The following is a 55,641-nucleotide window of genomic DNA, read 5'->3' on the forward strand; positions in this document are numbered from 1 at the left end:
AACCGGCAAACCAAAACCGGGCTACCCTGCACGCTCTGAACCCACTCTCACCCAAGGAAGGACCACCCATGACCCGTGCCATTACCCTCATCAGCGAAAACTTCGCCGACTGGGAAACCGCCCTGATCAACGCCACCGGTCGTAGTTTTTACGGCTTCGATTGCCGTTACGCCGCCCCCCAAGGCGCCCCCGTCACCTCCATGGGCGGCCTGCGGGTCACCCCGGACCTGGGCCTGGAAAACCTCGACCTCGATGACGTCGATCTGTTGATGGTCTGTGGCGGCACGATCTGGCAGAGCCGCCAGGCGCCCGATATCAGCGATCTGCTGCAAGCGGCCCGGGAAAGAAACATCGTCCTCGCCGGCATCTGCGACGGCACCCGGGTGCTAGCCCAAGCCGGGGTGTTGGACCATGTGCGGCATACCTCCAACTCGGCGCAAAACCTGCTGGCGGTGAATTACCGCGGCGCCGCTCACTATCAGGATGTGCCTTATGCCGTGGCCAACCAGCGGGTGATCACCGCCCCCGGCAGCGCACCGGTCAGTTTTATGGCGGAGATTTTGCGCACCCTGGGCATCTGCGATGAAAACCTCACCGCCTATATCGGAATGCATGCGGCTGAGCACAGCAAGGCTGTGTGAACTGAGGGGCAACGAGGGGTCGGTCACCGGCCATCACGGGCGAGCGTCGACCGGCCACTCCTACAAGTCAGCGGTACAAGCCATCGCCCGACCCCATCAATCAGATCGCGGATTCAGGTCTGACGGGCGCAAGCGCCCGATCGCAGCCTGCGGCAGCGACTACAGGATTCGCGGTGTTACCTATGTGCTTGAACGAATCTGTTACCCCTGTGGGTGAACTCGGTAGGGTTTAGGGACTGGCATCAACGCTATCGCGAACAAAGCCCGCACCTGTCAGTGACAACCAATAAACAGTGCCAGCCCCTCTATCGCAGGCTCCCCCAACAAACGAGCAATAAGCCTTGCCTGGTTTGGCGTCAGCTCCGACTCACCCACCAGGCCCTCAAGAGAGGACCACCCCATGATCTCAAGCACGGAGGGCTCCAACTCTTTCTGGACCACTTTTTTATATTGCAACAAATCATCTTCGTTCGGTTCTGGGAAAAAGCCCGTAATTCGCAGGTACATGATGCTGGTGTCTCTCCCATTACTTGATCGTCTTTTTTCCTTGATTTGCTGGCTTGGCTTTTGGCTCATCGGGTACGTAGCCGCTCATCCATGCATGTCCTTTTCCGGGCTGATTCTGACCAGACAGCACGCTACTGAAAGCTGACGCTCCAGGCTTTAAGGCCATCGCCCTTCCCCACGCATTATTGCAATCCCCGCAACAGCTCATTTCAAATGATAGCTAGCTAACTATCTTCGCTTCTGATTACCCTTCTGACCTCCAGCCAAAAACTGTCCGAAGGCCCTAGGCCAGCCATTACGAGCCAACGGACAGCCCCCGACTCCCCCGATGAGGTCACCCATGGAACCAGGCAGTTATCAATTGAGCATGAGCGTGCTCATGACGCCCGACAAAGCCAATTTCTCCGGCAACGTGCACGGCGGCGCCCTGCTCAAGCTGCTCGACGAGGTGGCCTTCGCCTGTGCCAAGCGCTATGCCGGTCGCTATGTGGTCACGCTGTCGGTGGATCAGGTGATCTTCAAGGAGCCGATCCATGTCGGCGAATTGGTGACCTTCCTCGCCTCGGTCAATTACACCGGGCGTACCTCGATGGAGGTCGGGGTCAAGGTGATGACCGAGAACATTTACGAACGCACGGTGCGCCACACCAACAGCTGCTACTTCACCATGGTCGCCGTCGACCCCGACGGGCGTCCGCATCCGGTGCGCGCCTTCGTGCCGGAAACCGCCATCGAACAACGCCGCTACGCCCAGGGTTTGCTGCGCAAACAGCAGCGCCAGGAGCTGCAGGAGCGCTATCGGCAGATCCGCAACGCGGATTGAGCCCACCCTACCCGCCTGAACCCATGCCTCGCGATTTGCCCAAGGAACGACCATGAAGATATCGCTGCTCAGTCGCTACGCGACCCTGACCCTCTGCCTTGCCCTTACCTTGTTCGGCCTGCTGTTCTGGCCCGCCAGCCTCTGGGGCCAGGGGGTGATTATCCTGGCCGGGGTGCTCAGCCTGGTCGGCCTCAACGACCTGCTGCAAAGCCACCATGCGGTGCGCCGCAACTACCCGATCATCGGCAATATTCGCTACCTGATCGAGTCGATTCGCCCGGAGATCCGCCAGTACCTGCTGGAAGGCGACGACGAGAAGCTGCCCTTCTCTCGCTCGCAGCGTTCGATGGTCTACGCCCGCGCCAAGAACCAGCCCGCGGAAAAGGCCTTTGGCACCCTGGCCGACGTCTATCAGCCCGGCTTCGAGTTCATCAGCCACTCCATGGTCCCGGCCGATGCCTGCGACCCCAGCCAGTTCCGCGTGGTGGTCGGCGGGCCGGATTGCCTGCAGCCTTACAGCGCCTCGGTGTTCAACATTTCGGCCATGAGCTTCGGCGCACTGAGCGCCAACGCCATCCGCGCCCTGAACAAAGGCGCCCGGCTCGGCGGCTTCGCCCACGACACCGGGGAAGGCAGCATCAGCCCCTATCACCAGGAATTCGCCGGCGACTTGATCTGGGAAATCGGCAGCGGCTATTTCGGTTGCCGGACCCTGGACGGCCGTTTCGATGCCCAGCGCTTCTCCGAGCAGGCCAGCCATCCGCAAGTGAAGATGATCGAAATCAAGCTCAGCCAGGGCGCCAAGCCCGGCCATGGCGGCATCCTGCCCAAGCACAAGGTCACCGCCGAAATCGCCAAGACCCGTGGCGTGCAGATGGGCCATGACTGCGTGTCGCCGGCGCGGCACTCGGAGTTCAGCACGCCCATGCAACTGCTGGAGTTCATCGTCAAGCTGCGCAACCTGTCCGGCGGCAAGCCGGTGGGCTTCAAGTTCTGCGTGGGTCATCCCTGGGAGTTCATGGCCATCGTCAAGGCCATGCTCGAGACCGGCATCCAGCCAGACTTTATCGTGGTTGACGGCAAGGAAGGCGGCACCGGCGCCGCGCCTCGCGAGTTCACCGACAACATCGGCATGCCCATGCGCGAGGGCCTGCTGTTCGTGCATAACACCCTGGTCGGCGCCGGCCTGCGTTCGCAGATCAAGCTGGGCGCCAGCGGCAAAGTGGTCAGCGCGTTCGACATCGCCAGCGTGCTGACCATCGGCGCCGATTGGGTCAACGCCGCGCGCGGCTTCATGTTCGCCATCGGCTGCATCCAGTCGCAAAGCTGCCACACCAACAAATGTCCCACCGGCGTCGCCACCCAGGACCCGCTGCGCCAGAAAGCGTTGCAGGTCACGGACAAGGCCGAGCGGGTACACAACTTCCATCGCAACACCCTGGTCGCCCTCGGCGAGATGCTCAGCGCCGCCGGCCTCGACCACCCCGCGCAGCTGCAAGCCAAGCACCTGGTACGGCGCATGACCACCACCGAGGTCCGGTTGTTCTCGCAGATCCATGTGTTCCTCGAACCCGGCGAGCTGTTGCAACGCCCCATCAGTTCGGAGTTCTACGCACGCATGTGGAACATGGCCCAACCCCACAGCTTCGCGCCACTGGTTGTGGCTACGCCCGCCAGGATTGAGCGGCTGACGCCGGCTTAGTTTTTGAAGGACGCGGTGGCCGCTCGCGCTGGATGATGGGTATCAGGTCCAGGGTTGAAGGGTGGCGGCTGCCGGCGTCAGCGCATTCCAGAAGTCAGATCGTGACGGGCGCAAGCGCCCGATCGCAGCCTGCGGCAGCGGCTACAGGGGCCACAGACCATTGCGCGGATAGTTTGAGCTTCTCCTGGCTGACTAACGCTTCCTAGCTTGCTGATAGACACTCCCCCGCTCCCGCTTGCCCACGGCAATGACCGTCACCACCAACACCTCATCCACCACCCGATACACCAGGCGGTAGCCCGCCGTACGCAATTTGATTTTGTAGGCATTGCCCAAACCGCTCAGGCGATCAGCCGGAACATGGGGGTTGACGAGTCGTTCCTGCAGCTTCTTCTTGAATTGCTCTTTCAGCGTGGGGCCCAGCTTTTGCCATTCCTTCCAGGCTTTCTCGGAGAACTCCAGCTCATAAGTCATCGAGCGAAACCTTGATGGTCGGATCATTCTCTCGCTCACGGCACAAGGCGAGCAGCTCCATATCCTCCAGACGCTCCATCATCGCTTCATATTCCTTGGCCGGAACGCAATAAAACGCCGGTTCATTGCGATTGAGAATGGCCACGGAGGAACCACCACCGGCCGCAACGGTGCCCATGGGGTTTTTCTTGAGCTCGGAAATGCTCGCGACGACATTGGACAGAAGAACATGGGTCATGGAGTGCTCTCACGAGTGCTGTTAAGAGCACTCAAAATAGCACTTTTTCGTAGGCAAGTACCTTGAGAGCAGACGAGAAGTGTCAGGGAACGAGCGCTAGCGGAAGAATTCTCCAGGCGTGGCATCGAACTGCTGGCGGAACGCCGCGATAAAGGCCGAGGTCGAGTCGTAGCCGCAGGCCAGCGCCACGTCCGTCACCCGTTCGCCTTTCTCCAGCGGCGTCAGTGCGCCCAGCAGCCGCAGGCGCTGGCGCCAGGCGCGGAAGGTCAGGCCGGTGTCCTGCAGGAACAGGCGGCTCAGGGTTTTCTCCGCCACGCCCAGCTTCTCGCTCCACTGCCCCAGGGTGGTCGGCTGGTCCGGGTGCGCTTGCAGGCTGCGGTAGATCTGCCGCAGGCGCGGGTCCTGGGGCAGCGGCAGCATCAGGTCCAGCTGCGGAGCGGCGGCCAGCTGGTCCAGCAGGACCTGGGCCAGGCGCCCGTCGGCGCCGTCTTCGGCGTATTCCACCGGCAGCTCGCTGAAAGTGCGGATCAACTCGCGCAGCAGGTTACTCACCGCCAGCACCTGGCAGCTTTCGCCGGCCCAGGCGGTGACGCGGCAATCCAGGTACAGGCTGCGCATTTCGGTACGCGGCGAGCTGAACACCTTGTGCGGCATGCCGGCGGGAATCCACACCGCACGTTGTGGCGGGGCAATGAAACGCCCGGCGCTGGTCTGCACTTCCAGCACGCCCTGGATGGCGTAGGACAATTGCACCCAGGGGTGGCTGTGGCGCCGGGTCAGCGCCCGATTAGGCAGCGATTCGGTGCGGCCGTACACCGGTCGAGGCAGGCTCGGTAGACCGGGAATACTGCGTTGGACGATCTTTTCATGTCCTTTAGGCGGCATTTACTGGCTCATTGGCGTTAGTCGGCAGTCGATCATCACGTTAGAGTCGGCCAACCGCTCTGGCAACCCTTGGATGGTCCCATTATGAGTCGCTCACGTCTTTTGCCCGACAATTTCACCCTGACCCTGATTGGCGTAGTGGTGCTGGCCAGCTTTCTGCCCGTCAACGGCCAGGCGGCGCAGGGTTTTGGCTGGCTGACCAACGCCGCCATCGCCCTGCTGTTTTTCCTCCACGGCGCCAAGCTGTCGCGCGAGGCGATCATTGCCGGGGCCGGCCATTGGCGCCTGCACCTGCTGATCTTCAGCCTGACCTTCGTGCTGTTCCCGCTGCTGGGCCTGGCGCTCAAGCCGCTGCTGTCGCCGCTGATCGGTAACGATCTGTACCTGGGCATGCTCTACCTCTGCGCCTTACCCGCCACCGTACAGTCGGCGATTGCCTTCACCTCGCTGGCGCGGGGCAACGTGCCGGCGGCGATCTGTAGCGCCGCGGCGTCCAGCCTGTTCGGGATCTTCCTCACGCCGTTGCTGGTGACCCTGTTGCTGAATGTGCACGGCGACTCCGGCTCGACCATGGATGCCATCATCAAGATCAGCCTGCAATTGCTGTTGCCCTTCATTGTCGGGCAGATCGCCCGCCGCTGGATCGGCGCCTGGGTGGGCCGCAACAAGAACTGGCTGAAATTCGTCGACCAGGGCTCGATCCTGCTGGTGGTCTACGGCGCCTTCAGCAAGGCGGTGAACGAAGGCATCTGGCAACAGATTCCGTTGTGGAACCTGGGCGGGCTGGTGCTGGCCTGCGGCGTGCTGCTGGCGCTGGCACTGCTGACCTCCAGCCTGCTGAGCAAGCTCTTGGGCTTCAACCAGGAAGACCGCATCACCATCCTGTTCTGCGGCTCGAAGAAAAGCCTGGCCACCGGCGTGCCCATGGCCCAGGTGCTGTTCGCCGGCAGCACCATCGGCGTGCTGATCCTGCCACTGATGCTGTTCCACCAGATCCAGCTGATGGTCTGCGCCATGCTGGCCCAGCGTTACGCCAGACGCCCCGAGTCGGTGCCGGAGCTGATGGCGCAGGTCGATCCCTGAAGCACTGGAACACTTTCTGTAGAAGCGAGCCTGCTCGCGATCAGACAACCAGCCAGGCCCGGATGAAACATGACATCCGGGCTTTTGTTGGGGGCGGCAAATCGATAGCATAACGCCATCTTTTGCGTCGCCCGACGATCCTACATGGAAGTTTTTATGCGTTTTCTGCTCGAGCTTAGCTCTGCGCTTCTTTCTGCTGATTGCCACATCAAACAGCAACTTCCTACTGCGTTTTCCCTGCCATTAAAAATGGTCACCGCTGTCCTTGAGCCTGTTCAGGTGCGGACGCCATGACGATTACTGCAGACAGGAAACTTCAACACTACCTGCCATTAAGCTCCGTCGAGCAAAAACTGCTGGCCTACGGCACAACAGGAGCACGGTTCAGCATTGCTACCGAAAGGCCTGTAGCGGGCACGATTGAAAATACTATTCGTGCCCGTTTCCTGCGGTTCCTGATCCTTGGTGGCGACGATAAAAACCCGATCAATCTAAATGGCTTGCATGTCGAAGGCGCGTTTATTCAAGGCTCTTTGAACCTCAATTCAGCCGTGATCGCCACTAATGTCAGCTTGACCCACTGTTTATGCAACGAAGAGATACGCCTCGAAAATACGGTGATCGATGGCTGGCTTGATTTAAGCAGCAGCCAGTTTTCCGGTGTCGAGGCTCAATCTCTCTGCGTACATTCGTCGCTTCATATGAAAGCATTTCACTCCAAAGGCACCGTTTGCCTGATGGGGGCGAAAGTCGCGGGATCACTGGTATTCAGTGGGGCGCTGCTCGACGGCCAGGGAAAGAACGCGCTGGAGGCTGACCGTTGTGTGATTGACGCCAACATTGTCTTTGACAAGGACTTCAAGTCTTTGGGCGAAGTGCGATTAAACAGCGCGACGATGAAAGGCTTGAAGTGCTCTGATTGCACCTTTACCGCCACCACCGGCATTGCCTTGAACGCAGACAAAGCTCGTGTAAGAGGCAGTGTATTTTTTTCCAGTGGCTTCCACTCCATAGGCACGGTACGCCTCACAGCTGCCCGGATCGACGGGCAATTGAGCTTGAAAGGTTCGCATCATCTGGATGGCAACGGCGGCTTTTCCTTGCTCGCGCAAAACATGGTCGTCGGTAGAACCCTGATGCTCACAAATCTGCAAAATCCTTTGCAGAACGCCGCTTTCAGCGGCTCTCACGTCCGAACCTTGAGCGACGACTCAAAGACCTGGGGCAAGGAGCTGGGCCTTAACGGTTTTACCTATGATTTCTTGACCACCGACTCTCCCTTGAGGGCCAAGGAGCGTATCGCCTGGCTCGACTCACAGCTGCCAGCCAGTACCGGCGACGACGGCCTTAAAGGCTCCGAAAGTGGGTTCCTGCCGCAGCCCTGGCTCCAGCTCAAACACGTCTTTGAAAAGATGGGCCACTTCGAGGAGGCTCGGGAAGTAGGCATCGCTTTCGAGAAACGCCTACGCAAGGTCGGCATGGTTGGCCACCGCACGGCCAACTGGATATGGGGCACCCGCTGGCTCGGCAAAGTCCCCCACGTTCTCTACGGCGCCCTCACCGGCTACGGCTACCGCCCCATGCGCCTGCTGGCCTGGATCCTCGGCATCTGGTTGCTGTTCACCAGCGTCTACTGGTACGCCGCCGTCAATCACAAGGTTTTCGCCCCCAGCAACCCGCTGGTGTTCCAGAACGAGGCCTACGCCAGTTGTACCCCGGAGCATGGCGAGGCCTGGAAGGCGCAGCACCCTAAACAGGACCTGCCTTCCGATATTGGCAACTGGTACACCTGCAAGGCCCTGCGCGGCGAATACACCGGCTTCAGCCCCGGCGCCTACTCACTGGACATCCTGCTATCACTGGTCGACCTGCAGCAGGAGAAGGACTGGGGGCCGATCACACCCACGCCCTTCCCCGGCTATTGGGATGAACTGAAGAACCTTGAATGGGGCCACGGCATCCGTCTGCTGATCTGGCTGGAAACCCTCATCGGCTGGGGCATCAGCCTGTTGCTGGTGGCGATCGTCTCCGGCCTGACTCGGCGCAAGGAATAAGCGTCTATACCCGCACGGGCCTCGAACGGGGCCCCGTCCGACACCCTTCACCGTACAAACAAGGAAGCTTCACATGAGCGCCATCGGCAATTTTCTCTGGTTTATCCTCGGCGGTATTTTCATGGGCCTGTGCTGGTGGCTGTGGGGGCTGCTGGCCTTTATCAGCATCGTCGGCATTCCCTGGGGCCGGGCCTGTTTCGTCATCGGCAGCTTCTCGTTCTTTCCGTTCGGCAAGGAAGCGATCAGCCGTCGCGAGCTGAACAACAAGGACGATATCGGCACCAGCGGCCTGGGAGTGATCGGCAACGTGCTGTGGTTCGTATTCGGCGGGATCTGGCTGGCGCTGGGGCATGTGATGTCGGCGCTGCTGTGCTTTATCACCATTATCGGCATTCCCTTCGGCATCCAGCACCTGAAGCTGGCGGGCATCGCCCTGGCCCCGATCGGCAAGACCATCGTGCGCAAGGAAGTCGCCGCCGCGGCGCGCACCTTCAACGCCCAGGACGCGGCGCTGAAACAGCGTCAGCCTGGCTGAGCCAAGGCTGACAGGCCGCTGTAACAGGCACCCCCATACGGGTCAGGGTTCTGTACCGTTCCCCGTAACCCCGCCGTTCGACGATGCAGGCACTCAGGGTGCCAGCGCCTTGATCGGCGGGTCCTGGTAGCTCTCATCGATCTCGATTCCGGCGGCACGCAGCTGCTCTTCCACCCCTCGCCGTGTCTCCCGGTCCCTGGCCAGCTTGGCGGGCATTAGCTCCTTCCAGCGCGGTCGCTCGTTCTCCTCGAAACTGGACAACCAGAAATCGTATTCGCTCTGGAACTGCAGGGTGGTCAGGCAGGTGGCTCGCTCCATGGGCGCCTGCTGGTCATCCCAACACCAGGACCAGACATGCAGGTAGGCGTCGTCCCGATGGAAGTACCAACTGTAGAAAGACTTGTCGTGCAGCCAGCGCTCGAGCGGTATCGGGTAGTCCGGGTCGAGCCAGGGATGGTTGAGCATGGAGTGGCCCAGCACATTGTCGCCAGAAGGAATCTTGTCGGCCTGGGAGCCGGAAACCCGCGGGTTCGAAGGTAGGTAGTAACGCTTCCAGCCGGCGCTCTTGAGCTCGGCGATACGCTGGAGGATGAAGGCTTGTTGCTCGGCGTAGGAGCTTTTGTCCGGCAGGCCTCGCAGCTTGATGTCGATATTGCCGACCCTGTCTCCCAGGTCCTCGTCGATCACCGTACTGATGTCCGAGACCTGTTCGATCCTGAGCCCATGCTCGCCACCGCCGATCAGGACGACCGGCAGGTTCTTGTCGTTGCTGGAGCGCTCGATTTCGTACCAGCACATCCTCACGGGTTTCAGGCAGTCTTTGGAAAACGGCAGCGGGCTGCGGGCGAGCACCTGGGCGATGGGTTCATACAGGGCTATTTCCACCACCGGGTGCGCCACTGCGGGTGCCGCATCCTGGCCATCACAACCACCGAGCAACGCCAGGGTGAGCAGGCAGAAGCCACCCATGACAGCCCTGCCGCGTACAGCCCCCGTGCGAACCTTGCGCATACTTCTCTTCCATCCATTGAACAAGCGGGCGGCGATGGTGCAGGAATAGACGCAAGGCTTCAACAGCGGCGACCGCCCCCCAGGCAACTGGCCAACCTCGGCTATTCGCCCTCGGGCCTGAGCAACACCCGCGTCACCCGCCGCTCTTCCACCGCCACCACTTGCAGCGTCCAGCCCTGCCATTGCAGCTGGTCGCCAATGATCGGCAAGCGGTCCAGCAGGCTCATCACCAGCCCCGCCAGGGTTTGGTAATCGGCGGTGGGTTCGGCGTGAAAACCCATGCGCTGGCGAATCTGCGTCAGGTTCAAGGCTCCGCTGACCATGAAGCCGCCCTGCTCTTCGACAATGTCCGGGCCTTCGATTTCGCTGGCGTCGGGCAGCTCGCCAGCGATGGATTCGAGGATGTCGGTCATGCTCAGCACGCCGACGAAGTCGCCGAATTCGTTGATCACAAAGGCGATGTGGGTCGAAGCCTTGCGCATCTGTTCCAGGGCGTTGAGGATCGAGAAGCTGTCCAGCAGGTTGATCGCCGTGCGCGCCAGGTGCTCCAGGTTCGGCTCGTTGCCGGCCAGGTATTCCTTGAGCAGTTCCTTCTTGTGTACGAAGCCCAGCGGCTCCTCCACCGCGCCGTCGCGAATCAGCGGCAGGCGCGAGTAGGACGAATGCATCAGCTTGTTGCGGATGGCCTCGGCATCGGCGGCCAGGTCGATGTAGTCGACGTCGGCACGCACCGTCATCAGGCTGCGGATCGGTCGCTCGGCCAGTTGCAGCACGCCGCTGATCATCACCCGCTCACGGCGGTCGAACAGCTCGGTGCTTGGCGCCTCGCCATTGTCCAGCAGGTCGACGATCTCTTCGCCCACCTCCTCCACCGCCAGCTGGCGACCGCCCAGCAGGCGCATCACCGCGTGGGCCGTGCGTTCGCGTATCGGTCGCAGGCTCTGCACAGACTTTTTGCGCCGGGCCCGGGCGATCTGGTTGAACAGCTCGATCAGGATCGAGAAGCCAATGGCCGCGTACAGGTAGCCTTTCGGGATATGGAAGCCCAGGCCTTCGGCGGTCAGGGCAAAACCGATCATCATCAAGAAGCCCAGGCACAGCATGATGACCGTCGGGTGGGCGTTGACGAAGCGGGTCAGTGGCTTGCTGGCGACGATCATCAGGCCGATGGAAATGATCACCGCAATCATCATCACCGCCAGCTCGTCGACCATGCCCACGGCGGTGATCACCGCGTCCAGGGAGAACACCGCGTCGAGCACCACGATCTGCGCCACGATCGGCCAGAACAGCGCGTAAGCGGCATTGCCGGTGCGCTGGCTGACATGGCCCTCCAGGCGTTCATGCAACTCCATGGTGGCCTTGAACAACAGGAACACACCGCCAAACAGCATGATCAGGTCACGGCCGGAGAAGCTCTTGCCGAACACCTCGAACAGCGGCGCGGTCAGGGTCACCAACCAGGAAATGCTCGCCAGCAGGCCCAGGCGCATGATCAGCGCCAGGGACAGGCCGATGATCCGCGCGCGGTCGCGCTGGTGCGGCGGCAGCTTGTCCGCGAGGATCGCGATAAACACCAGGTTGTCGATCCCCAGCACCAGCTCCAGCACAATCAGGGTCAACAGGCCAAGCCAGGCCGTGGGGTCCATTATCCATTCCATAAAAACGACTCTATCTCTCCAGTGAATTCAGGCAGCCGGGCGCGGCAAGGCAAGGGCAACAGGCCGTTGAACGGCGAACACGGGCCAGCGCCCAACGGTCGTGAAGACCGGCGGCGAGCGGCGAAAAACAGCAAGTTCGGGGTAACGGCCGCGCCTTATGACTGATAGAAGGCGCCGCGAAGCGGATCGAGCGGGGAAAGGTCGAGACGTCCAGGAATAAGGACGACTGGGAGGCTCCGAGAGGGTGTTCATGCAAATCCTGTGAAGAAAAACGGACTTGAATCCTACAACCTCAACGGGAGTTTCCCATGGGGAAATCATTTCAAGATCTTATCGGGGTGCCTGGCCACCGCTATCGCAGACAAGCTCGCCCCAGCAAAAGCGAGCCTGCCCGTGCGACTCAATAACGCCCGGGCAAAAACCCGAGTTCCACCAGTTTGATATCGGTGTCACCCACCACCTGCACATGCTGGACGTTCTTCTCGTCCATGATGCCGGGGCAGGTAACGACGATGGTGCCCTTCGATTGAGTTGGACGCAGTTCGGCGACCTCCGGAAAATCGGCCGCCGACAGAGGGTGCGGGCAATAACCGATCCAGCCGATGGTCTGCCGGTCCTGGAACACCCGCTGCTTGCGAAAGTACTCGTTGGGAGCGGCCACGCCCCAATAGATCTCCGGCCAGAGATCGACCGCTGCGTTCATCAACTCGACAATGCCCTGTCGAGGGTCCGGCAGGCAACGGACCAGTGTCCCGGCTTCGGAAAACTCAATGCCCGCGGGCAGCGAACCGCCGCTTCGGGCGTGATAGGTGATCGAAAGCCCGCCCTTGAGCGGGTCGGATATCCCGTTCCACAACACAAAACTCATGTCGTTGACGTCGAAGTCCGAGTCTTTCCAGGAGGCTATTTCCCGCCGCAAGCTGCTCGGGTCGAGGAGCACATTGTGCGTCAGGCCATCATCCTTGCCTTCGGCGCACAAGAACCAGTTCTTGAGAATGGGGTCGATCTCGCCTATCGCCTTGAGAAAGGCCAGGCTCCTGTCGATTTGTTCCTGCTCGGTAACCTGGGCAATCTTCTGCTTATCAAAGCTCAGCTTGAAATTGAAACGCTTGAATGTGTCCATGAGTACTCCATACGGTCTCAGGCGATTAAGTCTGGGTTCTGCTTGTAGTACTCGTCCAGCGCCTTTTTTTCCTCGCGACGCATTTCCTGGTACTCCTCATCATCCTTGGTGCCAGGCATCGGGTTCCAGTAAGCCGTCAGGTTGGTGAGCCCACCTTCCTCGTACTTCTCGGAACAATACTCGTAGACCTCGCGCTGAAGAAAATGCCACTCGAGCCTCACCGGCGGGCTGGGTTTGGCCTTGTCTGCCTGCTTGAACGCCTTCACGATCAGGTCCTTCTCAAGGTTCTTGGCAAACTTAGGGTGCTTGAAACCGAGTATGAGCATGAATTTGTAGTTGGCCTTGGCCTCTTGCAAGGTACAGCGGTTTTTCACAAAACCGTCCCAATCCGTAGCACTCCACAGCCACTCCCAGGGAAACGGAAAGTTGGTCACCCAGTGTTGGTACCTGCTCGACAGGTCACTCATGCTGTGCCCTTTCCCGTTGACGGGAATATACATTTGCCCGTCTTCGGGAGGGCATTTCACACAGTCCTTCTTCTGGGTCTTGCAGTCTTTCTCGGCCTCCTTGGTCCGGTCCCGGGTGCTTGCGGGTGCATCCGTCTTGGGCAGTGCCTCAGGCTTGGTCCCGGGCAGCGGCAAAGGTTGCGGCACCGGCCTTGGGTTCGGTAGCGGCAATGGCCGGGGCACGACTTCCGGGGGCGGGATCGGCGATGGTCGGGGCGGCGGCATCGGCAATCGAGGCGGCGCGGGCATGGGCACCTCGAAGGGCAGCTTCGGCCCGCCGCGAGGTAATGGCATACGCAACGCGCCGGTCATGGGAGGCGCAAGTTGCGCGACGGCTCCGGAAATAAAACTGGTCATTCAGGCATCCCTGTCTTGAGTGCGGCCCGCCAGGCGCGTTGCCCCTGGACGAAATCCATGACGCTTTCGTAATCGCGAAAACGCTGCTCCGGGGCGTCGTTTACCGGCCTTTTCATCCATCGGACAAACCCGGGTGTTTCTTCGAAATCAGGAAATTGCAGGCCAAAGCGCATGAAGCTTTCAACCGTATCAGGCTCTTCGATTTGCAGCGCCCAGGCTTTTTCCCGGTAGTCCTTGAGGTACTGGATCGTCTGCCACTGGCCCTTCTGCTCAAGCCATTGAGGATTGTGCTGACGTATCTCGAGCATGATCTTCTCGATCACCTCATTTTGCCGAACCTGCTCCAGCGCTTTCAGCTGGTCTGCCGTCAACTCAAGCATGGCGAGCCTCCTGCCCGACCCGGTAATACGTCTGGTACGCCAGGACCAATGGCTGCCAGATCTGCCAGCGATCGAGCGGCAACATCAGGGCCATTCGCTGTTCGCTGTCCAGGACAGCCTCCAGGCTGCGGCGGACGATCGGGTTGTAATAACGAAACAACGCCATCCGGCCGTCCGGCAGACGGCTGAACAAATGGGATTTGAGATGGTTGCTCAGCGCCTCAAAGGAGCGCTCGCTCCACAGCCATGAAACCAGCGGCGACTTCTGGTCGCGCTCGATCAGCCAGTCGAGCAGTTGCGAGGCCTCATCGCTATCTGTCATGAACTCCACCAGCGCCGGCCCGCCACGGCTGATTTCGTCCAGCTCGGTAGCGGCCAGCAACCACTCGACGCGGATCGCCGCCCCGGCCGCGTCCAGGCGGTTCTCCAGGGTCATGTACCGGGCGCCATCCACCAGCACATAGAGCCGGGTTTCAGGGTGCTGCTCCAGACAGTGGCGGATATGGGTACGAAATTGCAGAAAATTCGGATCAGGCCGGCGTCCATTGCCAGGAACACTCATGATCAGTTCCCCAGGCTTTGCAGCGGGACAAAGGCTTCATTGCGCTGCGCCGCCGCCAACAGGCACGGCAGGCAAAGCCCGGGAATCTTGATCACGGGAGCGACAGCCGCGGCACTGACCTGCTGCCCGATGATCACGCTTCCCGACCCGCTCACCACCACATTCCCGTGATTGCCGGTTGTGCCCAGGGTCGCGACCGGCAAGCCATTGATCAGCACATTGGCAACCACCCCACTGACCAAGGCACTGCCGCAGGCCGTGGTGTCGGTCATCCGCGCCGCGCTGAGCCCATCGAACAATACGTCGGGCGATCCCGAGACAATCGGGTTACTGGCGTGCCCGGGCAACGGGCAAGCGGTCATATCAGTGACACGTGCCGCAGGTTTTCCACTCATGGCAATCTCCTTTATCCGTTAGGTATTGCGTGTTGTCCCTAGGCCATCGATCTGGAAGAGACCAAAGCGCCAACAGGCATCCTCCACATCGAATAATGCGAGCTGGCTGGCCGTCGAGCCGGGGGCCTTGAACGGGGGCGACATCTGCAGTGCTTCGGCAACCGTCCGCTCCATGGCCGCTGGCGCCCAATCGTCCAGTTCGTTGAGCTGCCGGTTGTAGTCCGGTGCGCCAACACTTTTATAGACACTTAGCAGGTACTCGGGTAATTCCGTGTCCGACCATTGCAGGTAATAACCCTGATCATCCAGGACCGGCCGGGTCCAGGCCGTCAGCCCGACCGGAATCACTTCCTGTCGATCGATACTGAGGAGGCAGTCGTCCTGGGCGGCGAAACCCAGGCAGATATTGAGTTTCAACCAGCCATTAGCCTGATTGAGAAGCTGGGAAGGATCGAACGATCGAAGTGGCACCACACGATAGTTGCGCAGATGGGAAGCGCGCAGGTAGATCTCCGCATCCAGCCGGGAAATGAACACCCGGACGGTGGGTGCATCAAGGTCGCCGACGCAGCTTATCTGCACCGGATCCAGGGCAGGCTGATCGTGAATACCGGTGACCGTGACCAAGCCATAAAGACGAATTGAGGATCTCAGTCCTTGAAATCGAACCATCCCACTCCCTCCGAGCAGCGCGATCTGTCAGGCGCTTGTCAGTCGTTCCATTGAGCCCGCCACTCTAGCAACCATGTACTGCGCAAGAAGTTGCGCAGTTGCGCTCGAAGCCTTGTGTCTACAGGCCCCGAAGAATTTTTTACAAAATATTTCAGGCGCTGCTGACCGGCTTAGAGCAGAACTACCTCAGCGGCCGCATCGCCCCTACCCCCGCAATGGGCTTCTGACCTGCTCGATATAACGCGCCACCGCCGGCGCCTTCTCGAAGCGGCGGTGGATCAGCGACAGCCAGGAAGAAGCCGTGCTGCCCTGGATCGGCCGGTACAACACATTGGGCAGCCCCACGTGTCCGACCACCGATTCCGGAACCACCGCCACGCCCTGCCCCAGGGACACCAGGGCCAGCACCGCCACCAGGCCGCCGGGCTGCGGTCCGAGTGTCGGCGCATAGCCGCCCTCGGCGGCCACTTGCAGGGTGCCGCTGATCTGTTCCGGAAGGATGAAGGTCTCGTGTTGCAGATGCGCCGGGGCGATTTCCGCCAGGCGCCCCAGCCAGGACTCGGCGGGCAGCGCCAGGACAAAGCCTTCGGCATCCAGGCGGACCGCCTCGACCCCGTCCGGCAGGGGCATGGGCGAGCGAATGTAGCCGATGTCGAACCGTCCCTCGGCCACCAGGCCGGGCAGCGCCGCCATCGGGCTTTCGCGCACGCTGAGACTGACGTCCGGGCAATCCTGGCTGAAGCGCTGCACCTGCTTTTGCAACAGCCCCGAATACACCGCCGAGGCCACGTAGCCCAATTCGATATGGCCGATTTCGCCGCGCCCGGCCCGCTGGGCATTACGTTGCGCGAACTCGAACTGGCGCACCGTGGCCTCGGCCTCGCGCACCAGGGCCGCGCCGGCCTCGGTCAGGCTGACCTCGCGCTGCTGGCGCAAAAACAAGCGGGTGCCCAGCGCCTGCTCCATGTCCTGGATCTGCCGGCTCAAAGTCGGTGGCGCGATGCCCAGATGCTCGGCGGCGCGAGTGAAACTGCGTTGCCGCGCCACCGCCAGGAAATAACGGAAATGACGGATTTCCATAAGTGCGTTAGCTCAAAGGTAATGAAGTGCTTCAACTCGCCTAACAAAGCCCGCAGGGGCCCGGGCTAAGCTGGCCGGACCTTCACAGTAGAGAGCCCACGCCATGCACGTCAAACCTCTGTTTCTGGCGCTGATCACTTGCTGCAGCGTGTCCACGAGTTTCGCCGCCGACAAAAATGCTCACATTGCCCAGAAAGCAATCCTGAATTTCGCCACCGCCCAGCAACTGCTCAATGCCGCCCAGGCAACCGCCAGCGCCAAGGGCTGGCCCTGCGCCGTGGCGATCGTCGACGACGGCGGTTGGCCGATCCTCAGCGCGCGCATGGACGGTGCGCCGGTGGTGGCCGGCATCGAGCTGGCCCAGGGCAAGGCGCGGACCTCGGCGTTGTTCAAACGTCCTTCGGGCGATCTGGAAAACGCCATCAACGGCGGGCGCCAGGCGGCCATCACCTCGGGCTTGCTGATGATGAAAGGCGCGCAGCCAATCCGCGTCGACGGCCAGGTGATCGGCGCCATCGGCATCAGCGCCGACACCCCGGCCCACGACGATGAAATCGCCCAGGCCGCCCTCGCCGCGCTGGACCAGCGGGTGCGGCCATGAAGCCGGCCAGCCCGCGCCTGACCTTGCTCACCGCCTCCGGGGTCTGCTCGCTGATTGTGCTCGACACCAATATAGTCGCGGTGACCCTGCCGAGCATCGCCCGCGACCTGGGGGCCAACTTCGCCGATATCGAATGGGTAGTCAGCGCCTACATGCTGGCCTTCGCCGCCCTGCTGCTGCCAGCCGGCAGCCTGGCCGACCGCTTCGGCCGCAAGCGCACCCTGCTCTGCGGCCTTGGGCTGTTCATCCTCGCCTCGCTCGGCTGCGGCGCGGCGCCCAACGTGCTGCTGCTCGACATCGCCCGGGCGATCAAGGGTGTCGGCGCGGCGTTGCTGCTGACCTCGGCCCTGGCCACCATCGGCCATACCTTCCATGACGAGGCCGAACGGGCCAGGGCCTGGGCGTTCTGGGGAGCCTGCATGGGCGTGGCGATGACCGCCGCGCCAACCATCGGCGGCTTGATCACCGAATTCATTGGCTGGCGCTGGATTTTCTACCTCAACCTGCCGGTGGGCGGGTTGCTGGTGCTGATGGTGCTGCGCGCGATACCGGAGTCGCGCGACACCCAGGCCGCGCGCCTCGACCCTTGGGGCAGCCTGGCGTTCAGCGCCAGCCTGCTGTGCCTGATCTGGGGCCTGATCGAGGCCAATCGCATCGGCTGGAGCCACCCGCTGACCTACACCCGGCTGCTGGGCGGCGCGGCATTGCTCGGGCTGTTCTTGCTGATCGAAGGGGTGCAGCGCCGGCCCATGGTCGATTTGCAACTGTTCCGCCATCCGCGCTTCATCGGCGCCCTGCTGGGGATGTTCGCCTACGCCGGCTGTGCCCAGGTGATGATGACCCTGCTGCCGTTCTACCTGCAGAACGGCCTGGGCTTCTCGGCCATCGCTTCGGGGCTGGGCATGCTGCCGTTCGCCCTGACGATGTTGATCTGCCCACGCATCGGCGTGCGCCTGGCGACGCGCTATGCGCCGGCGACCTTGATGGCCGCCGGCCTGACCCTGGTCGGCTGCGGCAACCTGCTGAGCGCCTGGGCCCTGCACGGCGGCGGTTACCTGAATTTCGCCCTGGCAATCGCGGTGACGGGCGCCGGCGCCGGCCTGCTCAACGGCGACACGCAGAAAAACATCATGGCCTGCGTGCCCCGCGACCGCGCCGGCATGGCCTCGGGGCTGAGCACCACCATGCGCTTCAGCGCCATCATGCTGGCCATCGGCGTGTTCGGCGCCCTGCTCGGCAGCCATACCCAGCAACGGCTGCAAGCCAGCCTGGGTGAAAACGCCGCGCATTGGCTCGACCAGGCCCAGGCCATCGCCTCGCGGGTAGTGGCCGGCGACATGCCCGCCGCCCTGGCGTTGCTGCCCGACTCGGCGAAAACAATCGTCGAACCGCTGGCGCGCCAGGCCTTTGTCGACGGCTTCGGCATGGTGCTCTGGGTGGCCGGCCTCCTGGCGCTGCTGGCGGCGCTGACGGTCGGCACGCTGATGCGCAACCCCATCCCGCAGCCGCAACCTTTGACGCTGAGCGTGGATTAAAAGGAAGTTAGCCGTCCTTTCTTAAAGATGCGGCAGCCCTGTATTGGGTCGGTCGTGATCTTCACCTCTCAAAAATCTCGGAGTGCTCTACACATGGACACTCCATTTTTTGATGGCTACTGCAGGCTATTAAACACTCTGCTGTTTTGTGACCACGATGAACTTTCATATGGGAAATACGCCGTCTTGCTCTCGGAACAGCATGGACAATGGCGAATTATGAACGTACGGCTAAATTCATATATTTATCCTCCCGAGCATTCCTGTAATATTCGCTCACCTAACGTACTCATCATCTTCAATGGCAAAGGACCTACAAGAGTTAAGGATTACGTTAAATTGGCGCTCGGTATCAAAACAGCCATTTTTAGGCTTGCCTCGAAAATCGACCTGCCAAATACCTCCCACAAGAAAACAGCCCCCGTCGCATATTTTTTGGAAAAGAGAGTGCCCATCGGCATGGAGCCCCATCACGGAGGCGGCCCGGCACACATACACCATCAGGGTAGGGACGACGGGGTTAGGATTACATGAATTAGAGGGTGTGCTGATTTTGAATATTGTTCCCCGGCCTCAAATGAATGCTCATGCGGATGAAATTGACCTGTTTGCATTGTTCCAATCCGTTTGGCAGCAAAAGAAGCTAATAATTGGCTGTACCGTAGCCGTGACCCTGGGAGGGCTGGCTTATGCGTTATTGGCTCCGCGTATATATGAGGTCAGCAGCGTGTTACGCCCTGCTGCACTGAATGAACTCGACGCACTCAACCGTTCGGAAGTCTATAAGCTACCGCCTGCAGATGCCCTGTCCAAGGTTGGCGCCGCTCTTGAATCCTATGAAACACGGCTTGAGTTCTTCCGCTCACATCAAGATCTATTTCAGGCTTTTAAGCGCCCGGGACAAACCCTTGAACAGAGTTTCGAGGATTTCAACCGCAACTCGATCAATTTGATCCTTCCGGATCCCAAAGCCAGCAACACCCTGAGTAGTTACATCAAGTTGGAAATGCAGTACCCCAAGAATGTCGACGGAGTAGCGATCCTCAATGGTTTTGTCGAATACGCCATTGATGCCGAACGCGAGCGCATCGGCGCCGACCTCAAGGTCATCGTCAACAACCGGCTTAATGAACTCAAGGGCAAGATCGCCGCAGCGCGCTCCAACTATAAAACCGACAAGGAATCGAAAATCGCATCCTTGCTCGAAAGCGATAACATTCGCCGCGCCCAACTCGAAGACGAACTCAAAGCATTACGCCTGCAGTTAAAGGAACAACGCAAGGACCGCATGGCCGAGTTGACCGAGGCGATTTCCATTGCCAAGTCGATGGGCATTCGCACTCCAACCACCCCATCCTCGATGTCTGATGCCTCGCATGGCAGTTCGACCCAAGTCATACGCACTGAAGTCAATACGCAAGATATCCCGCTGTACTTCATGGGTTACGAAACCCTTGAGGCTGAGCGCACAGCCTTGCAGAAACGCACCACTGACGATTTCACCGAGAAACGCATCGCTGAAATTGGCAAGGAACTGCAGATGCTGCGGATCAATCGCCAGGTGCAGGAACTGAACAAGCGTTCCAACGAAGACATTTTCTTGAAGGATGTCTTCCCGCTCAGGGCTGAAGTTGCCCGACTGCGCAACCTGAACATCGATATGGACCGACTGAAACTGGTCACCATCGATCGCAAGGCGTTGCAGCCGGTGACCCCGATCAAGCCGAAGCCCGTATTGGTCGTCGTCCTGTCGTTGATGTTGGGCTTAACACTCGGTATGGCGGTCGCCTTGCTTCGTCATTTCATCCACTCGTATCGAGCATCACACGCCAAGGCTTTACTCGCGACTCCAGTATTGCTGGACCAGTCAGGCAAGGTTCGAGGCAAAGACGATGATACGACGCAGTAAGCCACCACTCGACTTACCAACCTGAACTCCTTTCTTTTGGGCGACCGCACGGTCGCCCAAGTTGTTTTCATAGCCTGTAAATCAGGGCACCCATATGTTGATCGCAACTTCGGCCAGGGCAGGAGCTGCTGGAGTTCGTCCAGGCTGAACCCAGCCTAACTGGGCACACGGTTTGCCCTTGCGCTCTTCCAGGCAAAGAACGGAACCCCGGCCCCGGCGCATCCGTCCGTCGGCTGGGGGGCTCAATTCGCGCGACGGGTCGCAAAAAAACACCTGCACGCCCGGCAAAAAAATGCGCCGCTGCTAGGATTTTTGGCGGACCTCACCCTAATAAAAGGAGTAACACATGAGAGTCGCCCACCTTACCCTGGCTTGCGCCCTCACCCTCGGACTGGCCGGTTGCAATTCCATCGCCGGCAAGACCAATACCCTGAGCGATGAACAGATCAAATCCCAGACCAGCGGCGCCCTGGGTTATGCGCCCTCGGACGTCAGTATCGTCAGCCGTCGCACCGAAGGCACCAATACCTACGTGGCCTTGAAAACCAACGACAACAAGGAGTTCAACTGCATCATCAACGGCGGCAACCTGCTTACCCTGGGCATGACCAACCCACCTTCCTGCGCCAGGAAAGGCGAAGCCATCCGTTCCGCTCCCTTCGGCGGCTAAACGCTGATCCGGGGCAGTCGCCAGCAGGCCAACAGGCTCAGGGGCGGACTGCCCTCACTCCGTCACAGCCCATCGATATGCCGGTACTGCGCATCCAGTAGCTGCGCCAGTTCACGAGCGCGGCCGAGGCGGATCGGCCCGCGTTCGATATCGATCAACAGGGTCGGGCAACCCAGGCCTGCCAGCGGCGGCAGGATTTTCAGCCGGCCATCGGTGAGCAGCAGCACCCGCTGCTGTTCGGCCGGATAGCGTTTCTGCCGGCAGACCAGCCAGCGCCCGGCCTCGGCCAAGGCCGCCAGCAACGGCGTGCCGCCCCCCGCCCCCAGGTCGTCGAGCCAGCCCCGCAGATCCTTGGTGGCTTTCAGCCCCTGCACCTGCCAGTTCGGCGCGCGACCGCTGGCGGTCAGCAGGGCCAGGCGCGCACGCTGGCGGTAAGCATCGTCGAACAGCTGGGCCAGCAGGCCCTTGGCATCGCTCAGCGCCTGATGGCGGCGGGTCGAGGCCGAGGCATCGACGATCACCAGCCACAGTTCATGGGGCGAACGGCTGCGCAGGTGCCATAACAGATCATCGCGCTGGCGTGGCCGGCCATTGAGCAAGGTGCCCGGCCAGTTGATCGAGCCGTGGACGGCCGCGCGCGCGCGGCCTTGCCTGCCCTTGTCCAATCGCCCGGCGCGGGGTTTGGCATTCGCCCCCGCGTCGGACCGGGGGCGAATGCCTAGGGCTTTTTTGGCCAGCTCGGCACTTCGCGTCGGGCCCCGGTAGGCAACGCCTGGGCCGGCAGTTCGCCCCATTGGCCCTGGCCTTCGGCGGGACGGGATTGGCCCGGCGATGGCGCGGAAGACGGCTGCGGCGCGGGCGCCGCGCTCGGTGGGTTGTCGCGACGACGATGGCGCAGGGCGAATTCGGCCACGGCGTCGATGTCCAGCTCATCGATAGCGTGGGCACCGCGCCAGGCCGCATGGGCCCGGGCGGCACGCAGCCAGACCAGGTCCGCGCGCAAGCCATCGACGCCGGCAGCGAAACAACGTTCAGTGATGCGCTCCAGCGCACGGTCGTCCAGGGCAATTTCCGCCAGCAACAGCCGGGCCCGCTGGCAGCGCTGGCGCAGCGCCTCCTGCTCGGCGGCCCACTGCTCACAGAAAGCCTGGGGGTCGCTGTCGAAATCCAGCCGGCGACGAATGATCTGCCCGCGCTCAGTGGGCGGCGTCTGCCCGCTCAGGGCGACATTCAGGCCAAAGCGATCCAGCAGTTGCGGGCGCAACTCGCCCTCTTCCGGGTTCATCGTGCCGATCAGCACGAAGCGGGCCGAATGCCGGTGGGAAATACCGTCGCGCTCGATCAGGTTGGTGCCGCTGGCGGCCACGTCCAGCAGCAAGTCCACCAGATGGTCCGGCAGCAGGTTCACCTCATCGACGTAGAGCACCCCGCCATCGGCCTTGGCCAGTACGCCCGGGGAAAACTGCGCCCGGCCCTCGCCCAGCGCCGCGTCCAGGTCCAGGGTGCCCACCAGGCGCTCCTCGGTCGCGCCCAGGGGCAAGGTGACGAACTGCCCGCTCGCCAGCAGGTCCGCCAGGCCACGGGCCAGGGTCGACTTGGCCATGCCACGCGGGCCTTCGATCAACACCCCGCCGATTTTCGGGTCGATGGCCGTCAGGCACAGCGCCAGTTTCAAGGCATCGGCGCCGACCACGGCGGACAGCGGGAAATGTGGGGTATCGCTCATGTCGGTTCTCGGTAAAGGGATGCACGAACATCAATCGGTGTAGCCGCTGCCGCAGGCTGCGATAAGGCCCGAAGGGCCTTCCAGCTGCCTCAAGAGCGCGTCCCCTGCGGGGCCGATCGCAGCCTTCGGCAGCGGCTACAGTCACGAATCTTCTTCTATATCCAGCAGCAGGTTTTCCAGGGCCTCGCGGTACTCGCCGGGCTCTTGCCACAGCCCGCGCTGCTGGGCCTCGAGCAGGCGCTCGGTCATGTCGCGCAACGCATGCGGGTTGTGCTGCCGGATGAATTCGCGGGTCGCCGGGTCCAGCAGATAGGCGTCGGCCAGCAAGGCGTACTGGTGATCGTCGATCAGTTGGGTGGTGGCGTCGAAGGCGAACAGATTGTCCACGGTGGCGGCCATTTCAAAGGCGCCCTTGTAGCCGTGGCGTTTCACCCCTTCGATCCACTTCGGATTGGCCGCGCGGGAGCGGATCACCCGGTTCAGCTCTTCCTTGAGGCTGCGGATTTTCGGCAGGTCCGGCTGGCTATGGTCGCCGTGGTAACTGGCGGCCGTATTGCCACTGAGGCTTTCCACGGCGGCGAGCATGCCGCCCTGGAACTGGTAGTAGTCGTTGGAATCCAGCAGGTCGTGTTCGCGGTTGTCCTGGTTCTGCAGCACGGCCTGCACCTGGCTCAGGCGCTGGGCGAACTGTTCCCGCGCCGCTGTGCCTTCGTCGGCGCCGCCATAGGCGTAGCCGCCCCAATTGAGGTAGACCTCGGCCAGGTCCTCGCGGCTCTGCCACAGGCGACCGTCGATGGCGCCCTGCACGCCCGCGCCATAGGCCCCGGGCTTGGCGCCGAAGATCCGCCAGCCGGCCTGGCGCCGCGCCGCATCGGCATCCAGGCCGGACTGCTCCAGCGCTTGGCGCTCGGCGCGGACCTTGGCCGCCAGGGGGTTGAGATCGTCCGGCTCGTCCAGCGCGGCCACCGCCTGCACCGCGGCGTCGAACAGCCGGATCAGGTTGGCGAAGGCATCACGAAAGAATCCGGACACGCGCAGGGTCACGTCCACCCGCGGGCGGTCCAGCAGGCTCAGCGGCAGGATCTCGAAGTCGTCGACCCGCTGGCTGCCGGTGGCCCATACCGGGCGCACGCCCATCAGCGCCATGGCCTGGGCGATATCGTCGCCGCCGGTGCGCATGGTGGCGGTGCCCCACACCGACAGGCCGAGCTGGCGCAGGTGATCGCCATGGTCCTGCAGGTGCCGCTCGAGGATCAGGTTGGCCGACTGGAAGCCGATGCGCCAGGCGGTAGTGGTCGGCAAGTTGCGCACGTCCACCGAATAGAAGTTGCGCCCGGTGGGCAGCACATCCAGGCGCCCGCGACTCGGTGCGCCGCTAGGCCCGGCCGGCACGAAACGCCCGCCGAGGGCGTCCAGCAAGCCGCGCATTTCCGCCGGGCCGCAGGCATCCAGGCGCGGCGCCACCACGTCGCGCAGGCTGTCGATGATCGCCTTGACCTCGCTCCAGCCGGGCTCGTCCAGTTGCGCGACTTCACCCGACAACGCTACTTCGATCAAATGCCCGGCGAACAGCTCCAGACGCTCCCGCGTATCGCCGGCGGTGCGCCACAGTTGCTCGCTGAGGTCCTGCAAGGCCTGTGGCCGGCGCCCGCTCCAGGGCTCGGCCAGGGCGCAATCGAGCGGGTCGAAACCCAGCTCGAAAGCCTTGGCCAGGGCCCGCAGCAAGCTCGACTGCGCGCCCCGGCCATCGCCACGGGGAATGCGCAGCAAGGCCAGCAAGGTATCGATGCGCAGGCGGCCGACAGGCGATTCGCCGAACACATGCAGGCCGTCGCGGATCTGCGACTCTTTCAGATCGCACAGGTAGGTATCCAGCCGTGGCAGCCAGAGCGCGGCATCGGCCTCGCCGTCGAGCTGCCCGTCCAGTTGCAGTTCGCGGTCGATATGGGTCACGCGCACCAGCTTGAGAATGTCTTTTTGCAGCTCGCGGGCGCGGCGCGGGTCGAGCAGCTGCGCTTCGTAGTATTCGTCGGCCAGCAGTTCCAGGTCGCGCAATGGGCCATAGGTTTCGGCGCGGGTCAGCGGCGGCATCAGATGGTCGATGATCACCGCCTGGGTCCGGCGCTTGGCCTGGGCGCCCTCGCCCGGGTCGTTGACGATGAATGGATAGATGTTCGGCAGCGGCCCCAGCAGCGCGTCCGGCCAGCAGTTCTCGGACAGGCCGACGCCCTTGCCCGGCAGCCATTCCAGGTTGCCGTGCTTGCCGACATGGATCAGCCCATGGGCGCCGCAGGTGTGGCGCAGCCAGAAATAGAACGCCAGGTAAGCATGCGGTGGGACCAGGTCCGGGTCGTGATAGACCGCGCTCGGATCGACCTGATAACCGCGCGCCGGCTGGATGCCGACAAAGGTCAGGCCAAAACGCAGGCCGGCGATCATCAGCCGCCCGCCGCGGAACATCGGGTCGTTTTCCGGGCCGCCCCAACGCTCGAGCACCGCCAGGCGGTTGGCTTCGGGCAGCGCGTCGAACATGGCCTGGTACTCGTCCAGCGCCAGGCTTTGCTGGCACGGGCGCAGGTCGAGGCTGTCCAGGTCGTTGCTGACGCCGCCCAGCAGTTGCTGGATCAGTGCCGTCCCGCTGTCCGGCAACTCGGCCGGCAGCGGATAACCCTCGGCGTGCAGCGCGCGCAGGATATTCAGCGCCGCCGCCGGCGTGTCCAGGCCCACGCCGTTGCCGATGCGGCCGTCGCGGGTCGGGTAGTTGGCGAGGATCAGGGCGATGCGTTTTTCGGCATTCGGCAGCCGCGCCAGATCGATCCAGCGCCGCGCCAGTTCGGCGACAAAGTCCATGCGCTCGGGGGCGGACCGGTAGCAGACCACGTCCGACTGGCTGCGCTCGCTGCGCCAGGCCAGGTCCTTGAAGCTGATGGGCCGGCTGATGATGCGCCCGTCCAGCTCCGGCAAGGCGATGTGCATCGCCAGGTCCCGCGGGCCCAGGCCCTGCTCGCTGGCGCGCCAGCCCGGTTCGTTGTCCTGGGCGCAGATGGCCTGGATCACCGGGATGTTGCGGCGAAACGGCCGCAGGTGCGGCGCCTCCGGGCTGGACTGAGCAAAGCCGGTGGTGTTGAGGATCACCCCGGCCTCGACTTCGTCCAGCAGGTCCTCGACCACCGCCAGGCAGCCGGGCTCCTTCAGGCTGGCCAGGGCAATCGGCAAGGGGTTGAGGCCCGCCGCCAGCAAGCGCTCACAGAACTCGTCGATAAAGGCCGTGTTGGCCGCCTGCAAATGCGAGCGGTAGAACAGCAGCGCCGCCACCGGCTGGCCGGTCCGCCAGTCGGCTTGCCAGTCGCCGAGGGCGGCGCTGCTTTGGTGTGGGTGGTAGATCGCCGTGCGCGGCAGGGTCTGCGGCTCCGACCAGGAGTAATCGCACCCCAGCCAGCCACTGGCCAGGCAGCGGTACAGGTTCAGCGCATTGCCCATGCCGCCCTGGCGCAGGAAGTGCCAGAGACGCTCGCGATCGGCGCTGGGCACCGTGCTCAGGTCGCTCAGCTCCGGGTCCGGGCGGTCGTCGCCCGGCACCAGGATCAGCTGCACGCCGCGCTGCGCCAGCTGCACCAATTGCTCGATGCCATAGCGCCAATAGGCGATGCCACCGTGCAGGGAAAGCAGGATCACCTTGGCGTGGCGCAGCACCTGGTCGACATACAGGTCGACCGAGGCGTGGTTCTGCACCTGCATCGGGTTGGCCAGGCGAAAGCTCGGGTAATCCTCCGGCAGTTGCTGCGCCGCTTCGGCCAGCAGCGCCAGGCTGGAATCGCCGCTGCACAGGATCACCAGCTCGGCGGGGGTTTGTCCAAGGTCGGCAATGTTGTCGTCCGACACGAAACCGCCGGGCTGGGTCCTGAGCAGGTGCATGGCTTACACGCTGAGCGCGGCGCGCAATTGCGCTTCGAGCAGTGCGGCGTCCAGCTCCTGGCCAATCAGCACCAGGCGCGTGGTACGCGCTTCGTCGGCGCCCCACTGGCGGTCGAAGTGTTTGTCGAAACGCGTGCCCACGCCCTGGATCAACAGGCGCATCGGCTTGTTGGGGATCGCCGCGAAACCCTTGACCCGCAGGATGCCGTGCTGCACCACCAGTTGGGTCAGGGCGTCCAGCAGCAGGCTTTCGTCAGCCTGCGGCAGCTCGATGGAGATGGAATCGAAAGCGTCGTGGTCATGATCATCATGATCGTCACCATCGTGGTGATGGTCGTGATGGCTGTGGCGGCCGTCGATGTGTTCTTCCGAGCCGTTGCCCAGGCCCAGCAGCACGTCCAGCGGCAGGCGCCCGCTGCTGGCTTCGATGACTTTCACCGCCGGCGGCAGCTCCTCGGCCACCTCCAGGCGCACCTTGGCCAGGCCTTCCGGGCTGATCAGGTCAGCCTTGTTGAGGATCACCAGGTCGGCGCTGGACAGTTGGTCGGCGAACAGCTCGTGCAGCGGCGACTCGTGGTCCAGGTTGGGGTCGAGCTTGCGCTGGGCATCGACCTGGTCCGGGTAGGCGGCGAAGGTGCCGGCGGCCACGGCCGGGCTGTCGACCACGGTAATCACCGCATCGACGGTGCAGGCGCTGCGGATTTCCGGCCACTGGAAAGCCTGTACCAAAGGTTTTGGCAGGGCCAGGCCAGAGGTTTCGATGAGGATATGGTCAAGGTCGCCGCGACGGGCCACCAGCTCGCGCATCACCGGGAAGAACTCTTCCTGCACGGTGCAGCACAGGCAGCCGTTGGCCAGCTCGTAGACGCGGCCGCTGGCTTCTTCCTCGGTGCAACCGATGGAACACTGCTTGAGGATCTCGCCGTCGATGCCCAGTTCGCCGAACTCGTTGACGATCACCGCGATGCGTCGGCCCTGGGCGTTGTCCAGCATGTGCCGCAGCAAGGTGGTTTTGCCCGAGCCGAGGAAGCCGGTAACGATGGTGACGGGAAGTTTGGCCAGTGTTTTCATCGGATGCCCTTTGGCAAGGTGGCGGGCATACGGGACGAGAACCGCGCAGGCAGGTGCACGGAAGAGTTCGCCACCGGATCACCCCGCCCGGTTGTAGTGAGAATCAGCTCCGAGGCAGGTCTCCTGGCTGACGGCGTGCCGGTCGTGGGACTGGCCAACGATGCGCCTTCCCGCCGTTTGGCAGTGGCCTTGCATCGTTTATCACCGTTTACAGTTGCGGGGGCAGCCGCGGCTTGGACCGCGTTCCCTTCTTAGCTTCGGCAGACGCCGAAGAACCTCGAGAGCGCAAGGCTACGCAGAGCGTGGGGGGCGGTCAATGTTCATGCAGCGCGAGGCGCCGCGAATCGCCAGCAAAAACGCGAACCATTGCCAATTGACGCCTCTCCCTTGCCCATGCTCTCCTACACAACTTGTTACGGGTGCCCTTCACAGGGTGAAACGGGAAACCGGTGCGTCATGGCCACACGCCTTGATCAGTCCGGTGCTGCCCCCGCAACGGTAAGCGAGCGAAGAATCAGATCCACTGTGCCAGCAGTCCGGCATGGGAAGGTGATTCTTGCAGGCCAGGCATCAGCCCCGCCCCTCGCGAGCCCGGAGACCGGCCCGCTACACAGTCATAACAAACCCGCGGTGGGCGGGCGCTGTTAAATCCCTGCGGGCCTGCCCGCGGGGTTTTGCTGCGCTCGATCCACCCGCTGACACACCAGAGGGAAGCGCCATGTCGATCATCAGCAGCACCAGCCATTCCAGCACCACTACCGCCACCCTGAGCCAACGCCTGGTCGTCGCCATCGGCGCCTCGATCCTCGGTGCCAGCCTTGTGTATTTCGCCGGTTTCTCCCATATCGAAGCGGTGCACAACGCCGCCCACGACACCCGTCACAGCGCTGCCTTCCCTTGCCACTGAGACCTGCCGAAATGATCAAGCGTATCGCGCAAACCGCGGGTTTCACCGGGTTGCTGGCGGCCCTGTTGCTGACCCTGCTGCAAAGCTTGTGGGTCGCGCCGCTGATCCTGCAGGCGGAAACCTACGAGCAGGCCCCAGCCGCCACCCAGGCGCACGAAGACGTGCATGAACACGCCGCCGGCACCGCCGCCCACAGCCACGACGCCGAAGCCTGGGCACCAGAAGACGGTTGGCAGCGCGTGCTCTCCACCACCGGCGGCAACCTGGTGGTCGCCGTCGGGTTCGCCCTGATGCTTGCCGGCCTCTACACCCTGCGCGCACCGAACCGTGCCTCCCAGGGCCTGCTCTGGGGCCTGGCCGGCTATGCGACTTTCTGCCTGGCGCCGACCCTCGGCCTGCCGCCTGAACTGCCCGGCACCGCTGCCGCGGACCTGGCGCAACGGCAGATCTGGTGGGTCAGTACCGCCGCCTCCACCGCGGCTGGCATTGCCCTGATCGTTTTCGCCCGGAACTGGCTGCTGAAGCTGCTGGGCGTGGCCATCCTCGCCGTGCCGCACCTCATCGGCGCGCCGCAGCCGCAAGTGCATTCGATGCTAGCGCCGCAGGAGCTGGAAACGCAGTTCAAGATCGCTTCGCAGCTGACCAATGCCGCGTTCTGGCTGGCCCTGGGCCTGATCAGCGCCTGGCTGTTCCGCCGCAAGAGCGACGACCAGTACTCGGCATGACGCAAACCAGCACAGCGCCGACCCTGGTGGTCGGCCTGGGCTGCCAGCGGGGTTGCCCGGTGGAGACTTTGCGTGCGCTGCTCGACCAGACCCTGGACGCCCAGCGCATCGACCTCGGGCAAATCCGGGCGCTGGCCAGTATCGACCTGAAACGCGACGAGCCCGGCCTGATGGCCCTGGCCGCGCAACTGGGCTTGCCCCTGATCTGTTTCAGCAGCCAGCAGCTGGCGCCCTACGCCCCGCAACTCAGCCATCGTTCGGCCATCGCCTACGAGCGCACCGGCTGCTACGGGGTCGCCGAAAGCGCCGCCCTGGCCCTGGCCGAACAGCTGGCGCGGCGTCCGCCAAGGTTGCTTGTACCGCGGCAGAAATACGCCCAGGTGACCCTCGCCTTGGCCTGCGCCGGGTAAATCTTCGATAATCGCCGCCGCTGATCATGAGCAATCTTCATCTGTGAGGTTGCCTCGCCCCTTTTTTTCACAGGAGAACGCCATGACCGTCTTTTTTATCGGCGCAGGTCCCGGCGACCCGGAATTGATCACCGTCAAGGGCCAGCGGCTGATCCACAGTTGCCCGGTCATTATCTATGCCGGCTCCCTGGTGCCCGAGGCCGTGCTCCAGGGGCACCGCGCCGAGCAGGTGGTCAACAGCGCCGAGCTGCATCTGGAGCAGATCATCGAACTGATCAAGGAAGCCCATGCCAAAGGCCAGGACGTGGCCCGTGTGCACTCCGGCGACCCCAGCCTGTACGGCGCCATCGGCGAGCAGATCCGCTGTCTGCGCGAACTGGGCATCCCCTTCGAGATCGTCCCCGGCGTGACCGCCACCGCGGCCTGCGCAGCCTTGCTGGGCGCCGAACTGACCCTGCCGGACATCGCCCAGAGCGTGATCCTGACCCGTTATGCCGACAAGACCTCGATGCCCGCCGGCGAGGAATTCGCCAGCCTGGCCGCCCATGGCACGACCATGGCGATCCACCTGGGGGTCAACCATCTGTCGAAGATCGTCGCCGAGCTGCTGCCCCACTACGGCGCCGACTGCCCGATTGCCGTGGTGCACCGGGCGACCTGGCCAGACCAGGACTGGGTGCTGGGCACGCTGGCGGACATTGTCGAAAAGGTCCAGGCCAAGGGCTTTCGGCGCACGGCGCTGATCCTGGTGGGCCGGGTGCTGGCCACCGACAGTTTCAGTGAATCGTCGTTGTATCGCGCCGGGCATGCGCATTTGTATCGACCTTGAAGAGCATGTCTCTGTAGGAGCGAACGGGCGGCGATCCGACTTGCTCGCGATCCGGGCAACACGGCGCACCTGAAACCCCAAGCATCAGGCATAAAAAAACGGCGCTCACGGGGCGCCGTTTTTTATGTCCGCAGCGAACGCCTTAGTAGTAGGCGTTTTCTTTCTGCGTGTGGTCGGTGACGTCACGTACACCCTTGAGCTCGGGAATGCGCTCGAGCAGGGTGCGCTCGATGCCTTCCTTCAAGGTCACGTCGGCCTGGCCGCAGCCCTGGCAACCACCGCCGAACTGCAGCACGGCAATGCCGTCCTCGACCACGTCGATCAGGCTGACCTGGCCGCCGTGGCTGGCCAGCCCCGGGTTGATCTCGGTCTGCAGGTAGTAGTTGATGCGCTCGTTGATCGGGCTGTCGGCATTGACCATCGGCACCTTGGCGTTGGGCGCCTTGATGGTCAGCTGGCCGCCCATGCGGTCGGTGGCGTAGTCGACCACCGCGTCATCGAGGAAGCCTTCGCTGAAGGCGTCGATGTAGGCAGTGAAGCTCTTGAGGCCCAGGGCCTTGTCTTCAGGTTTTTCTTCACCCGGCTTGCAATAGGCGATGCAGGTCTCGGCGTATTGAGTCCCAGGCTGGGTAATAAAGATGCGGATGCCGATGCCCGGGGTGTTCTGCTTGGAGAGCAGATCAGCCAGATAATCGTGGGCGGCGTCGGTAATGGTAATAGCGGTCATGGAAGTTCCTCGCAGGCGTGGGCGCAGTTTACGCCAATCGGCGTGCCGGACAAAGTCCTAGTATTTTTGTCGGGATAGACCTTGGTCGATAGGCCCGCGTTACGTGGTCGGCGCAACGCCAGGGATGTTTAACAAGGTTTTTCCGGGTGGGCCGGGCCGGAACCTGAGGGCTCCGGCCCGGAATTTCAAGCGCTTGGCGTCTTCAGAGGTTCTCGTAGCGGTTCATGTCCAGCACGCCCGCCTCTTTCGGATCGGTTTCGAGAATGTACCGGGTCTGGTCATGGAAGTACTGCCAGAACTGCGGATGGCTGCGACGGATGCCCCAACGCTCGACGATCTTCTCGAAACGATGAGCATCCTTGGCGTTTTCCATCTCGGCCACGAACTCCGGCACCTGCCCGGCGGGGATGTTGAACATGAAGTTCGGGTAGCTGCTGAGCACGCCCGGGTAGATGGTCAGGGTGTCCAGCCCCGGCTGGTAGCGCAGCGACTCGCCGAGCAGGAACGCCACGTTACTGTGGGCACGGTTACGCAGCATGCTGTAGAACACCCGCTTGCCGCTCGGCGCCTGGATGCGCAGCATGGTCGCCTCCGGCAGCAGGTCGATGACCCGCATGCCGGCCGCCGGGCGCGAAACCAGGTTGCTGAGGGCCTGCTCGGCGTCCTGCAGCGCCGGGTCGATATTCGGCCGCGAGCAGTAGGCGCCGTCACAGCGGTTGATCGGGTCGGGCTGGGCGTTGAGGTCGCCGTAACGGCTCAGCAACTGGTGGGCGAAATCGCGTTTCGGGTCCTTTTCGTCCAGGACCAGGGCGCTGTCCTTATCGTCGTCGATGGACTCGTAGTCCAGCCACATCTTGAACTTGCCGCTGTTCTGGTACCAATCGTCGAGGAAATCCTCACGGGTGCCGGCAGGCATCAGGCGCAGGAAGTTCTGCTCGGCGCCGTTGCGGATCAGGTCGAAATACAGCCGGGTCTGCGCCTGGTGCGAGACATTGCCGAACACGTCGAAGTTGACCGCCAGCTGGTAATAGGTGCGCTCCAGCAGTGGATAGTCGAACAGCCACAAGGTCTGCGGCACCTCGCCGATCAGGCCCTTGGTCACCGAGGCGCTGTCGAAATGGCGGAAAATGCTCAGCAGCGCATTGTCGTTGCCCGCCCACAGGGTCGACCAGCTCGGCGCCGGGGCGGCCGCGTAGGAGTCGCGGCGCAGGACTTCGTATTCGTTGCGCTTATCGCGATAGGCCAGCCACAGGCTCAGCACACTGCCGACATCATCGTTCTGCCCGGGCATGGCCAGCAGCGGCGTGGCCTGGCCACGGTAGGCCGGGTCGGTGATATAGAGATCGTGCTCCGGGGCCTGGAACAGCGCCCAGAAGTTGTCGCGAATCACGTCGGTGGCGATCTGCCCGCGACACACCGGACCGCGGATAAAGGTGCGCACGAAGTACTCGGCGTTATCCAGCATGAACTGGTAGCGGGCCTTGGCCGGAATCGCCTCGAAGGTCTCGAACGGGTTGGCGCGGCGGCCCGGGCCGTAACCCGGCAATGCGCTGACCTGATAGTCGCCGCTGTAGAACAGGGTCTTGATCCGCGCCATCTTCGCCGCGCTCAGCGGGTAGGTGATGTGGGTCTTGTGCACGATCACCCCCTGCACCGGCCATAGGCGGTAATACACCTGGGTGCCCGGGTCGTCGTTGGGCCGGCGGGTGTTGATCAGGTCGATCGGCTGGCCGCTCGGCGTGCGCGAACGTACCCACTGGAAGAAATGCCCCGGCTCGCCACCCTCGAAGTAGATATGGGCGAGGAACCAGTGCTCGAACAGCCAGCGGGCCACCAGGCTTTCCCGGGCGCCCGGGGCATTGAGCAGGTTTTCCCACTGCACGACCTGCATCGCTTCCCTGGCGCTCGGCGCCAGGCCCTGCTCGTCGATCGGCGCCCCGGACGCCAGCCAGCGTTGCAGGGTCTGGTATTGCTGATCGGTCAGGCCAGTCACCGCCAGCGGCATGCCTTCGCGTGGATGGGCGCCGGCATAAGCGTCGAATTCGGCCGGTTGCGCGCACATGTTCTCGCGGTTCAGGCCCAGGACGATGTGGTCCGGCACCTTGGCGTTGGGTTGCAGCGGCGTCTTGTGGCCTAGCTCCAGCATGCGCGCCATCAGCGCCGCCTGGCTGCCCTGGGCGTCGAGCACCGAATAGAAGCCCTTGCCCTGCCAGGCCTGTTTGCCAAAGGCGTCGTAGAACAGGCGGGTCGGCGCCTGCGCCTGGCTGCGGTCGCCGTCGTACACCGGGAGCTTCGAGGCTCCGCGGGCCGCGCCCTCGCCGCTGCCCAGGTTGAGCTGGCAAGCGGAGTCGTAGCAGGCATGGCAGGCCACGCACTTCTCGGTGAAGATCGGCTGGATATCGCGGGTATAGGAGATCGCCGGCGCGGGACCCTGGGCGCTGGCGAACGAACTTAAAAGCAGCAGCGCACTGCCGATCACAACGCGGTAAGACATATCCCTGGTCCAGTCCATTAAAAATCCGGCGATTCTACCGGGCCAGCACCCTTGCCAACATGAGCGATATTCATGCAAAAGCGCCGCATGCTCTAAAAGCGCACAGGTTTGTTATGATCCTCGCCCTTCGTAATCGCCCTCCCAGGTAGTCTTTCATGTCCGATCGCAGCACGCGCCTCCAAGCCCTTCAGCAAGCCCTCAAAGAGCGCATCCTGATTCTCGACGGCGGCATGGGCACCATGATCCAGAGCTACAAGCTCGAGGAGCAGGACTACCGTGGCAAGCGCTTCGCCGACTGGCCGAGCGACGTCAAGGGCAACAACGACCTGCTGGTGCTGACCCGTCCGGACGTGATCGGCGGCATCGAGAAAGCCTACCTGGATGCCGGCGCCGACATCCTCGAGACCAACACCTTCAACGCCACGCAGATTTCCATGGCCGACTACGGCATGGAAGCGCTGGTCTATGAACTCAACGTAGAAGGCGCGCGCCTGGCGCGCAAGGTGGCCGACGCCAAGACCCTGGAGACCCCGGACAAGCCGCGCTTCGTCGCCGGCGTGCTGGGCCCGACCAGCCGCACCTGCTCGCTGTCGCCGGACGTCAACAACCCCGGCTACCGCAACGTCACCTTCGACGAGCTGGTGGAAAACTACACCGAGGCCACCAAGGGCCTGATCGAGGGCGGCGCCGACCTGATCCTGATCGAAACCATCTTCGACACCCTCAACGCCAAGGCCGCGATCTTCGCCGTGCAAGGCGTATTCGAAGAGCTGGGCATCGAGCTGCCGATCATGATTTCCGGCACCATCACCGACGCCTCGGGCCGCACCCTGTCCGGCCAGACCACCGAAGCCTTCTGGAACTCGGTGGCCCACGCCAAGCCGATTTCCGTCGGCCTCAACTGCGCCCTCGGCGCCAGCGAACTGCGCCCTTACCTGGAGGAGCTGTCGAACAAGGCCAGCACCCACGTTTCCGCGCACCCCAACGCCGGCCTGCCCAACGAATTCGGCGAATACGACGAACTGCCGGCGCAAACCGCCAAGGTCATCGAAGAGTTCGCCCAAAGCGGCTTCCTGAACATCGTCGGCGGCTGCTGCGGCACTACCCCGGGGCACATCGAGGCCATCGCCAAGGCCGTGGCCGGTTATGCGCCGCGGCAGATTCCGGACATTCCCAAGGCCTGCCGCCTGTCGGGCCTGGAGCCGTTCACCATCGATCGCCAGTCGTTGTTCGTCAACGTCGGCGAGCGCACTAACATCACCGGTTCCGCCAAGTTCGCCCGCCTGATCCGTGAAGAGAACTACACCGAAGCCCTGGAAGTCGCCCTGCAGCAGGTCGAAGCCGGCGCCCAGGTGATCGACATCAACATGGACGAAGGCATGCTGGACTCGAAGAAGGCCATGGTGACCTTCCTCAACCTGATTGCCGGCGAGCCGGATATCTCGCGCGTGCCGATCATGATCGACTCCTCAAAGTGGGAAGTGATCGAAGCCGGCCTCAAGTGCATCCAGGGCAAGGGCATCGTCAACTCCATCAGCATGAAGGAAGGCGTCGAGCAGTTCGTTCACCACGCCAAGCTGTGCAAGCGCTACGGCGCCGCCGTGGTGGTGATGGCCTTCGACGAAGCCGGCCAGGCCGACACCGAGGCGCGCAAGAAGGAAATCTGCAAGCGTTCCTACGACATTCTGGTCAACGATGTCGGCTTCCCGCCGGAAGACATCATCTTCGACCCGAACATCTTCGCCGTGGCCACCGGTATCGAGGAACACAACAACTACGCGGTGGACTTCATCAACGCCTGCGCCTTTATCCGCGACGAGCTGCCCTATGCGCTGAGTTCCGGTGGCGTGTCCAACGTGTCGTTCTCCTTCCGCGGCAACAACCCGGTGCGCGAGGCGATCCACTCGGTGTTCCTGCTGTATGCGATCCGCAACGGCCTGACCATGGGCATCGTCAACGCCGGCCAGCTGGAGATCTACGACCAGATCCCGCAGGAGCTGCGCGACGCCGTCGAGGACGTGATCCTCAACCGCACCCCGGAAGGCACCGACGCCCTCCTCGCCATCGCCGACAAGTACAAGGGCGACGGCAGCGTCAAGGAAGCCGAGACCGAAGAGTGGCGCAACTGGGACGTCAACAAACGCCTGGAGCACGCCCTGGTCAAGGGCATCACCACCCATATTGTCGAGGACACCGAAGAGTCGCGGCTGTCCTTCGCGCGCCCGATCGAAGTGATCGAAGGCCCGCTGATGGCCGGCATGAACATCGTCGGCGACCTGTTCGGCGCCGGCAAAATGTTCCTACCCCAGGTGGTGAAATCCGCCCGGGTGATGAAGCAGGCCGTGGCCCACCTGATCCCGTTCATCGAGCTGGAAAAAGGCGACAAGCCGCAAGCCAAGGGCAAGATCCTCATGGCCACGGTCAAGGGCGACGTGCACGACATCGGCAAGAACATCGTCGGCGTGGTGCTGGGCTGTAACGGCTACGACATCGTCGACCTCGGCGTGATGGTGCCGGCGGAGAAGATCCTGCAGGTGGCCAAGGAACAGAAGTGCGACATCATCGGCCTGTCCGGCCTGATCACCCCGTCGCTGGACGAGATGGTCCACGTCGCCCGGGAAATGCAGCGCCAGGATTTCCACCTGCCGCTGATGATCGGTGGCGCCACCACTTCCAAGGCGCACACCGCGGTGAAGATCGAGCCCAAGTACAGCAATGACGCGGTGGTCTACGTCACCGACGCCTCGCGCGCCGTCGGCGTGGCCACCCAGCTGCTGTCCAAGGAGCTCAAGGCCGGTTTCGTCGAGAAGACCCGCGAAGAATACGTGGAAGTACGCGAGCGCACCGCCAACCGCAGTGCCCGTACCGAGCGCCTGAGCTACCCGGCCGCCGTGGCCAAGAAGCCGCAGTTCGACTGGAGCAGCTACCAACCGACCGTGCCGACTTTCACCGGTGCCAAGGTGCTGGACAATATCGACCTGCGGGTCCTGGCCGAATACATCGACTGGACGCCGTTCTTCATCTCCTGGGATCTGGCCGGCAAGTTCCCACGCATCCTCGAGGACGAAGTGGTGGGCGAAGCCGCCACCGCACTGTACAAGGATGCCCGGGAAATGCTCGACAAGCTGATCGACGAGAAGTTGATCAGCGCCCGCGCGGTGTTCGGCTTCTGGCCGGCCAACCAGGTCCAGGACGACGACCTGGAAGTCTATGGCGACGACGGCCAGCCGCTGGCCAAGCTGCACCACTTGCGCCAGCAGATCATCAAGACCGACGGCAAGCCGAACTTCTCCCTGGCCGACTTCGTCGCGCCCAAGGACAGCGGCGTGACTGACTACGTGGGCGGCTTCATCACCACCGCCGGCATCGGCGCCGAGGAAGTGGCCAAGGCCTATCAGGACAAGGGCGACGATTACAACTCGATCATGGTCAAGGCCCTCGCCGACCGCCTGGCCGAGGCTTGCGCCGAGTGGCTGCACCAGCAAGTGCGTATAAACTACTGGGGTTATGCCAAGGATGAAGAGCTGGACAACGAGGCGCTGATCAAGGAGCAGTACAGCGGCATCCGCCCTGCCCCGGGTTATCCGGCCTGCCCGGACCATACCGAGAAGAGCACGCTGTTCGCCCTGCTCGACCCCGAGGCATCCGAAGGCAAGGCCGGGCGCAGCGGCGTGTTCCTCACCGAGCACTTCGCCATGTTCCCGGCGGCGGCGGTCAGCGGCTGGTACTTCGCCCATCCGCAGGCGCAATACTTCGCCGTGGGCAAGATCGACAAGGACCAGGTCAACAGCTACACCGCGCGCAAAGGCCAGGACCTGGCCGTGACCGAACGCTGGCTGGCACCGAACCTGGGTTACGACAACTGAATTGTAGGAGCGAGCTTGCTCGCGATAGACGTCAACGATGACGCGGTGAATCTGAAGAATCGCGCTGTCTTGACGTTTTGATCGCGAGCACGCTCGCTCCTACAGGGTGTGTGGGCGGGAGCTACGCGAAAATTGTCTATGCTTTCCCCACACCCACTTGTGTCGAGGGATTTATGGACGACCCCATCAACGACAAGCCGCCGACCCTTTGGCAGATGCTGCAAAGCGTCGCCGCTGCCGCCTTTGGCGTACAGAGCGGCAAGAACCGCAAGCGCGACTTCACCCACGGCAAACCCAGCCATTTCGTGATCCTGGGCATTCTGTTCACCGCGGTGTTCGCCTTGACCCTGTTCGGTATCGTCAAGCTGGTAGTGCACCTGGCGGGGCTTTGAACGCCTGTCAGTGCAGTAACAGATTCAGCGAGAAGGGATAACGGTAGCCGGCCGGCTTGCCCTCGGCCGTCATCGCGCGAAAGCCTACGCCGTATTGCTGTGCGCGCTGCAGCTCCAGCAGGCGCTGCGCCTGGGCCTTGTCCAGGAGCTGAAACACCTCCAGTTGCCAGCTCGGGCCGCCGTGGGCCGAAGGGTTCAGCCCCCGGGCGTCGTCGTTGAGCACCACCATCGCCCAGCCGCCGAGGGTGAAATGCCCGGCGATCAAGGCCGTCAAGCGCCCATCGATCAGCGCCTGCAAGGCCGGTTGCGAACTGTTCAAGGCACTGAACAGCACATCCCTGCCGGGTTGCCGTCCCTGCTGTTCCAGCGCCTCCATTGCTCCCAGCGCCATTTCATCGTTGGCCGACCAGACCAGCTGCGTCTGCGGATAGCGCTTGAGCAACTGCTGGGCCTGCTCAAAGGCGCGCTGGCGATTCCATTCGCCGTACACCAACTGCCGCAGCCGCACTTCAGGGTGCTCGGCCAGCGCTCGCTGCAAGCCTTGTTCGCGGGCTTGCGCCACCGGGGTGTTCTTCATGCCCGAGAACGCCAGCAGGTCGAGGTATTGCCCGGCAGGAAGCGGGCCGTGACGGCGAATCAGCTCCTTGAGCATCAGGTAGCCGGCTTCTTCGTCGTTGGCGATCATGCTGCCGATCCAGTCGGGGTAGCGGCCCTGGCGCTCTCCCAAAAGGCGCTGCTGATCGGCAGTCAGCGCATTGTTGACGACGAACAGCCTGACCCCGCTGCCCTGGGACAGGCGCAGGATCTCCGGCGCGACATATTGCTCGTTGACCACCACCAGGTAATCCGGCCGATCGGGGCCTTGCAGGGCTTCCCGAGCCTGGCGGATGGTGGTTTGCGCATCGCGCTGCGAATAGCGCACGCGCAAATCCAGGCCGAGGTCGGTGGCCGCGGCCTGCATGAATTGTGAATAACCGACCCAGAAGGTTTCAGTAGAGTTGCCCGGGTTCAAAAACACCACCGAGGTGGCATGGGCCGCGCCCCAGAACGGCGCACCCGCTACCAGCAGTAGCGCCAGCAGACACTTACCAAACACCTTCGACATTGCGACCAGAGCCCCGGATTATTGCCCCGCAGTATAACTGGCAAAATACTGGCCAATGTCGGCAAATCGTCATTTCCCGCTGACAATTCAGGCTCTGTTCATCGCTGGCTGCAACTATTGATGACTGACCCAGAACACCGCCGTTCCCACGACGAGAATGATCAGGAAGAGAATGGCCCAAGCATCGACAGCGCTGTCGCTTTTCCTTGCCTTGGTTGGATTGCTCATAGCATCGCCTCTTGTCGGTTTTATCGGTGATTGCATAAAGACTCGAGCACAGTTAAGTCGAGGATTGCCCTCATCACAAATGTGGGTTTGAACCGGGCGGATACCGTTAGTCGTTTTGGTTCTTTGCATATACTCAAACATCACTTTTGCGCATAACTGCAAACTGGTATCTTCGCCCCGCTCCGTTGGGAGTGCGCGGCCGTGCGCGCAGAATTTCTTGGGTGACATCCGCCTCTGCGTCACCTGATAAGCCTGAGAACAGGATCTATATGTACGTATACGACGAGTACGATCAGCGGATCATCGAGGACCGCGTCAAGCAGTTCCGTGATCAGACCCGGCGCTATCTGGCAGGCGAGCTGAGCGAAGAAGAATTCCGCCCTCTGCGCCTGCAGAATGGGCTTTATATCCAACGTTTTGCCCCGATGCTGCGGGTGGCGGTGCCTTATGGCCAGCTGACTTCGCGCCAAGCACGAATGATGGCCAAGATCGCTCGCGACTACGACAAGGGCTACGCCCACATCAGTACCCGGCAGAACGTGCAGTTCAACTGGCCGGCGCTGGAAGACATCCCGGACATCCTGGCTGAGCTGGCGACCGTGCAGATGCACGCCATCCAGACCAGCGGCAACTGCCTGCGCAACGTCACCACCGACCAGTTTGCCGGCGTCGCCGCCGACGAGCTGATCGACCCGCGCCCCTGGTGTGAAATCGTCCGTCAATGGACCACGTTCCACCCTGAATTCGCCTACCTGCCGCGCAAGTTCAAGATCGCCATCAACGGCTCGACCACGGACCGCGCGGCTATCGAAGTCCACGACATTGGCCTGGAGCCGGTGCACAACGCCGCTGGCGAGCTGGGCTTCCGGGTCCTGGTCGGTGGCGGCCTGGGCCGTACCCCGGTCGTTGGCGCTTTCATCAATGAGTTCCTGCCGTGGCAGGATCTATTGAGCTACCTCGACGCCATCCTGCGGGTGTACAACCGCTACGGCCGGCGTGACAACAAGTACAAGGCGCGGATCAAGATCCTGGTCAAGGCGCTGACCCCAGAGGTGTTCGCCGAGAAGGTCGAAGCGGAAATGGCCCACCTGCGCGGCGGCCAGACCACCTTGACCGAGGCCGAAGTGCATCGCGTGGCCAAGCACTTCGTCGATCCGGACTACAAGGCCCTGGCCAACCAGGACGCCGAACTGGCCGAGCTCGATCGGCAGCACCCGGGCTTCGCCCGCTGGCGCACGCGCAACACCCTGGCCCACAAGAAGCCGGGTTATGTCGCCGTGACCCTGTCGCTCAAACCCACTGGCGTGGCCCCGGGCGACGTCACCGACAAGCAGCTGGACGGCATCGCCGACCTGGCCGACCGCTACAGCTTCGGCCAGCTGCGCACTTCCCACGAGCAGAACGTGATTCTCGCCGACGTCGAGCAGAGCCAACTGTTCACCCTGTGGGGCGAGCTGCGCGAACAAGGTTTCGCCACGCCAAACATCGGCCTGCTGACCGACATCATCTGCTGCCCGGGCGGCGACTTCTGCTCCCTGGCCAACGCCAAGTCGATCCCGATCGCCGAATCCATCCAGCGCCGTTTCGACGACCTGGACTACCTGTTCGACATCGGCGAGCTGGACCTGAACATCTCCGGCTGCATGAACGCCTGCGGCCACCACCACGTGGGCCACATCGGCATCCTCGGCGTGGACAAGAAAGGCGAAGAGTTCTATCAGGTTTCCCTGGGTGGCAGCGCCAGCCGCGACGCCAGCCTGGGCAAGATCCTCGGCCCGTCCTTCGCCCAGGACGACATGCCCGATGTGATCTCGAAGCTGATCGACGTGTACGTCGAGCAACGTACCGAGGACGAGCGCTTTATCGACACCTACCAACGTATTGGCATCGACCTCTTCAAGGAGCGCGTCTATGCAGCGAATAATTAAAAACAACGAGGTCATCGACGAAACCTGGCACCTGCTGCCCAAGGACGCGACCCTCGACGGCATTTCCAACTGCGATGACCTGATCGTGCCGCTGGCCCTGTGGCGTGAGCACGCTCACGCCCTCAAGGCCCGCGACGGTGGTCTGGGCGTGTGGCTGGACGCCGATGAAGAAGCCGAAGAGATCGGCGATGACGTGCAGCACTTCCAGGTCATCGCCCTGAACTTCCCGGCGTTCACCGACGGTCGCAACTACTCCAACGCCCGCCTGCTGCGTGACCGCTACGGTTTCAAAGGCGAACTGCGGGCGATCGGCGATGTGCTGCGCGACCAACTGTTCTACCTGCGCCGCTGCGGGTTCGACGCCTACGCCCTGCGTGCCGACAAGGACCCGTACGAAGCCCTGGAAAGCCTCAAGGACTTCTCCGTGACCTACCAGGCCGCCACCGACGAACCGCTGCCGCTGTTCCGTCGCCGCTAAGGCCCGCACCAACAAAAAAAGCCCTGGATCGGGAAACCGGTCCAGGGCTTTTTTATGTCTGTCATCTTTAAATGCGGCATCTTTAAATGCCGCATCTTTAACGCGGCGCCCGCGATCGCGGGCAAGCCTCGCTCCTACAGAAAAACAGGTGGTGTCCCTTACCAGAAACGTTGCTGGGTCAGGCGGCTCCACCAAGTCAGCAGCACACGGTCGACAGAATTGCTCGCCGCCAACCCAACCCGCTCCTGCAGGCTTTTGCGCTCGGCATAGTGCAGATGGAACAGCTCGGCGCTCTTGGCGCGCTCGGCCAGGTATTCGTCGCTGGTCTTCAGCTCGTCGACCAGTCGTTTCTCCTGCGCCGCGACACCCAGCCAGACTTCACCGGTGGCCACTTCGTCGATGACCAGCTGCGGCCGGTAACGGGCAACGAAGTTCTTGAACAACTGATGCGTGACGTCCAGGTCTTCCTGGAACTTCTCCCGGCCCTTTTCGGTGTTTTCGCCAAACACGGTCAGGGTGCGCTTGTATTCGCCAGCGGTCAGCACCTCGAAATCGATGTCGTGCTTTTTTAGCAGGCGGTTGACGTTTGGCAGCTGCGCCACTACGCCGATCGAGCCGAGAATGGCGAACGGCGCGCTGATGATCTTCTCGCCGATGCACGCCATCATGTAGCCGCCGCTGGCCGCGACCTTGTCGATGCACACCGTCAAGGGCACGCCGGCCTGGCGAATCCGCGCCAGTTGCGACGAGGCCAGCCCGTAGCTGTGGACCATGCCGCCGGCGCTTTCCAGGCGCAGCACCACTTCGTCCTTGGGCGTGGCCAGGCTCAGCAGCGCGGTAATTTCATGACGCAGCCCCTCGGTGGCCGAGGCCTTGATGTCGCCGCTGAAATCCAGCACGAACACCCGAGGCTTTTCCTCGGGCTGCTTCTTGTGTTTTTTCTCGGCCTTGGCCTGCGACTTGCGCAAAGCCTTGAGCTGGTCCTTGTCGAGCAGGTTCTGTTCCAGGCGCTCGCGCAGGTCTTTGTAGAAATCGTTGAGCTTGCTCACATGCAACTGCCCGGCGCCCTTGCGCCGGCCTTTGCTGCGCAGCGAGGCAGCGGTGATCAGCACCACCAGGATGGCGATGACCAGAGTGACGGTTTTGGCCAGGAAACTGGCGTACTCGGAGAGAAACTCCATAAGACATCCAATGAGGCTTGAAAGCCCCATTCTATGGGCATCTCGAAGCCAATGTCTAACAGTGTTCTAACGGAGTTCTAACAGTTTGTGACACCTCGAAGGCCCACTTCCAGAGGCCTGCGCGAGCGCAATAAGGCCCCCTGCGGGCACGCGATAATGCTCAGGCGCGAGGGCCCACGGGGGGACCTGGCGCATATACGTATTAAGGTGATCCTGCAGATTCTTCCGTCAGGTTCTCGAAGAGCTTCTTTAAGTTCAGAGTTGTCCTACAGCCTTCCCCCTCGACACTTGGTAGCCTCGCGAAGCTCTAAAAGGACCTTTACACGCAAGGATGATGTTCAATGCTTTCCTCTGCTCGCCTGGGCGACAAACACGTCTGCCCGCTTCCCGGTCATGGCAGCACCCCGATTGCTTGCGCTTCTGGTGACATCAACATCAACTTCATGGGCGCGGCCCGAGTCGGTGACACTTGTGGCTGTGGCGCAGTCATCACCACGGGGTTTCCTTCGATCATGCTGAACGGTCGCCCGATGGCTCACTTAGGGAGCCCCACCAGCCACGGCGGGACCATCATCACCGGGTCAGGCGATACCTTCGGTGGCTTTGTCATGGCGCCCGCTCCAGGGGCTGCCATCATCAACTTCGCAGCGCTCGGAGTGTTCCGCTCAGATGGCTCTGTAGATGATGAAAAGATGGCAACCTTATTGGCTGACCCGAAGCTGACCGAGAAGGCCACCGCTGCGAATGCTTTGGTCGATCCCAATGGGGCCTCTAAGGCGCCTGAAGAGCAACCAGAGGAAAAGGTCTGTACCGACCCCGACCGCATGGAGGAACTGGCGAACTACATTGCTGGCGAGATGAATACCAATATCAACAGCCCGTCTGTGCGACAGATGAGGGATTTGAATAGATTTAGTCCTTCTGCGGAAACGCGGAAATACGCTGAGCTTCCGTTCTACATGCGACTCGGTCCTGCCCCAGACTTCTACAGTTTGGCGCTCGGAAAGAGAGCGAAGGCTTTTGCCATCTGGACCGAGCGAGTAGGTCAAAATCGGCCCTGGGACCACAAGCCAATACTGCAAAAACTCTTTGGTGAATACCCTTGGCATAAGCAAGGGACCTATGAATATTTCTACGATATCTGGTCGAACATCCACTACGGATATGTGGGTGTCGCAGGCGGGCTTTCTGAGAGTGTCTTATTGGACGGTGCCGGTGTAGAGCAAATCGGATCAGACACTTGGCGCTTCATCAAAAACCCTAAGAGATTTGATGGACCGCAAAGGACTGAGGGTGTTGAAGGTATGCGCGCATGGGATGATGTGCCCGATAGGGTCTCGATCATTATCGGGATGAACCTATACAAGGAATATCCAAATGGCGGCCTCACAGGGAAGATCATTATGGACAAAGTGTTGGCAGTACCCATAAGCGACTGGGCGAAAGGGGTTCAACCACATGTCTGCAAGTGAGAAAAAGCTCTACTTAGGGCGGTGGCTTACAGGGCTCGCTTGCCTCCTCATTGCATGCTGGTATTTGGCTTTGCCAAGGGTCGTCATTTACTACTCAGATGATGGCTCAAAAGAGTTCAAATACGTCTTCAATACGCAGCATTCAATATTTCGACGGGACTTGATGCCGGGTGAAACAACCGGCGATGCAGGGCATATTTTCCCCGATAAGGATTTTTTCATGATGTTCGATTGGTGGGCCGATACGACCCCGGCACGGTGCATCTACATCACACCAAAGCGGTGGAAGACAATGGACATTTACCTTGATCGGGGCGGTAAGATCGACATCACTAAAACAGACCCTGATGTTATTGCCCGCCTGAAACAGTGTCCCGGTCAACCCGACCCTTTCCGCCCTTAAAGTTCTCTACCAGTGCCGGTCATCGTGGGCCAGAGAACCTCACTTTTATGACAACGCAGCGGTGAAGATGGATCATCACAGGGCTGAATAGTTTGAGGTACATAGCATCACCGAAGTTACCCTCGATGATTACTTCATTGATCTTGATATTAGGGAGCCACTGCAAAGTCGTCAGCGCGGTATACCGGCGCCGGCCAGTCGCGAAACCTCCTGTTACCGTGCTCTAACGAGCATTTCAAACAAGCGTATGTTTTTTCATTGACAGCTCCCCGGCATCCTCATAACCTCGCAAAACTTTCAACGTACCGGGATGACGCGGACGTGGGCAGCATCTATCTGATTCGACATGGCCAGGCCTCCTTCGGTGCGGACGACTACGACGTCCTGTCGACTACTGGTATTCGCCAGGCCGAAGTGCTCGGTCAACACCTGGTCGAACTGGGCGTGAACTTCGACCGCTGCCTGGCGGGCGACCTGCGCCGCCAGCAACACACCGCCAATTGCGCCCTGCAACAGTTCAGCGCCGCGGGCCTGCCGACGCCGATCCTGGAAACCGACTCGGCCTTCAACGAATTCGATGCCGACGCGGTGATCCGCGCCTTGCTGCCCGATATGTTGTCCGAGGAGCCCGAGGCCCTGGACATCCTGCGCAATGCTGCGCAAAACCGCGCCGAATTCCAGCGCATCTTCGCCCTGATCATCGACCGCTGGCTGGCCGGCACCTTCGATCCGCCGGGCCTGGAAAGCTGGCTGGGGTTCGTCGAGCGAGTACAGGCCGGCCTGCAGCGCATCCTGGAACAGGCCGACAACACGCAGAAGATCGCCGTATTCACTTCCGGCGGCACCATCACCGCCCTGCTCCACCTGATTACCCGGATGCCTGCCGCCCAGGCCTTCGAACTGAATTGGCAAATCGTCAATACCTCGCTCAACCAGCTGAAGTTTCGCGGTCGCGAGGTCGCCCTGGCGTCCTTCAACAGCCATGCCCACCTGCAACTGCTGAAGGCCCCGGAACTCATCACTTTCCGCTGAGTCCGGATCACTACCCTTGCTGTAACAACCCATAAAGGAAACGAACCATGACCGTAGCTGACGCCGTACAAGCCATGAAAGCCAAGTTCAACCCAGCTGCCGCTGCCGGCCTGGACCTGGTTTTCGGTTTCCGTATCGATGACACCCAGAACTTCTCGCTGATCGTCAAAGACAGCACCTGCGAACTCAAGGAAGGCGAAAACCCGGACGCCCAGGTCACCCTGGTAATGGACGGCGAAACCCTGCAAGGCATCGTCAGCGGCGAAACCGACGGCATGCAGGCCTTCATGGGCGGCAAACTGCGCGCCGAAGGCGACATGATGCTGGCAATGAAGCTGAGCGAACTGTTCCCGGCCTAAACCGGCGCTTCCCCAGGGAAGCCCTGTTTTACCCCACAAATCCCGCCTGTTGGCGGGATTTGTCGTTTCAGCAGCGCTGTTCTGGCGCCTGCATCCTCATCGAAAACCACCTTCAATCCTCAAGCGGGCCATCCCGCGTCTTCAGAATCCACGCCGCACACTTGATTGATCTCGATCAGCAGACTGCACGCACAGCCCCACTACTCTGGCGCCTCCATCGGCCAGGGACGGCTTTTCGGAACGGCCGGCCCGCTTCATCTTCAAGGAAGAACCGCAATGCAATCGCTGAAGATCATTCTGCTGTCCACCGCTTTCAATGGCCTTACCCAACGCGCCTGGCTGGACCTGCGCCAATCCGGCCATCGCCCCAGCGTGGTGCTGTTCACCAATGAAGACGAAGTCTGCCGGCAGATCGAACAGGCCGGCGCCGACCTGGTGATCTGCCCCTTCCTCAAGGACCGGGTGCCCGAGCAACTGTGGCGTCACCCGACACGCCCGGTGATCATCATCCACCCGGGCATCGTCGGCGACCGCGGCGCCAGCGCGCTGGACTGGGCCATCAGCAACAACCTCGAGCGCTGGGGCGTCACTGCCCTGCAGGCGGTGGAAGAAATGGACGCCGGGCCGGTCTGGTCCACCTGGGAATTCAAGGTGCCGGCGCAGGTGCGCAAGTCCGAGCTGTACAACGGCCCGGTGGCCGATGCGGCGATCTATTGCATCCGCGACGTGGTGGAAAAGTTCGGCAGCGACTTCGTCCCAACGCCCCTGGACTACAGCCAGCCGCAGGTGCGCGGCCGTCTGCAACCGAACATGAAGCAGGACGACCGCAGCTTCAGCTGGCACGACAGCGCCGGCTTCATCAAGCGCTGCATCGACGCCGCCGATGGCCAGCCCGGCGTCCTGGCCAGCCTCGCCGGCGGCCAGTACTACCTGTATGACGCCCACCTGGATAACCGCAGCGGTATCCCCGGCGAGCTGCTGGCGGTGCATGACGATGCAGTGCTGGTGGCCTGCGGCGATCGCAGCCTGTGGATCGGCTCCCTCAAGCGCAAGGCCCGGCCGGGCACGGAACACTTCAAGTTGCCGGCGCGCCACGTGCTGGCCGGCCAGCTCGACGGCGTGCCCCGCCTGGATTGGTCGATCGCCAGCGATCCGTTCAGCGACGAGGCCTACCAGCCAATCCGCTACCGCGAGTCGGGCCGCGTCGGCGAGCTGACCTTCGAGTTCTACAACGGCGCCATGAGCACCGAACACTGCCAGCGCCTGGTCAGCGCGCTGCAATGGGCCAAGGCCCGGGACACCCAGGTACTGCTGGTCAAGGGCGGGCGTGGCGCGTTCTGCAACGGCGTGCACCTCAACGTGATCCAGGCCGCGCCGAGCCCGGGCCTGGAAGCCTGGGCCAACATCCAGGCCATCGACGATGTTTGCAAGGAGCTGCTCAGCGCCCGCCAGTTGGTGGTCAGCGGCCTGACCGGCAACGCCGGGGCCGGCGGCCTGATGCTGGCGCTGGCGGCCGATGTGGTGCTGGCCCGGGCCAATACCGTCTACAACCCGCATTACAAGAGCATGGGCCTGTATGGCTCGGAATACTGGACCTACAGCCTGCCCCGCGCCGTCGGCCACGCCATGGCGCACAAGCTCACCGACGAATGCCTGCCGATCAACGCCGCCCAGGCCCTGCAGATGGGCATGGTCCAGGAGGTCGGTCCGCGCTGCCCAGACGAATTCAGCCTGTGGCTGCTGCAACGGGCCAATGCCGTGCTGACCGAGCCGAAGTACCAGGCCCTGCGCGAGCGCAAGGCCAACGCCGACCCGCAACTGATGCAGCACTGCCGCAACGCCGAGCTGGAACAGATGCACCTGGACATGGTGCAGAACCGCCACGGCTTCGCCGAGAAATGCGCCAGCTTCGTCTACAAGCGCAAGACCTGCTGCACGCCGCAGCGCCTGATCGAAGATTGGGCGGTGCCCCAGCCGGAAACCTTGAGCGTCTGATCGGCCAGCAGTCCCTGTAGCCGCCAAGGCCGCAACAGCGCCATCCACCTCGGCCTGGTGGCTGGCGCTGCGGTTGCGCAGGCTTGCTCGTGCAGGCAGAAGCTTGGCTAGGCTATAAACCAAGCCCCGTGATGCCTGGGAGGTCCGATGAACCGCATGATCCTCAGCCCGCTGCTGGTCCTGGCCCTGCTGGCCGGCTGTTCCAGCCCGCCGGAAATTATCGACAAGGAAGCGGCGACTGTTGCCGAAGGCGTCCTGGCCTTTCGCGATATCTGCCTGAAATCCGCGCCCTCCTTTGCCGGGGCCGACAGCGCGGCCAAGGCCTACGGCATCGCCAGGCTGGACGATGCCGGCTATGCGCGAATGGGGCTCAGGCCGGACCACAGCCTTGGGGTCCAGGTGCAACGAGCTAAGCAATGCGCGGTGACCACGCCGTCACAACGGGACAAGACCCTGACCGCGCAATTTCTCAAGATCGCCGGGCAGTTCTCCAGCACCCCGGTGGCGCAGGACTTGCCGGTGAAAATCACCCTCGACCAGCAAGTCTTCCTGCTGATGCACGACCGGCGCGGCGGCGAGGCCTATGTGATGTTGAAGCAGCCCTGAAACGCAGCGCCTTCATTCGGGCGGCGCCAGGTGCGCATAACACACCGGAGAACTGCCGTCGCCCTGGCGGTCCAGCTCATCCTCCAGCCATTCGGCCAGCACTCGGGCATTGTTGTGTTGCTCATCATGGGCCGAATACACTAGGGTCAGGCGGCCCTTTTGCCCGCGCTCCAGCAGCGCCCACCAGTGTTCGGGGCGGGCCGCCAGCTCCTGGCGGTAACGGTTGCGAAAGGTGGCGAAGTCCAGCTCGCCGGACTTGAAGGCACGACGCAATCCGGTAGACGGCGCCAGGTCTTTCAGCCATTGGTCCAGCGACAACCGGTCCTTGCGACAGTTGCGCGGCCACAGGCGGTCCACCAGCACCCGATAACCGTCGTCGGGGCTCGCGGACTCGTAGGCGCGTTTGCACAGAATCATGGCTTCCTCCCTTCTATGGCGGCGCATGGCCTGCCATCAGCTTAGTGGCTGTGGATGGGCCCTTCCGCTCCCCCTTCAACCTCACCCAGCAACCGGGCGCATCGCTGCCGTGGGGTTTCGCCGAGGACGGCTTGCCGGTGGGCCTGCAGGGGGTGGGGGCACGGTTTGCCGACGATCAGGTGCTGCGCCTGTGCCTGGCTTTTGAGCAGGCGTTCGCGAGCCCGCATCCGCAGGCGCCGCGGATCAAGGACTGACAGCGCCTATGAGGGGCATCGCTAGCGATGCCCTTTTTGACTGCCGCTCGATGCCCTTGGGCCGCTGCCAAGCCGCGTTGGCTGGACAGCGGCCCAAGGGCATCGAAGGCTTACTTCGCCGCCCGCACCTGGGCGATCAACTGATCCGCCACGGCGAACAGGGCCTTGGCGCCGTCGCTGGTCATGCCGAAGCGGTACTTGCCGTCCACCACCAGCGAAGGCACACCGGTGACCTGATAGGCGGCAGTGCGTTTTTTCGCGTCCATGACCTTGGCCTGCACGGCGAAGGAGTTGTAGGTGGCGAGGAATTTCGCCGGCTCGATGCCCTGGCCTTTAAGCAGCTCGGCCATGGCCTCGGGGGTCTTCAGGCGGTTGCCGCCGTGGATCGCCTCGAATACCGCGTGGTGCACTTCGGGCTTGGCATCCATGGTCGCCAGGGTCAGGTACAGCTGGCCGTAGACGTCCCAGATCCCGCCAAACATGGCCGGCAGCTTGACGAAGTTCACATCCTCGGCGAGCTGGGCCGCCCAGGGGTTGATCGAGGTCTCGAGGGTGTAGCAGTGGCCGCAGCCATAGGAAAACAGTTCCACCACTTCGATCTTGCCGGGCACGACTTGCGGCACGGCATCCTTGAGTTCCACATACTGGCTGGCATCCACCGCTGCCACGGCGGCCTGCCCGGCCATACCAAAGAGGCAGCTGGCTGCCAGGGCAATGTTCAGAATCGAGTGACGCATGCAATCTCCAATCGGTTGGCGCCTCCGAGTCAGCGTTGCTGCTCATTAAGCGGACCCCGAAGGATACAGGCCGCTCGCGCCCGACCAATCGGACCCGTCTTAATCTTTTGTTGTTTTTTTGTGATCAGCGCTCGGCGCCCCCGGACAGCTGCGGCTGCCCGGCAAACCGCGCGGCCAGGGCGATGATTTCCTCGCGCAGCCAGCGATGCCCCGGCACCCGCTCCTGCTGGCGATGCCAGATCAGGCTGACTTGCACCGGCGGCGCCATCAAGGGCAGCTCGGCGATACGGATCGGCATCAGCGCAGCGAAATGCTCCGCCAGGCGCCGCGGCACCGTGCCCAGCAAGTCCGACTGGGCGACGATCAACGGAATGCTCAGGTAATGCGGGACGAACAACTGGACATGGCGCTGGACCTTGGCCGAGCCCAGGACAATCTCCAGGGGCGAGCCGCGCCCGCCCCGGTCCGGAAGCGCCACGTGGCGGCCCTGTTCATAGGCCTTGAGGCTAAGTTGCGCCTCGAACGCCGGGTGGTCGAGGCGGCCGATCACCACCAGTTGCTCCTCCAGCAGCGGCTGGTAGCAAAGATCAGGGTCGTCGAAGTACAGGTAATCCACCGCCAGGTCGAGCAGGCCGGTGGTCAGCCAGGCCGGCAAGGAGTCGGCGGCATCGCTGCGCACCGCCAGGCGGACCTTGGGCGCGCTGTTCTGCAAGCGCCGCGACAGCGCCGGCAACAGGCGCGCCTGGGCGTAGTCGTTCATCGACAGGCTGAAGGTCTGGTCGGCCGCCGTCGGGTCGAACTCGCCACCCGGGTCCAGGCCTTCCTGCAACAGGCGCAGGGCCTGGCGCACCGAACCGTGCAGCACATGGGCCCGCGGCGTCGGCTGCATGCCCCGGGCGGTGCGGATGAACAGCGGCTCGTCGAGCTGGCTGCGCAGGCGCGCCAGGGCATTGCTCACGGCCGGCTGGCTGAGGTTCAGGCGCACCGCCGCGCGGGACAGGTTCTGCTCCTGCATCAGCGCATCGAACACCAGCAGCAGGTTGAGATCCAGGTGCCGCAAATTCAGCTTCATGAATAATCCCCATTCCGAATATCCATTAGCTGGATAATTCGAGCAGGGCTAATCTTCTGTCAATAAGAACAACAAAACCAACCGGAGAGCGGCCTTGAGGCAAACCACCCTGGCATTTCGCGAGCGTTACCGCGCCGCGGTTCATCCGCGCTACAACCCGTGGCTGCACGGCGGCTTCGTGCTGGCCTACGGCCTGGCGTGCATCGCCCTGCTGTGGAGCACCCTGCATCAGGTGCGGCCGCTGGAATGGCTGGCGGTGCCGGTGGCGCTGCTGTTCTTCAACCTGTGCATCTATGTCGTGCACCGCTGGCTGGGCCACCACAAACAGGCCTTCGCGCGGATGTTCTACGCCCGCCACAGCGGCGACCACCACAGTTTTTTCGTCCCTGGGCACATGACCTACGACGGCCCCCGGGACTGGCGGGTGATCCTGTTTCCGGCCTGGCTGATCGTGGTCCACAGCCTGCTGTTCGCCCTGCCGCTGTGGTGGCTGCTGAAGTTCTGGAATGCCAATGTCGCGGCGCTGTTCGCCAGTTGCACGCTGATCGGCTACCTGGCCTACGAAGTGTTCCATGCCTGCGAACACCTGCCGGCCGGCCACCCGCTGGCGCGGCTGCCGTGGATCCGCCAGATGCGTCGCCTGCATGAGTTGCATCACCGTCGCGAGCTGATGCAGGAGCGCAATTTCAACATCGTCCTGCCGTTGATGGATTACCTGTTCGGCACCCTGTACTGGGAGCCGGAGCCCGCCACCGCTTCGCTATCAACAAGCGCCTCGACAAGGTCCTCGCCCATGACTCGCATGCAGCATCAGATCGATATCCCACGCAACCCGGTGGCCCTGCTCGACTACGCTTGCGCCTCCAGCCGCTGGCCGGAATGGCACCCCTCGTCGCTGAAGGTCCAGGGCCCGGCCGGCGCCTTGCCCGCTGGCGCGCGTTTCGAGGAAGACATCCATGCCGGCGGACGCAGCGGGCACCTGAGCTGGCGGGTCGACGAATACCTGCCGGGGCATCGCTGGAGTGCCGCGGCCAGGGGCGACCATGGCCTGGCGCTGGTGGTCACTTATGAATGCCAACCGCTGGATGCCCACCGCACACGGTTTATCCGCACCCTGGAGTACCGCTTCGACGGCCTGCTGATGCGCCTGGGCAATCGCCTGCTATTCAGAAGGCGGATAGAACGGGAGTCCGCCGACTCCCTGCTAGCCTTGTGCGAGATGGCGCAACGGGCGATTCCCCGGGGCGCCGACGTCGCGCCGCAGAGCGCGACCTGAACCCATCACCAGGAGCCGCCCTCGATGAAGCCCGTCACACCCCGTCGGATCAAGTTTCGCCATCTGCTGCTGGTGCTCGCCATCGCCATCGGCGCCTTTCTGCTGCTGATGCCGACCAAGGTGCAACCTGTCGCCTGGAGCCCGCCGCCGGCGCCTTCCCTGCAGGCCGGCCCCTACGCCGAAAACCAGAAGCTCAAGGGCGTGCAGGCGGTCGGCGCACTGAATATCGACGGCCCGGAAGCCCTGCTGCTGGAAGACGGCTCGCTGATCAGCGGCCTGCATGACGGGCGGGTGATCCGCACCGCCCTGGACGGCAGCGCCCTGCAGGAACTGGCCAATACCGGCGGGCGGCCCCTGGGCCTGGCCCGCCATCCGGATGGCCGGCTGATCATCGCCGACGCGGTCAAGGGTCTGCTGGCGCTGGACGCCAAGGGCCGGTTGAGCAGCCTGAGCACATCGGCCAACGGCCTGGCGTTCGGCTTTACCGACGACGTAACGGTGGACGCCGCCGGGCGTTATGCCTATTTCAGCGACGCCACCAGCCGCTGGGGCTACGGCCAGGACGGCGAGGCGGTGATCGAGCACGGCGGCGACGGTCGCCTGCTGCGCTATGACTTCCAGACCGGCCAGACCGAACAGTTGCTGGACGGCCTGGAGTTCGCCAACGGCGTCGCCCTCGGGCCTCAGGAAGCCTATGTGCTGGTCAACGAAACCGGCGCCTACCGGATCAGCCGCTACTGGCTCGACGGCGCCAAAGCCGGCACCCGCGACCTGTTCATCGACAACCTGCCGGGGCTGCCGGACAACCTCAGCTTCAACGGCCAGGGGCGCTTCTGGGTGGCGCTCTACGCGCCGCGCAATGCCCTGCTCGACGGTACGGCGCCTTACCCGGCGGTGCGCAAGATGATCGTGCGGGCCATGACCCTGCTGCCCAAGCCCGTGGAAAAACGCGGCTTCGTCCTCGGCCTGGATACCCAGGGCCAGGTCATCGCCAACCTGCAGGACGCCAGCGCCGGCAACTATGCGCCGATCACCACGGTGCGCGAATACGGCGACGCCCTGTACTTCGGCTCGCTCAAGGCCACGCATATGGCGCGCCTGCCGCTGAGCGTCGCCCTGTCAAAGGCGCCTTGATGCGATAACGGCATGGGCACCGGCATGCTCGCCAGATTCTGATCTAAGCTATCCCGCGCGGCGCCGTCACCGGCGCCCACCAAGGAAAGACAAACAATCGAATCCGATTGATTCCCATCACATTGAGAGTGGATCCCCCCATGAAAATCAAAATCCTCCTGGCTTCCCTACTGCTCACTTCATCCCTGTCGGCGCTGGCCGCGTGCCCGGTGTTCGGACCGTCCGAAGATCCCTGCGCAGGCCCGGTATTCGGCCCGAGCACCTGCGAGTGCCCTTGAGGCAGGCAGGCGCTGAAACAGGCGCGCCCCACTCGGGCGCGTCTCGTCAAGGGTGCGGGTCGATACAGGGGAGTAAACGGGCAAATAGCGGAAAGAGCAGCCAATGCTCTGGATTGCGTAAAACCTGGCGAGACGCCCCAAGCCTCGGGACATCTCGCTCAGGACAGGGTCGGGGTCAGAAGCGGGCAGTCAGCTTCTCGGAGATTTCATCCTTGATCAGCAGCCGCTTTTCCTTGAGTCGTTTCAGCTCCTCGTCAGCGGCCGCCGCGGCCTCCGCTTTGAGCACCTGATCATCAATGCTGGAGTATTTGTCGAACAAGGCATTCAAGTGCGGGTCACTGGCCCGGCGCTGTTGAATGTCTTCTTTGCTGCAGCTCAGGTCCTGATACAGGTCGTGGGGCACCGGCATGAAACACCTCCGTTTGTTGATCGGTAGCAAGCGCACTTACAGGCACTCGCCAGTTACCAGAATGACCTCCACCACCGCTGTCTGTCGACCGTCAATCAGACCACAGCGCTAACCGTTCGTCGCCTTCAGCGACATTTCCCGCGCCCCACCGCCCGCCTCACAACCCGCCACGAGCGAAGCCCCGCGGAGGGTGCCGCGATTCACCCCAGCGCCTGGGCCAGAAACGGTGCGGTGCGGCTCTTGCGGTGCCTGGCGACCTGTTGCGGCGTGCCGCTGACCACCACCTTGCCGCCCTGGTCGCCGGCGCCCGGGCCGATATCGATCACCCAGTCGGCCTGGGCCACCACGCGCATTTCATGCTCGACCACCACCACGCTGTGGCCGGCCCGCACCAGGTTGTCCAACTGCTCCAGCAGGCGATCGACATCGCTCGGGTGCAGGCCGGTGGTGGGTTCGTCGAGCACATACAGGGTCGCGCCACGCGGGTTGCGCTGCAGTTCGGTGGCCAGCTTGATCCGCTGCGCTTCGCCGCCGGACAGCTCGGTGGCGGGCTGGCCGAGGCGCAGGTAGCCCAGGCCGATATCGCGCAAGACTTCCAGGGAGCGGCGGATGCTCGCTTGCCCGGCGAACACCGCGACCGCCTCCTGCACCGTCAGTTGCAGGACCTGGGCGATGTCCAGGCCCTGCCACTGGATGGCCAGGGTCTGCGGGTTGTAGCGCGCGCCGTGGCAAGTGGGGCACGGCGCATAGACGCTGGGCATGAACAACAACTCGACGCTGACAAAACCTTCGCCCTCGCAGGCCGGGCAAC

Annotated in this window: 54 protein-coding genes and 2 riboswitches (1 of these 56 running past the window's edge); of the genes, 28 read left to right on the forward strand and 26 right to left on the reverse strand. The window is 62.7% G+C overall.

The window, feature by feature from the left end; translation table 11 throughout:
- Window positions 1-68: 68 nt before the first annotated feature.
- The gene (locus BLV20_RS24565; RefSeq protein ID WP_092305019.1) at window positions 69-641 is read left to right on the forward strand and encodes a type 1 glutamine amidotransferase family protein; all 573 of its coding nucleotides are present in this window, start codon (window positions 69-71) and stop codon (window positions 639-641) included.
- Between the two features lie 273 nt (window positions 642-914).
- Here the strand turns inward: BLV20_RS24565 and BLV20_RS24570 are convergent, their stop codons facing one another.
- Window positions 915-1,217, reverse strand: a complete 303-nt coding sequence (locus BLV20_RS24570; RefSeq protein ID WP_256577869.1) for a pyocin S6 family toxin immunity protein — start codon at window positions 1,215-1,217, stop codon at window positions 915-917.
- 271 nt (window positions 1,218-1,488) lie between these two features.
- Here BLV20_RS24570 and BLV20_RS24575 point away from each other — a divergent pair, with 271 nt between their 5' ends.
- Together BLV20_RS24575 and BLV20_RS24580 are read left to right on the forward strand one after the other, a co-directional pair.
- On the forward strand, window positions 1,489-1,971 hold the full coding sequence (locus BLV20_RS24575) for an acyl-CoA thioesterase (protein WP_092305020.1): 483 nt from the start codon (window positions 1,489-1,491) through the stop codon (window positions 1,969-1,971).
- A gap of 52 nt (window positions 1,972-2,023) precedes the next feature.
- Window positions 2,024-3,673, forward strand: coding sequence for an FMN-binding glutamate synthase family protein (locus tag BLV20_RS24580; protein WP_092305021.1), 1,650 nt, complete (start codon window positions 2,024-2,026; stop codon window positions 3,671-3,673).
- A 192-nt stretch (window positions 3,674-3,865) separates the two neighbouring features.
- On the opposite strand, the gene BLV20_RS24585 is transcribed toward BLV20_RS24580, so the two are convergent.
- The 3 genes from BLV20_RS24585 to BLV20_RS24595 all read right to left on the reverse strand — a co-directional run bounded on the left by BLV20_RS24585 (window position 3,866) and on the right by BLV20_RS24595 (window position 5,270).
- On the reverse strand, window positions 3,866-4,147 hold the full coding sequence (locus BLV20_RS24585; RefSeq protein ID WP_007930524.1) for a type II toxin-antitoxin system RelE family toxin: 282 nt from the start codon (window positions 4,145-4,147) through the stop codon (window positions 3,866-3,868).
- Window positions 4,137-4,385: a type II toxin-antitoxin system Phd/YefM family antitoxin gene (locus tag BLV20_RS24590; RefSeq protein ID WP_009044432.1), complete on the reverse strand. Its 249-nt coding sequence runs from the start codon at window positions 4,383-4,385 to the stop codon at window positions 4,137-4,139. The genes BLV20_RS24585 and BLV20_RS24590 overlap by 11 nt, the downstream gene beginning before the upstream one ends.
- A gap of 96 nt (window positions 4,386-4,481) precedes the next feature.
- A complete protein-coding gene (locus tag BLV20_RS24595) occupies window positions 4,482-5,270 on the reverse strand; it encodes an AraC family transcriptional regulator (protein WP_092305022.1) in 789 nt (262 codons plus the stop codon).
- A gap of 84 nt (window positions 5,271-5,354) precedes the next feature.
- Between BLV20_RS24595 and BLV20_RS24600 the strand changes: the two genes are divergently transcribed.
- The 4 genes from BLV20_RS24600 to BLV20_RS24610 all read left to right on the forward strand — a co-directional run bounded on the left by BLV20_RS24600 (window position 5,355) and on the right by BLV20_RS24610 (window position 8,942).
- Window positions 5,355-6,353, forward strand: coding sequence for a bile acid:sodium symporter family protein (locus BLV20_RS24600; RefSeq protein ID WP_092305023.1), 999 nt, complete (start codon window positions 5,355-5,357; stop codon window positions 6,351-6,353).
- Window positions 6,354-6,509: 156 nt separating this feature from the next.
- Entirely contained in the window at window positions 6,510-6,647 is a 138-nt protein-coding gene (locus tag BLV20_RS31510; protein WP_175540259.1) for a hypothetical protein, read from the forward strand.
- Complete coding sequence (locus BLV20_RS24605) at window positions 6,644-8,407, forward strand: hypothetical protein (RefSeq protein ID WP_092305024.1); 1,764 nt, start codon at window positions 6,644-6,646, stop codon at window positions 8,405-8,407. Before BLV20_RS31510 ends, BLV20_RS24605 begins: the two co-directional genes overlap by 4 nt.
- A 73-nt stretch (window positions 8,408-8,480) precedes the next feature.
- Window positions 8,481-8,942, forward strand: a complete 462-nt coding sequence (locus tag BLV20_RS24610) for a YccF domain-containing protein (protein WP_092305025.1) — start codon at window positions 8,481-8,483, stop codon at window positions 8,940-8,942.
- 93 nt (window positions 8,943-9,035) lie between these two features.
- On the opposite strand, the gene BLV20_RS24615 is transcribed toward BLV20_RS24610, so the two are convergent.
- From BLV20_RS24615 to BLV20_RS24655, 9 genes are all read right to left on the reverse strand, one after another.
- Complete coding sequence (locus BLV20_RS24615) at window positions 9,036-9,953, reverse strand: hypothetical protein (RefSeq protein WP_092305026.1); 918 nt, start codon at window positions 9,951-9,953, stop codon at window positions 9,036-9,038.
- 101 nt (window positions 9,954-10,054) lie between these two features.
- Entirely contained in the window at window positions 10,055-11,614 is a 1,560-nt protein-coding gene (locus BLV20_RS24620; protein WP_092305027.1) for a TerC family protein, read from the reverse strand.
- Window positions 11,615-12,014: 400 nt separating this feature from the next.
- On the reverse strand, window positions 12,015-12,737 hold the full coding sequence (locus tag BLV20_RS24625) for an Imm52 family immunity protein (protein WP_092305028.1): 723 nt from the start codon (window positions 12,735-12,737) through the stop codon (window positions 12,015-12,017).
- A 17-nt stretch (window positions 12,738-12,754) separates the two neighbouring features.
- On the reverse strand, window positions 12,755-13,600 hold the full coding sequence (locus BLV20_RS31810; protein WP_274303817.1) for a Tox-REase-5 domain-containing protein: 846 nt from the start codon (window positions 13,598-13,600) through the stop codon (window positions 12,755-12,757).
- Window positions 13,597-13,980, reverse strand: a complete 384-nt coding sequence (locus BLV20_RS24635) for a hypothetical protein (RefSeq protein WP_092305029.1) — start codon at window positions 13,978-13,980, stop codon at window positions 13,597-13,599. Before BLV20_RS24635 ends, BLV20_RS31810 begins: the two co-directional genes overlap by 4 nt.
- Window positions 13,973-14,542 carry a DUF4123 domain-containing protein gene (locus tag BLV20_RS24640; RefSeq protein WP_092305030.1) on the reverse strand — a complete coding sequence of 190 codons (570 nt, stop codon included), beginning with the start codon at window positions 14,540-14,542 and terminating at the stop codon, window positions 13,973-13,975. The genes BLV20_RS24635 and BLV20_RS24640 overlap by 8 nt, the downstream gene beginning before the upstream one ends.
- A gap of 2 nt (window positions 14,543-14,544) precedes the next feature.
- Window positions 14,545-14,937 carry a PAAR domain-containing protein gene (locus BLV20_RS24645; protein WP_009044450.1) on the reverse strand — a complete coding sequence of 131 codons (393 nt, stop codon included), beginning with the start codon at window positions 14,935-14,937 and terminating at the stop codon, window positions 14,545-14,547.
- 18 nt (window positions 14,938-14,955) lie between these two features.
- Entirely contained in the window at window positions 14,956-15,609 is a 654-nt protein-coding gene (locus BLV20_RS24650) for a hypothetical protein (protein ID WP_139192741.1), read from the reverse strand.
- Window positions 15,610-15,813: 204 nt separating this feature from the next.
- The gene (locus BLV20_RS24655; protein ID WP_092305032.1) at window positions 15,814-16,689 is read right to left on the reverse strand and encodes a LysR family transcriptional regulator; all 876 of its coding nucleotides are present in this window, start codon (window positions 16,687-16,689) and stop codon (window positions 15,814-15,816) included.
- A 103-nt stretch (window positions 16,690-16,792) separates the two neighbouring features.
- On the opposite strand from BLV20_RS24655, the gene BLV20_RS24660 reads away from it, so the two are divergent.
- From BLV20_RS24660 to BLV20_RS24675, 4 genes are all read left to right on the forward strand, one after another.
- Entirely contained in the window at window positions 16,793-17,290 is a 498-nt protein-coding gene (locus BLV20_RS24660) for a GlcG/HbpS family heme-binding protein (protein ID WP_092305033.1), read from the forward strand.
- Window positions 17,287-18,825 carry an MFS transporter gene (locus tag BLV20_RS24665; protein ID WP_092305034.1) on the forward strand — a complete coding sequence of 513 codons (1,539 nt, stop codon included), beginning with the start codon at window positions 17,287-17,289 and terminating at the stop codon, window positions 18,823-18,825. Before BLV20_RS24660 ends, BLV20_RS24665 begins: the two co-directional genes overlap by 4 nt.
- 577 nt (window positions 18,826-19,402) lie before the next feature.
- Window positions 19,403-20,734, forward strand: coding sequence for a Wzz/FepE/Etk N-terminal domain-containing protein (locus tag BLV20_RS24670; protein ID WP_092305130.1), 1,332 nt, complete (start codon window positions 19,403-19,405; stop codon window positions 20,732-20,734).
- 346 nt (window positions 20,735-21,080) lie between these two features.
- Complete coding sequence (locus tag BLV20_RS24675) at window positions 21,081-21,404, forward strand: hypothetical protein (RefSeq protein ID WP_092305035.1); 324 nt, start codon at window positions 21,081-21,083, stop codon at window positions 21,402-21,404.
- A gap of 62 nt (window positions 21,405-21,466) precedes the next feature.
- Here BLV20_RS24675 and BLV20_RS24680 read toward each other — a convergent pair whose 3' ends face one another.
- The 4 genes from BLV20_RS24680 to cobW all read right to left on the reverse strand — a co-directional run bounded on the left by BLV20_RS24680 (window position 21,467) and on the right by cobW (window position 28,116).
- Window positions 21,467-22,069 carry a vWA domain-containing protein gene (locus tag BLV20_RS24680; protein WP_175540260.1) on the reverse strand — a complete coding sequence of 201 codons (603 nt, stop codon included), beginning with the start codon at window positions 22,067-22,069 and terminating at the stop codon, window positions 21,467-21,469.
- A gap of 53 nt (window positions 22,070-22,122) precedes the next feature.
- The gene (locus BLV20_RS24685) at window positions 22,123-23,130 is read right to left on the reverse strand and encodes a magnesium chelatase ATPase subunit I (RefSeq protein ID WP_092305036.1); all 1,008 of its coding nucleotides are present in this window, start codon (window positions 23,128-23,130) and stop codon (window positions 22,123-22,125) included.
- Window positions 23,131-23,271: 141 nt separating this feature from the next.
- Window positions 23,272-27,045: a cobaltochelatase subunit CobN gene (gene cobN / locus BLV20_RS24690; RefSeq protein ID WP_092305037.1), complete on the reverse strand. Its 3,774-nt coding sequence runs from the start codon at window positions 27,043-27,045 to the stop codon at window positions 23,272-23,274.
- Window positions 27,046-27,048: 3 nt separating this feature from the next.
- Window positions 27,049-28,116 carry a cobalamin biosynthesis protein CobW gene (gene cobW, locus BLV20_RS24695; protein WP_092305038.1) on the reverse strand — a complete coding sequence of 356 codons (1,068 nt, stop codon included), beginning with the start codon at window positions 28,114-28,116 and terminating at the stop codon, window positions 27,049-27,051.
- A 95-nt stretch (window positions 28,117-28,211) separates the two neighbouring features.
- A riboswitch (cobalamin riboswitch) is annotated at window positions 28,212-28,411 on the reverse strand.
- A 105-nt stretch (window positions 28,412-28,516) separates the two neighbouring features.
- Window positions 28,517-28,738: riboswitch (cobalamin riboswitch) on the forward strand.
- Between the two features lie 96 nt (window positions 28,739-28,834).
- Here cobW and BLV20_RS24700 point away from each other — a divergent pair.
- The 4 genes from BLV20_RS24700 to cobM all read left to right on the forward strand — a co-directional run bounded on the left by BLV20_RS24700 (window position 28,835) and on the right by cobM (window position 30,987).
- A complete protein-coding gene (locus tag BLV20_RS24700; RefSeq protein WP_092305039.1) occupies window positions 28,835-29,023 on the forward strand; it encodes a CbtB domain-containing protein in 189 nt (62 codons plus the stop codon).
- Between the two features lie 11 nt (window positions 29,024-29,034).
- Entirely contained in the window at window positions 29,035-29,748 is a 714-nt protein-coding gene (locus BLV20_RS24705) for a CbtA family protein (RefSeq protein WP_092305040.1), read from the forward strand.
- Window positions 29,745-30,158, forward strand: coding sequence for a cobalamin biosynthesis protein (locus tag BLV20_RS24710; protein WP_092305041.1), 414 nt, complete (start codon window positions 29,745-29,747; stop codon window positions 30,156-30,158). The genes BLV20_RS24705 and BLV20_RS24710 overlap by 4 nt, the downstream gene beginning before the upstream one ends.
- Window positions 30,159-30,240: 82 nt before the next feature.
- Window positions 30,241-30,987 (forward strand): precorrin-4 C(11)-methyltransferase, encoded by a 747-nt coding sequence (gene cobM / locus BLV20_RS24715; protein WP_092305042.1) that lies wholly within the window; start codon window positions 30,241-30,243, stop codon window positions 30,985-30,987.
- Window positions 30,988-31,129: 142 nt separating this feature from the next.
- Here cobM and nfuA read toward each other — a convergent pair whose 3' ends face one another.
- Window positions 31,130-31,714 (reverse strand): Fe-S biogenesis protein NfuA, encoded by a 585-nt coding sequence (gene nfuA, locus BLV20_RS24720; protein WP_009049665.1) that lies wholly within the window; start codon window positions 31,712-31,714, stop codon window positions 31,130-31,132.
- A 202-nt stretch (window positions 31,715-31,916) separates the two neighbouring features.
- Window positions 31,917-34,208 (reverse strand): fatty acid cis/trans isomerase, encoded by a 2,292-nt coding sequence (locus tag BLV20_RS24725; RefSeq protein ID WP_092305043.1) that lies wholly within the window; start codon window positions 34,206-34,208, stop codon window positions 31,917-31,919.
- A gap of 155 nt (window positions 34,209-34,363) precedes the next feature.
- Here BLV20_RS24725 and metH point away from each other — a divergent pair, with 155 nt between their 5' ends.
- On the forward strand, window positions 34,364-38,074 hold the full coding sequence (gene metH / locus BLV20_RS24730) for a methionine synthase (protein ID WP_092305044.1): 3,711 nt from the start codon (window positions 34,364-34,366) through the stop codon (window positions 38,072-38,074).
- 173 nt (window positions 38,075-38,247) lie between these two features.
- Window positions 38,248-38,466 (forward strand): DUF2970 domain-containing protein, encoded by a 219-nt coding sequence (locus BLV20_RS24735; protein ID WP_007921856.1) that lies wholly within the window; start codon window positions 38,248-38,250, stop codon window positions 38,464-38,466.
- A gap of 7 nt (window positions 38,467-38,473) precedes the next feature.
- On the opposite strand, the gene BLV20_RS24740 is transcribed toward BLV20_RS24735, so the two are convergent.
- Window positions 38,474-39,571: an ABC transporter substrate-binding protein gene (locus BLV20_RS24740; RefSeq protein ID WP_092305045.1), complete on the reverse strand. Its 1,098-nt coding sequence runs from the start codon at window positions 39,569-39,571 to the stop codon at window positions 38,474-38,476.
- Between the two features lie 497 nt (window positions 39,572-40,068).
- Here BLV20_RS24740 and BLV20_RS24745 point away from each other — a divergent pair, with 497 nt between their 5' ends.
- Both BLV20_RS24745 and BLV20_RS24750 read left to right on the forward strand, forming a co-directional pair.
- A complete protein-coding gene (locus tag BLV20_RS24745) occupies window positions 40,069-41,727 on the forward strand; it encodes a nitrite/sulfite reductase (RefSeq protein ID WP_092305046.1) in 1,659 nt (552 codons plus the stop codon).
- Window positions 41,711-42,205, forward strand: coding sequence for a DUF934 domain-containing protein (locus BLV20_RS24750; RefSeq protein WP_007921840.1), 495 nt, complete (start codon window positions 41,711-41,713; stop codon window positions 42,203-42,205). The genes BLV20_RS24745 and BLV20_RS24750 overlap by 17 nt, the downstream gene beginning before the upstream one ends.
- A 158-nt stretch (window positions 42,206-42,363) precedes the next feature.
- Here BLV20_RS24750 and sohB read toward each other — a convergent pair whose 3' ends face one another.
- Complete coding sequence (gene sohB / locus BLV20_RS24755; protein WP_092305047.1) at window positions 42,364-43,386, reverse strand: protease SohB; 1,023 nt, start codon at window positions 43,384-43,386, stop codon at window positions 42,364-42,366.
- A gap of 341 nt (window positions 43,387-43,727) precedes the next feature.
- Between sohB and BLV20_RS24760 the strand changes: the two genes are divergently transcribed.
- The 6 genes from BLV20_RS24760 (at window position 43,728) to BLV20_RS24785 (ending at window position 49,253) form a co-directional block, all read left to right on the forward strand.
- Window positions 43,728-44,858 carry a polymorphic toxin type 44 domain-containing protein gene (locus BLV20_RS24760; RefSeq protein WP_092305048.1) on the forward strand — a complete coding sequence of 377 codons (1,131 nt, stop codon included), beginning with the start codon at window positions 43,728-43,730 and terminating at the stop codon, window positions 44,856-44,858.
- On the forward strand, window positions 44,845-45,261 hold the full coding sequence (locus BLV20_RS24765; protein ID WP_092305049.1) for a hypothetical protein: 417 nt from the start codon (window positions 44,845-44,847) through the stop codon (window positions 45,259-45,261). Before BLV20_RS24760 ends, BLV20_RS24765 begins: the two co-directional genes overlap by 14 nt.
- Window positions 45,262-45,582: 321 nt before the next feature.
- Entirely contained in the window at window positions 45,583-46,293 is a 711-nt protein-coding gene (locus BLV20_RS24770) for a histidine phosphatase family protein (protein ID WP_092305050.1), read from the forward strand.
- Between the two features lie 47 nt (window positions 46,294-46,340).
- Window positions 46,341-46,652: an SCP2 sterol-binding domain-containing protein gene (locus tag BLV20_RS24775; protein WP_092305051.1), complete on the forward strand. Its 312-nt coding sequence runs from the start codon at window positions 46,341-46,343 to the stop codon at window positions 46,650-46,652.
- 276 nt (window positions 46,653-46,928) lie between these two features.
- A complete protein-coding gene (locus BLV20_RS24780; protein ID WP_092305052.1) occupies window positions 46,929-48,647 on the forward strand; it encodes a hydrogenase maturation protein in 1,719 nt (572 codons plus the stop codon).
- 147 nt (window positions 48,648-48,794) lie between these two features.
- Complete coding sequence (locus BLV20_RS24785; protein WP_092305053.1) at window positions 48,795-49,253, forward strand: hypothetical protein; 459 nt, start codon at window positions 48,795-48,797, stop codon at window positions 49,251-49,253.
- A gap of 12 nt (window positions 49,254-49,265) precedes the next feature.
- Here BLV20_RS24785 and BLV20_RS24790 read toward each other — a convergent pair whose 3' ends face one another.
- A complete protein-coding gene (locus tag BLV20_RS24790; protein ID WP_092305054.1) occupies window positions 49,266-49,670 on the reverse strand; it encodes a DUF488 domain-containing protein in 405 nt (134 codons plus the stop codon).
- Between the two features lie 50 nt (window positions 49,671-49,720).
- Here BLV20_RS24790 and BLV20_RS24795 point away from each other — a divergent pair, with 50 nt between their 5' ends.
- The gene (locus BLV20_RS24795; RefSeq protein WP_371914339.1) at window positions 49,721-49,924 is read left to right on the forward strand and encodes an amidase family protein; all 204 of its coding nucleotides are present in this window, start codon (window positions 49,721-49,723) and stop codon (window positions 49,922-49,924) included.
- A 110-nt stretch (window positions 49,925-50,034) separates the two neighbouring features.
- Here BLV20_RS24795 and BLV20_RS24800 read toward each other — a convergent pair whose 3' ends face one another.
- Complete coding sequence (locus BLV20_RS24800) at window positions 50,035-50,661, reverse strand: thiol:disulfide interchange protein DsbA/DsbL (protein ID WP_092305055.1); 627 nt, start codon at window positions 50,659-50,661, stop codon at window positions 50,035-50,037.
- 124 nt (window positions 50,662-50,785) lie between these two features.
- The gene (locus tag BLV20_RS24805; RefSeq protein WP_092305056.1) at window positions 50,786-51,733 is read right to left on the reverse strand and encodes a LysR family transcriptional regulator BsrA; all 948 of its coding nucleotides are present in this window, start codon (window positions 51,731-51,733) and stop codon (window positions 50,786-50,788) included.
- Window positions 51,734-51,827: 94 nt separating this feature from the next.
- Between BLV20_RS24805 and BLV20_RS24810 the strand changes: the two genes are divergently transcribed.
- Together BLV20_RS24810 and BLV20_RS24815 are read left to right on the forward strand one after the other, a co-directional pair.
- Window positions 51,828-53,009 carry an SRPBCC family protein gene (locus tag BLV20_RS24810; RefSeq protein WP_092305057.1) on the forward strand — a complete coding sequence of 394 codons (1,182 nt, stop codon included), beginning with the start codon at window positions 51,828-51,830 and terminating at the stop codon, window positions 53,007-53,009.
- 24 nt (window positions 53,010-53,033) lie between these two features.
- Window positions 53,034-54,143 carry an SMP-30/gluconolactonase/LRE family protein gene (locus tag BLV20_RS24815; RefSeq protein ID WP_092305058.1) on the forward strand — a complete coding sequence of 370 codons (1,110 nt, stop codon included), beginning with the start codon at window positions 53,034-53,036 and terminating at the stop codon, window positions 54,141-54,143.
- 453 nt (window positions 54,144-54,596) lie between these two features.
- On the opposite strand, the gene BLV20_RS24825 is transcribed toward BLV20_RS24815, so the two are convergent.
- Both BLV20_RS24825 and BLV20_RS24830 read right to left on the reverse strand, forming a co-directional pair.
- Window positions 54,597-54,830 carry a DUF465 domain-containing protein gene (locus tag BLV20_RS24825; RefSeq protein WP_092305059.1) on the reverse strand — a complete coding sequence of 78 codons (234 nt, stop codon included), beginning with the start codon at window positions 54,828-54,830 and terminating at the stop codon, window positions 54,597-54,599.
- A gap of 200 nt (window positions 54,831-55,030) precedes the next feature.
- A protein-coding gene (locus BLV20_RS24830) for an excinuclease ABC subunit UvrA (RefSeq protein WP_092305060.1) crosses the window boundary here: on the reverse strand, window positions 55,031-55,641 show its end. The gene runs 2,050 nt beyond the window's last position; only the last 611 of its 2,661 coding nucleotides appear in the window; its start codon lies off the right edge, out of view — the gene reads right to left on this strand; the stop codon is at window positions 55,031-55,033.

The sequence above is a fragment of the Pseudomonas sp. NFIX28 genome (genome assembly GCF_900107395.1).
GTDB lineage: Bacteria > Pseudomonadota > Gammaproteobacteria > Pseudomonadales > Pseudomonadaceae > Aquipseudomonas.

Bases quoted from the DNA above. Each gene is read 5' to 3' on its own strand.
- BLV20_RS24815 (WP_092305058.1), top strand. From the start codon at position 53,034: ATGAAGCCCGTCACACCCCGTCGGATCAAGTTTCGCCATCTGCTGCTG.
- BLV20_RS24805 (WP_092305056.1), bottom strand. From the start codon at position 51,733: ATGAAGCTGAATTTGCGGCACCTGGATCTCAACCTGCTGCTGGTGTTC.
- BLV20_RS24655 (WP_092305032.1), bottom strand. From the start codon at position 16,689: ATGGAAATCCGTCATTTCCGTTATTTCCTGGCGGTGGCGCGGCAACGC.
- BLV20_RS24775 (WP_092305051.1), top strand. From the start codon at position 46,341: ATGACCGTAGCTGACGCCGTACAAGCCATGAAAGCCAAGTTCAACCCA.
- BLV20_RS24570 (WP_256577869.1), bottom strand. From the start codon at position 1,217: ATGAGCCAAAAGCCAAGCCAGCAAATCAAGGAAAAAAGACGATCAAGT.
- BLV20_RS24760 (WP_092305048.1), top strand. From the start codon at position 43,728: ATGCTTTCCTCTGCTCGCCTGGGCGACAAACACGTCTGCCCGCTTCCC.
- BLV20_RS24615 (WP_092305026.1), bottom strand. From the start codon at position 9,953: ATGCGCAAGGTTCGCACGGGGGCTGTACGCGGCAGGGCTGTCATGGGT.
- BLV20_RS24650 (WP_139192741.1), bottom strand. From the start codon at position 15,609: ATGGTTCGATTTCAAGGACTGAGATCCTCAATTCGTCTTTATGGCTTG.
- BLV20_RS24600 (WP_092305023.1), top strand. From the start codon at position 5,355: ATGAGTCGCTCACGTCTTTTGCCCGACAATTTCACCCTGACCCTGATT.
- BLV20_RS24660 (WP_092305033.1), top strand. From the start codon at position 16,793: ATGCACGTCAAACCTCTGTTTCTGGCGCTGATCACTTGCTGCAGCGTG.
- BLV20_RS24670 (WP_092305130.1), top strand. From the start codon at position 19,403: ATGAATGCTCATGCGGATGAAATTGACCTGTTTGCATTGTTCCAATCC.
- sohB (WP_092305047.1), bottom strand. From the start codon at position 43,386: ATGGAGTTTCTCTCCGAGTACGCCAGTTTCCTGGCCAAAACCGTCACT.
- BLV20_RS24825 (WP_092305059.1), bottom strand. From the start codon at position 54,830: ATGCCGGTGCCCCACGACCTGTATCAGGACCTGAGCTGCAGCAAAGAA.
- BLV20_RS24685 (WP_092305036.1), bottom strand. From the start codon at position 23,130: ATGAGCGATACCCCACATTTCCCGCTGTCCGCCGTGGTCGGCGCCGAT.
- BLV20_RS24590 (WP_009044432.1), bottom strand. From the start codon at position 4,385: ATGACCCATGTTCTTCTGTCCAATGTCGTCGCGAGCATTTCCGAGCTC.
- BLV20_RS31510 (WP_175540259.1), top strand. From the start codon at position 6,510: ATGCGTTTTCTGCTCGAGCTTAGCTCTGCGCTTCTTTCTGCTGATTGC.
- BLV20_RS24645 (WP_009044450.1), bottom strand. From the start codon at position 14,937: ATGAGTGGAAAACCTGCGGCACGTGTCACTGATATGACCGCTTGCCCG.
- cobW (WP_092305038.1), bottom strand. From the start codon at position 28,116: ATGAAAACACTGGCCAAACTTCCCGTCACCATCGTTACCGGCTTCCTC.
- BLV20_RS24740 (WP_092305045.1), bottom strand. From the start codon at position 39,571: ATGTCGAAGGTGTTTGGTAAGTGTCTGCTGGCGCTACTGCTGGTAGCG.
- BLV20_RS31810 (WP_274303817.1), bottom strand. From the start codon at position 13,600: ATGACCAGTTTTATTTCCGGAGCCGTCGCGCAACTTGCGCCTCCCATG.
- BLV20_RS24635 (WP_092305029.1), bottom strand. From the start codon at position 13,980: ATGCTTGAGTTGACGGCAGACCAGCTGAAAGCGCTGGAGCAGGTTCGG.
- BLV20_RS24620 (WP_092305027.1), bottom strand. From the start codon at position 11,614: ATGGAATGGATAATGGACCCCACGGCCTGGCTTGGCCTGTTGACCCTG.
- BLV20_RS24735 (WP_007921856.1), top strand. From the start codon at position 38,248: ATGGACGACCCCATCAACGACAAGCCGCCGACCCTTTGGCAGATGCTG.
- BLV20_RS24710 (WP_092305041.1), top strand. From the start codon at position 29,745: ATGACGCAAACCAGCACAGCGCCGACCCTGGTGGTCGGCCTGGGCTGC.
- BLV20_RS24705 (WP_092305040.1), top strand. From the start codon at position 29,035: ATGATCAAGCGTATCGCGCAAACCGCGGGTTTCACCGGGTTGCTGGCG.
- BLV20_RS24595 (WP_092305022.1), bottom strand. From the start codon at position 5,270: ATGCCGCCTAAAGGACATGAAAAGATCGTCCAACGCAGTATTCCCGGT.
- nfuA (WP_009049665.1), bottom strand. From the start codon at position 31,714: ATGACCGCTATTACCATTACCGACGCCGCCCACGATTATCTGGCTGAT.
- cobM (WP_092305042.1), top strand. From the start codon at position 30,241: ATGACCGTCTTTTTTATCGGCGCAGGTCCCGGCGACCCGGAATTGATC.
- BLV20_RS24640 (WP_092305030.1), bottom strand. From the start codon at position 14,542: ATGAGTGTTCCTGGCAATGGACGCCGGCCTGATCCGAATTTTCTGCAA.
- BLV20_RS24605 (WP_092305024.1), top strand. From the start codon at position 6,644: ATGACGATTACTGCAGACAGGAAACTTCAACACTACCTGCCATTAAGC.
- BLV20_RS24665 (WP_092305034.1), top strand. From the start codon at position 17,287: ATGAAGCCGGCCAGCCCGCGCCTGACCTTGCTCACCGCCTCCGGGGTC.
- BLV20_RS24580 (WP_092305021.1), top strand. From the start codon at position 2,024: ATGAAGATATCGCTGCTCAGTCGCTACGCGACCCTGACCCTCTGCCTT.
- BLV20_RS24625 (WP_092305028.1), bottom strand. From the start codon at position 12,737: ATGGACACATTCAAGCGTTTCAATTTCAAGCTGAGCTTTGATAAGCAG.
- cobN (WP_092305037.1), bottom strand. From the start codon at position 27,045: ATGCACCTGCTCAGGACCCAGCCCGGCGGTTTCGTGTCGGACGACAAC.
- BLV20_RS24675 (WP_092305035.1), top strand. From the start codon at position 21,081: ATGAGAGTCGCCCACCTTACCCTGGCTTGCGCCCTCACCCTCGGACTG.
- BLV20_RS24800 (WP_092305055.1), bottom strand. From the start codon at position 50,661: ATGCGTCACTCGATTCTGAACATTGCCCTGGCAGCCAGCTGCCTCTTT.
- BLV20_RS24585 (WP_007930524.1), bottom strand. From the start codon at position 4,147: ATGACTTATGAGCTGGAGTTCTCCGAGAAAGCCTGGAAGGAATGGCAA.
- metH (WP_092305044.1), top strand. From the start codon at position 34,364: ATGTCCGATCGCAGCACGCGCCTCCAAGCCCTTCAGCAAGCCCTCAAA.
- BLV20_RS24610 (WP_092305025.1), top strand. From the start codon at position 8,481: ATGAGCGCCATCGGCAATTTTCTCTGGTTTATCCTCGGCGGTATTTTC.
- BLV20_RS24780 (WP_092305052.1), top strand. From the start codon at position 46,929: ATGCAATCGCTGAAGATCATTCTGCTGTCCACCGCTTTCAATGGCCTT.
- BLV20_RS24700 (WP_092305039.1), top strand. From the start codon at position 28,835: ATGTCGATCATCAGCAGCACCAGCCATTCCAGCACCACTACCGCCACC.
- BLV20_RS24565 (WP_092305019.1), top strand. From the start codon at position 69: ATGACCCGTGCCATTACCCTCATCAGCGAAAACTTCGCCGACTGGGAA.
- BLV20_RS24765 (WP_092305049.1), top strand. From the start codon at position 44,845: ATGTCTGCAAGTGAGAAAAAGCTCTACTTAGGGCGGTGGCTTACAGGG.
- BLV20_RS24745 (WP_092305046.1), top strand. From the start codon at position 40,069: ATGTACGTATACGACGAGTACGATCAGCGGATCATCGAGGACCGCGTC.
- BLV20_RS24790 (WP_092305054.1), bottom strand. From the start codon at position 49,670: ATGATTCTGTGCAAACGCGCCTACGAGTCCGCGAGCCCCGACGACGGT.
- BLV20_RS24785 (WP_092305053.1), top strand. From the start codon at position 48,795: ATGAACCGCATGATCCTCAGCCCGCTGCTGGTCCTGGCCCTGCTGGCC.
- BLV20_RS24575 (WP_092305020.1), top strand. From the start codon at position 1,489: ATGGAACCAGGCAGTTATCAATTGAGCATGAGCGTGCTCATGACGCCC.
- BLV20_RS24725 (WP_092305043.1), bottom strand. From the start codon at position 34,208: ATGTCTTACCGCGTTGTGATCGGCAGTGCGCTGCTGCTTTTAAGTTCG.
- BLV20_RS24750 (WP_007921840.1), top strand. From the start codon at position 41,711: ATGCAGCGAATAATTAAAAACAACGAGGTCATCGACGAAACCTGGCAC.